55 protein-coding genes, 8 tRNA genes and 1 pseudogene (1 of these 64 running past the window's edge) are annotated in these 57,671 nt (G+C 43.0%); 29 read left to right on the top strand and 35 right to left on the bottom strand.

Features of this window, described 5'->3' with window-relative positions:
• Window positions 1-223 (bottom strand): annotated as a pseudogene (locus tag AC19MV_RS15950) (transposase); the annotation flags it as partial.
• Between the two features lie 58 nt (window positions 224-281).
• On the opposite strand from AC19MV_RS15950, the gene AC19MV_RS15955 reads away from it, so the two are divergent.
• The 6 genes from AC19MV_RS15955 to rimI all read left to right on the top strand — a co-directional run bounded on the left by AC19MV_RS15955 (window position 282) and on the right by rimI (window position 4,897).
• The gene (locus AC19MV_RS15955; protein WP_248947891.1) at window positions 282-581 is read left to right on the top strand and encodes a transposase; all 300 of its coding nucleotides are present in this window, start codon (window positions 282-284) and stop codon (window positions 579-581) included.
• Window positions 582-1,217: 636 nt separating this feature from the next.
• Window positions 1,218-1,294 (top strand) — tRNA-Trp (locus AC19MV_RS15960).
• 776 nt (window positions 1,295-2,070) lie between these two features.
• Window positions 2,071-2,310, top strand: a complete 240-nt coding sequence (locus AC19MV_RS15965; RefSeq protein WP_432399487.1) for a thioredoxin family protein — start codon at window positions 2,071-2,073, stop codon at window positions 2,308-2,310.
• Window positions 2,311-2,981: 671 nt separating this feature from the next.
• Complete coding sequence (locus tag AC19MV_RS15970) at window positions 2,982-3,977, top strand: permease (RefSeq protein WP_498308891.1); 996 nt, start codon at window positions 2,982-2,984, stop codon at window positions 3,975-3,977.
• Window positions 3,978-4,083: 106 nt separating this feature from the next.
• Window positions 4,084-4,455 carry a hypothetical protein gene (locus AC19MV_RS15975; RefSeq protein WP_498308786.1) on the top strand — a complete coding sequence of 124 codons (372 nt, stop codon included), beginning with the start codon at window positions 4,084-4,086 and terminating at the stop codon, window positions 4,453-4,455.
• Window positions 4,442-4,897 (top strand): ribosomal protein S18-alanine N-acetyltransferase, encoded by a 456-nt coding sequence (gene rimI / locus AC19MV_RS15980; RefSeq protein ID WP_432399485.1) that lies wholly within the window; start codon window positions 4,442-4,444, stop codon window positions 4,895-4,897. Before AC19MV_RS15975 ends, rimI begins: the two co-directional genes overlap by 14 nt.
• Window positions 4,898-5,007: 110 nt before the next feature.
• Here the strand turns inward: rimI and lipA are convergent, their stop codons facing one another.
• The 14 genes from lipA to leuS form a co-directional block, all read right to left on the bottom strand.
• The gene (gene lipA, locus AC19MV_RS15985) at window positions 5,008-5,973 is read right to left on the bottom strand and encodes a lipoyl synthase (RefSeq protein ID WP_432399484.1); all 966 of its coding nucleotides are present in this window, start codon (window positions 5,971-5,973) and stop codon (window positions 5,008-5,010) included.
• Entirely contained in the window at window positions 5,973-6,623 is a 651-nt protein-coding gene (lipB, locus tag AC19MV_RS15990) for a lipoyl(octanoyl) transferase LipB (protein WP_498308788.1), read from the bottom strand. Before lipB ends, lipA begins: the two co-directional genes overlap by 1 nt.
• Window positions 6,624-6,707: 84 nt before the next feature.
• The gene (gene ybeD, locus AC19MV_RS15995) at window positions 6,708-6,974 is read right to left on the bottom strand and encodes a DUF493 family protein YbeD (RefSeq protein ID WP_160054041.1); all 267 of its coding nucleotides are present in this window, start codon (window positions 6,972-6,974) and stop codon (window positions 6,708-6,710) included.
• Window positions 6,975-7,111: 137 nt separating this feature from the next.
• Window positions 7,112-8,323, bottom strand: coding sequence for a serine hydrolase (locus AC19MV_RS16000; protein ID WP_432399482.1), 1,212 nt, complete (start codon window positions 8,321-8,323; stop codon window positions 7,112-7,114).
• Window positions 8,324-8,452: 129 nt separating this feature from the next.
• Window positions 8,453-9,271: a septal ring lytic transglycosylase RlpA family protein gene (locus AC19MV_RS16005; protein ID WP_498296872.1), complete on the bottom strand. Its 819-nt coding sequence runs from the start codon at window positions 9,269-9,271 to the stop codon at window positions 8,453-8,455.
• Between the two features lie 10 nt (window positions 9,272-9,281).
• Complete coding sequence (gene mltB, locus AC19MV_RS16010) at window positions 9,282-10,277, bottom strand: lytic murein transglycosylase B (RefSeq protein WP_498308789.1); 996 nt, start codon at window positions 10,275-10,277, stop codon at window positions 9,282-9,284.
• Window positions 10,278-10,291: 14 nt separating this feature from the next.
• On the bottom strand, window positions 10,292-11,413 hold the full coding sequence (gene rodA / locus AC19MV_RS16015) for a rod shape-determining protein RodA (protein ID WP_498296874.1): 1,122 nt from the start codon (window positions 11,411-11,413) through the stop codon (window positions 10,292-10,294).
• The gene (mrdA, locus tag AC19MV_RS16020; RefSeq protein WP_498308791.1) at window positions 11,395-13,251 is read right to left on the bottom strand and encodes a penicillin-binding protein 2; all 1,857 of its coding nucleotides are present in this window, start codon (window positions 13,249-13,251) and stop codon (window positions 11,395-11,397) included. The genes rodA and mrdA overlap by 19 nt, the downstream gene beginning before the upstream one ends.
• A 128-nt stretch (window positions 13,252-13,379) precedes the next feature.
• Window positions 13,380-13,850, bottom strand: coding sequence for a 23S rRNA (pseudouridine(1915)-N(3))-methyltransferase RlmH (gene rlmH / locus AC19MV_RS16025; RefSeq protein ID WP_432384832.1), 471 nt, complete (start codon window positions 13,848-13,850; stop codon window positions 13,380-13,382).
• The gene (gene rsfS, locus AC19MV_RS16030) at window positions 13,850-14,179 is read right to left on the bottom strand and encodes a ribosome silencing factor (protein ID WP_188955967.1); all 330 of its coding nucleotides are present in this window, start codon (window positions 14,177-14,179) and stop codon (window positions 13,850-13,852) included. The genes rlmH and rsfS overlap by 1 nt, the downstream gene beginning before the upstream one ends.
• Window positions 14,180-14,280: 101 nt before the next feature.
• Window positions 14,281-14,916 carry a nicotinate-nucleotide adenylyltransferase gene (gene nadD / locus AC19MV_RS16035; RefSeq protein WP_498308793.1) on the bottom strand — a complete coding sequence of 212 codons (636 nt, stop codon included), beginning with the start codon at window positions 14,914-14,916 and terminating at the stop codon, window positions 14,281-14,283.
• Window positions 14,917-14,955: 39 nt separating this feature from the next.
• Window positions 14,956-15,990 (bottom strand): DNA polymerase III subunit delta, encoded by a 1,035-nt coding sequence (holA, locus tag AC19MV_RS16040; RefSeq protein WP_498308795.1) that lies wholly within the window; start codon window positions 15,988-15,990, stop codon window positions 14,956-14,958.
• Complete coding sequence (locus AC19MV_RS16045) at window positions 15,990-16,484, bottom strand: LPS-assembly lipoprotein LptE (RefSeq protein WP_432399475.1); 495 nt, start codon at window positions 16,482-16,484, stop codon at window positions 15,990-15,992. The genes holA and AC19MV_RS16045 overlap by 1 nt, the downstream gene beginning before the upstream one ends.
• Window positions 16,485-16,624: 140 nt before the next feature.
• A complete protein-coding gene (leuS, locus tag AC19MV_RS16050) occupies window positions 16,625-19,216 on the bottom strand; it encodes a leucine--tRNA ligase (RefSeq protein ID WP_498308893.1) in 2,592 nt (863 codons plus the stop codon).
• 120 nt (window positions 19,217-19,336) lie between these two features.
• On the opposite strand from leuS, the gene AC19MV_RS16055 reads away from it, so the two are divergent.
• Window positions 19,337-19,837, top strand: coding sequence for a zinc ribbon-containing protein (locus tag AC19MV_RS16055; RefSeq protein ID WP_432399473.1), 501 nt, complete (start codon window positions 19,337-19,339; stop codon window positions 19,835-19,837).
• A 15-nt stretch (window positions 19,838-19,852) separates the two neighbouring features.
• Here AC19MV_RS16055 and AC19MV_RS16060 read toward each other — a convergent pair whose 3' ends face one another.
• The 6 genes from AC19MV_RS16060 to miaB form a co-directional block, all read right to left on the bottom strand.
• Window positions 19,853-20,143 (bottom strand): DUF6482 family protein, encoded by a 291-nt coding sequence (locus AC19MV_RS16060; protein WP_498308796.1) that lies wholly within the window; start codon window positions 20,141-20,143, stop codon window positions 19,853-19,855.
• 155 nt (window positions 20,144-20,298) lie between these two features.
• The gene (lnt, locus tag AC19MV_RS16065) at window positions 20,299-21,861 is read right to left on the bottom strand and encodes an apolipoprotein N-acyltransferase (protein ID WP_498308798.1); all 1,563 of its coding nucleotides are present in this window, start codon (window positions 21,859-21,861) and stop codon (window positions 20,299-20,301) included.
• Between the two features lie 3 nt (window positions 21,862-21,864).
• Window positions 21,865-22,743, bottom strand: coding sequence for a CNNM family magnesium/cobalt transport protein CorC (gene corC / locus AC19MV_RS16070; protein WP_432399470.1), 879 nt, complete (start codon window positions 22,741-22,743; stop codon window positions 21,865-21,867).
• Between the two features lie 46 nt (window positions 22,744-22,789).
• Window positions 22,790-23,260, bottom strand: a complete 471-nt coding sequence (ybeY, locus tag AC19MV_RS16075) for an rRNA maturation RNase YbeY (RefSeq protein WP_498308800.1) — start codon at window positions 23,258-23,260, stop codon at window positions 22,790-22,792.
• The gene (locus AC19MV_RS16080) at window positions 23,257-24,321 is read right to left on the bottom strand and encodes a PhoH family protein (protein WP_498308802.1); all 1,065 of its coding nucleotides are present in this window, start codon (window positions 24,319-24,321) and stop codon (window positions 23,257-23,259) included. The genes ybeY and AC19MV_RS16080 overlap by 4 nt, the downstream gene beginning before the upstream one ends.
• Before the next feature lie 161 nt (window positions 24,322-24,482).
• Window positions 24,483-25,907 carry a tRNA (N6-isopentenyl adenosine(37)-C2)-methylthiotransferase MiaB gene (gene miaB, locus AC19MV_RS16085; protein ID WP_498308804.1) on the bottom strand — a complete coding sequence of 475 codons (1,425 nt, stop codon included), beginning with the start codon at window positions 25,905-25,907 and terminating at the stop codon, window positions 24,483-24,485.
• Between the two features lie 452 nt (window positions 25,908-26,359).
• On the opposite strand from miaB, the gene AC19MV_RS16090 reads away from it, so the two are divergent.
• The 11 genes from AC19MV_RS16090 to AC19MV_RS16140 all read left to right on the top strand — a co-directional run bounded on the left by AC19MV_RS16090 (window position 26,360) and on the right by AC19MV_RS16140 (window position 31,749).
• Entirely contained in the window at window positions 26,360-27,592 is a 1,233-nt protein-coding gene (locus AC19MV_RS16090; RefSeq protein WP_498308805.1) for an FAD-dependent monooxygenase, read from the top strand.
• 149 nt (window positions 27,593-27,741) lie between these two features.
• On the top strand, window positions 27,742-28,347 hold the full coding sequence (pth, locus tag AC19MV_RS16095) for an aminoacyl-tRNA hydrolase (protein ID WP_498308807.1): 606 nt from the start codon (window positions 27,742-27,744) through the stop codon (window positions 28,345-28,347).
• A 78-nt stretch (window positions 28,348-28,425) separates the two neighbouring features.
• Entirely contained in the window at window positions 28,426-29,517 is a 1,092-nt protein-coding gene (gene ychF / locus AC19MV_RS16100) for a redox-regulated ATPase YchF (RefSeq protein WP_432399464.1), read from the top strand.
• A gap of 204 nt (window positions 29,518-29,721) precedes the next feature.
• Window positions 29,722-29,798: transfer RNA gene (locus AC19MV_RS16105), tRNA-Met, on the top strand.
• A gap of 43 nt (window positions 29,799-29,841) precedes the next feature.
• A tRNA-Leu gene (locus AC19MV_RS16110) sits at window positions 29,842-29,926 on the top strand.
• A 46-nt stretch (window positions 29,927-29,972) separates the two neighbouring features.
• A tRNA-Gln gene (locus tag AC19MV_RS16115) sits at window positions 29,973-30,047 on the top strand.
• A gap of 24 nt (window positions 30,048-30,071) precedes the next feature.
• Window positions 30,072-30,146 (top strand) — tRNA-Gln (locus AC19MV_RS16120).
• Window positions 30,147-30,151: 5 nt separating this feature from the next.
• Window positions 30,152-30,228: transfer RNA gene (locus AC19MV_RS16125), tRNA-Met, on the top strand.
• Window positions 30,229-30,335: 107 nt separating this feature from the next.
• A tRNA-Leu gene (locus AC19MV_RS16130) sits at window positions 30,336-30,420 on the top strand.
• Between the two features lie 44 nt (window positions 30,421-30,464).
• Window positions 30,465-30,539: transfer RNA gene (locus AC19MV_RS16135), tRNA-Gln, on the top strand.
• Between the two features lie 178 nt (window positions 30,540-30,717).
• Entirely contained in the window at window positions 30,718-31,749 is a 1,032-nt protein-coding gene (locus AC19MV_RS16140; RefSeq protein ID WP_498308809.1) for a patatin-like phospholipase family protein, read from the top strand.
• 72 nt (window positions 31,750-31,821) lie between these two features.
• Here the strand turns inward: AC19MV_RS16140 and AC19MV_RS16145 are convergent, their stop codons facing one another.
• The 3 genes from AC19MV_RS16145 to lolB form a co-directional block, all read right to left on the bottom strand.
• Window positions 31,822-32,769, bottom strand: a complete 948-nt coding sequence (locus AC19MV_RS16145; RefSeq protein ID WP_011636202.1) for a ribose-phosphate pyrophosphokinase — start codon at window positions 32,767-32,769, stop codon at window positions 31,822-31,824.
• A 91-nt stretch (window positions 32,770-32,860) separates the two neighbouring features.
• Window positions 32,861-33,733, bottom strand: a complete 873-nt coding sequence (ispE, locus tag AC19MV_RS16150) for a 4-(cytidine 5'-diphospho)-2-C-methyl-D-erythritol kinase (protein ID WP_498308811.1) — start codon at window positions 33,731-33,733, stop codon at window positions 32,861-32,863.
• A 40-nt stretch (window positions 33,734-33,773) separates the two neighbouring features.
• Entirely contained in the window at window positions 33,774-34,385 is a 612-nt protein-coding gene (gene lolB, locus AC19MV_RS16155) for a lipoprotein insertase outer membrane protein LolB (RefSeq protein ID WP_498308813.1), read from the bottom strand.
• Between the two features lie 237 nt (window positions 34,386-34,622).
• On the opposite strand from lolB, the gene hemA reads away from it, so the two are divergent.
• From hemA to AC19MV_RS16195, 8 genes are all read left to right on the top strand, one after another.
• The gene (gene hemA, locus AC19MV_RS16160; RefSeq protein ID WP_432399460.1) at window positions 34,623-35,873 is read left to right on the top strand and encodes a glutamyl-tRNA reductase; all 1,251 of its coding nucleotides are present in this window, start codon (window positions 34,623-34,625) and stop codon (window positions 35,871-35,873) included.
• A 14-nt stretch (window positions 35,874-35,887) separates the two neighbouring features.
• Window positions 35,888-36,973, top strand: coding sequence for a peptide chain release factor 1 (gene prfA / locus AC19MV_RS16165; protein WP_432399459.1), 1,086 nt, complete (start codon window positions 35,888-35,890; stop codon window positions 36,971-36,973).
• 9 nt (window positions 36,974-36,982) lie between these two features.
• Window positions 36,983-37,837 carry a peptide chain release factor N(5)-glutamine methyltransferase gene (gene prmC / locus AC19MV_RS16170; RefSeq protein WP_432399458.1) on the top strand — a complete coding sequence of 285 codons (855 nt, stop codon included), beginning with the start codon at window positions 36,983-36,985 and terminating at the stop codon, window positions 37,835-37,837.
• Window positions 37,838-37,956: 119 nt separating this feature from the next.
• On the top strand, window positions 37,957-38,352 hold the full coding sequence (locus tag AC19MV_RS16175; RefSeq protein ID WP_432399457.1) for a SirB2 family protein: 396 nt from the start codon (window positions 37,957-37,959) through the stop codon (window positions 38,350-38,352).
• Window positions 38,353-38,361: 9 nt separating this feature from the next.
• A complete protein-coding gene (locus AC19MV_RS16180) occupies window positions 38,362-39,150 on the top strand; it encodes a transglutaminase family protein (protein WP_432399456.1) in 789 nt (262 codons plus the stop codon).
• Window positions 39,151-39,333: 183 nt separating this feature from the next.
• Complete coding sequence (locus AC19MV_RS16185; RefSeq protein WP_432399455.1) at window positions 39,334-40,581, top strand: DUF819 family protein; 1,248 nt, start codon at window positions 39,334-39,336, stop codon at window positions 40,579-40,581.
• 17 nt (window positions 40,582-40,598) lie between these two features.
• On the top strand, window positions 40,599-41,450 hold the full coding sequence (kdsA, locus tag AC19MV_RS16190) for a 3-deoxy-8-phosphooctulonate synthase (protein WP_432399454.1): 852 nt from the start codon (window positions 40,599-40,601) through the stop codon (window positions 41,448-41,450).
• A gap of 165 nt (window positions 41,451-41,615) precedes the next feature.
• The gene (locus tag AC19MV_RS16195; protein ID WP_498308815.1) at window positions 41,616-42,488 is read left to right on the top strand and encodes a DMT family transporter; all 873 of its coding nucleotides are present in this window, start codon (window positions 41,616-41,618) and stop codon (window positions 42,486-42,488) included.
• Window positions 42,489-42,543: 55 nt separating this feature from the next.
• Here AC19MV_RS16195 and AC19MV_RS16200 read toward each other — a convergent pair whose 3' ends face one another.
• Window positions 42,544-43,506 (bottom strand): ketopantoate reductase family protein, encoded by a 963-nt coding sequence (locus AC19MV_RS16200; protein WP_498308817.1) that lies wholly within the window; start codon window positions 43,504-43,506, stop codon window positions 42,544-42,546.
• Between the two features lie 25 nt (window positions 43,507-43,531).
• Complete coding sequence (locus AC19MV_RS16205; RefSeq protein WP_432399451.1) at window positions 43,532-43,888, bottom strand: VanZ family protein; 357 nt, start codon at window positions 43,886-43,888, stop codon at window positions 43,532-43,534.
• Window positions 43,889-44,247: 359 nt separating this feature from the next.
• Between AC19MV_RS16205 and AC19MV_RS16210 the strand changes: the two genes are divergently transcribed.
• Window positions 44,248-44,733: a YajQ family cyclic di-GMP-binding protein gene (locus AC19MV_RS16210; protein ID WP_432399450.1), complete on the top strand. Its 486-nt coding sequence runs from the start codon at window positions 44,248-44,250 to the stop codon at window positions 44,731-44,733.
• 219 nt (window positions 44,734-44,952) lie between these two features.
• Here the strand turns inward: AC19MV_RS16210 and AC19MV_RS16215 are convergent, their stop codons facing one another.
• From AC19MV_RS16215 to AC19MV_RS16230, 4 genes are all read right to left on the bottom strand, one after another.
• Window positions 44,953-46,368 carry an AmpG family muropeptide MFS transporter gene (locus AC19MV_RS16215; protein ID WP_498308818.1) on the bottom strand — a complete coding sequence of 472 codons (1,416 nt, stop codon included), beginning with the start codon at window positions 46,366-46,368 and terminating at the stop codon, window positions 44,953-44,955.
• A 100-nt stretch (window positions 46,369-46,468) separates the two neighbouring features.
• Window positions 46,469-46,795: a hypothetical protein gene (locus AC19MV_RS16220; RefSeq protein WP_432399448.1), complete on the bottom strand. Its 327-nt coding sequence runs from the start codon at window positions 46,793-46,795 to the stop codon at window positions 46,469-46,471.
• 275 nt (window positions 46,796-47,070) lie between these two features.
• Window positions 47,071-47,655: a peptidylprolyl isomerase gene (locus tag AC19MV_RS16225; RefSeq protein WP_498308820.1), complete on the bottom strand. Its 585-nt coding sequence runs from the start codon at window positions 47,653-47,655 to the stop codon at window positions 47,071-47,073.
• A gap of 68 nt (window positions 47,656-47,723) precedes the next feature.
• On the bottom strand, window positions 47,724-48,290 hold the full coding sequence (locus AC19MV_RS16230; protein ID WP_498308822.1) for a YajG family lipoprotein: 567 nt from the start codon (window positions 48,288-48,290) through the stop codon (window positions 47,724-47,726).
• A 231-nt stretch (window positions 48,291-48,521) separates the two neighbouring features.
• Between AC19MV_RS16230 and AC19MV_RS16235 the strand changes: the two genes are divergently transcribed.
• Window positions 48,522-49,547 (top strand): DUF2804 domain-containing protein, encoded by a 1,026-nt coding sequence (locus AC19MV_RS16235; RefSeq protein ID WP_498308823.1) that lies wholly within the window; start codon window positions 48,522-48,524, stop codon window positions 49,545-49,547.
• 76 nt (window positions 49,548-49,623) lie between these two features.
• Window positions 49,624-50,478, top strand: a complete 855-nt coding sequence (locus AC19MV_RS16240; protein ID WP_498296913.1) for a sterol desaturase family protein — start codon at window positions 49,624-49,626, stop codon at window positions 50,476-50,478.
• Between the two features lie 38 nt (window positions 50,479-50,516).
• On the opposite strand, the gene AC19MV_RS16245 is transcribed toward AC19MV_RS16240, so the two are convergent.
• The 5 genes from AC19MV_RS16245 to AC19MV_RS16265 all read right to left on the bottom strand — a co-directional run.
• Window positions 50,517-51,290 (bottom strand): class I SAM-dependent methyltransferase, encoded by a 774-nt coding sequence (locus AC19MV_RS16245; RefSeq protein ID WP_498308825.1) that lies wholly within the window; start codon window positions 51,288-51,290, stop codon window positions 50,517-50,519.
• 148 nt (window positions 51,291-51,438) lie between these two features.
• Window positions 51,439-52,725 (bottom strand): MFS transporter, encoded by a 1,287-nt coding sequence (locus AC19MV_RS16250; protein ID WP_432399443.1) that lies wholly within the window; start codon window positions 52,723-52,725, stop codon window positions 51,439-51,441.
• Window positions 52,722-53,069 carry a cupin domain-containing protein gene (locus AC19MV_RS16255; RefSeq protein ID WP_160054082.1) on the bottom strand — a complete coding sequence of 116 codons (348 nt, stop codon included), beginning with the start codon at window positions 53,067-53,069 and terminating at the stop codon, window positions 52,722-52,724. Before AC19MV_RS16255 ends, AC19MV_RS16250 begins: the two co-directional genes overlap by 4 nt.
• A gap of 48 nt (window positions 53,070-53,117) precedes the next feature.
• Window positions 53,118-55,367 carry a heparinase II/III domain-containing protein gene (locus tag AC19MV_RS16260; protein WP_498308895.1) on the bottom strand — a complete coding sequence of 750 codons (2,250 nt, stop codon included), beginning with the start codon at window positions 55,365-55,367 and terminating at the stop codon, window positions 53,118-53,120.
• A gap of 44 nt (window positions 55,368-55,411) precedes the next feature.
• Window positions 55,412-57,671: the 3' portion of a polysaccharide lyase 6 family protein gene (locus AC19MV_RS16265; RefSeq protein WP_498308826.1), read on the bottom strand. 29 nt of this gene lie beyond the right edge of the window; 2,260 of the gene's 2,289 nt are visible here — the last part of the coding sequence; its start codon lies beyond the right edge, outside the window — the gene reads right to left on this strand; its stop codon occupies window positions 55,412-55,414.

A 57,671-nucleotide genomic window follows, 5' to 3' on the forward strand; every position in this document is an offset into this window, starting at 1 on the left:
CCCTTTCAGGCTCTGCAATAAAGTGATTCCATGCAATTGAGCACTGTTCAACAATATCGTCATATCCACTAAAACAACGATTGGCAAGTTCATTTTGACGAAGCCATTGCCACACTTGTTCTACAGGGTTGAGTTCTGGGTAATAAGGGGGAAGTTTAAGGATACTCAAGTTATCAAAGCCCTCCGTTAGTTTTTGTTGATGCCAACCTGCGCCGTCCATAATGAATCTGTACACCGATATGAGGTAAACTCCTCCTTAATATAATACGGTGTATAAAGTAATGAAATCTCAACCCACTTACTCAACAGAATTTAAAATAGATGCTGCTAATCTCGTGATTAAGCAAGGCTACTCAACAAAAGAAGCTTGTGAGGCCACAGGTGTTGGTCCAACAGCAATAAGGCGTTGGGTGACTCAACTCAGGCAAGAATTTGAAGGTATTACACCATCAGGAAATGCCATCACGCCAGAACAACAGCGCATTCAAGAGCTCGAAGCCAAAATCAAGAAGATTGAATGGGAGAAAGACATCCTAAAAAAGGCTACCGCTCTCTTAATGCAAGACAGCATCAAACGATAGCATTAATTGAATCGTTATCAAGAGAGCAGAACATCGTTAAACAGCTTTGCTGTTTATTTGAAGTGCCCCGTAGTAGCTATCACTATCACCTTAAACATCGTGGTTTAGTGAAACCTGAACGAGCAAGATTACGCCAACAGGCCATCACAATACACCGTGATAGCCGAGGTGCAGCAGGCGCGAGAGCAATAGCAGGCCAGCTAAATTAGTCAGGTGGAAATGTGGGTCGCTATCAAGCGGCGAATCTAATGGAGAGCTTCTGCCTATCAATAGTGAACCCGAGAAACATTATTGTGGTTTAATAAAATCAGTAACCGATAAGAGATAAATGCCCCTTAATATGGTGCATCAAGTCATGATATATTAGGCAGCGTACTCAAAAGTTTTTTAGGTTTATATCAGATATTTAACAAGGTTATTTATCTATGAAGCTCGTGATGCTAAGGTTTCGTCTCAACAGTATTAAGACGCTGAGTGATTCCCCAAAGTATTGGTATTATTGTTAGTTATATTTCAATATCACTTTTTTCTGCTTCAATAAACACGTTAGTTTGCCTGAAAAAACTGCAATTGAGCTGATATATTGAAAAAATGCTTTACCTTTGGGGGCTGTTTTAGCATAATGCACTCGTCAACAGGGGTGTAGTTCCAATTGGTAGAACAGCGGTCTCCAAAACCGATGGTTGCGAGTTCGAGTCTTGCCACCCCTGCCAAATTTAGAAGGCCTAGCAGAAATGCTAGGCCTTTGTCTTTTCCGTAGTTTACTTCAAATTTCCTTTCTTTAAACTGATAAATTCAAGTGATGCAATATTGTTCATCTCTTCTTTGTCAGCAATTTGTTAGTCAAGGCTGCATCAAACATTTATGTACTGTGCAGGATAATACTAAACAAGCACTGTTGGCAGTTTAGTTAATGTTGATACTATCGACATTCGATCTTAAAAATAGTCAAACATGTCGATTAAATCATCTTTCATAAACATGTTTTTTCTGTATGTCGATTGCATCAATATGAACACACAGAAATATCTTTATATCGAAAGTGTAGTTTTTAAGCATGGAATGGCGGCTGGGAAATAAACAAATATCAACTTCTAAATCGCTGCATAGTAAACGAATAAATATAGCCTAAACAAAGAAGCCTACAAGGTCTGCCTATGACCATCTTTTTTAGTGGCTATTAAATTCAGAATTTAATCGGTCGCAATTCACCTATATCCTAATGTGTTGATCCCCTTGTCGATTAGACTTAAGCATAACTGTATTTTGCCGCTATTTTAGTGAGTTTACTCTCTATATCTACCCATTCCCCTTAAACATAGGAGCTTACAGTGGCCCTTGATAACCCTTTACAATACTAGGGTACATTGAGGACTGTTGAATAACTAAATTTAGTAACTGATCACATTAATAGACTGATTTTTGGCTTACTTTTGGTGAGATTATAAAATCGATAATGAGATTTTTTCTTAATCATAGGAGCGGTAAGATGGAAATCAAAATACTTGGTACGGGTTGCACTAAGTGTCAAAAACTCACAGATGCAGCAACTGAAGCTGCAAAGTCATTAAATGTTGATTTTAACGTGTCAAAAGTCACAGATATCGCGCAAATAATGAATTATGGCGTGATGTCTACTCCGGCTCTTGTGGTCGATGACAAGGTTCTATTAAGTGGTCGACTCGCTACCGTTGATGAAATAACTACTTTATTACAAGCGCATGTTTAGCTTTAATTATCTGAATTTCCTTAATTTAAGTCGTTAACCATATTTGACATGGGCACTATATATTCGATTTAGTGCCTCTGTAACAATTAGGCAGGTAAATGAACTGTGATTGTGGCAAACAATACAGGTAGTGACATAACTATGCCGACCTTTAAATAATAGCTCCAGATAATGTTTAAGTTTTTGTGGCAAAATATGCAGCCATCACAAGGCGGCTAAGCTTCCAATTGGTTTGATTTCTCGGGCAAATAGCTGCCAATAATGTTCGCGTAAATCATCGCTTCTTTAATAACTCAAGCGGCTTTACTGCCATCAATTGATAAAGTGCCAACTGATACCGTAGGCAAGTTATTCATGCTTGACGATAACAATGCGACTCAAGAGCCTGCAGCCATAGTTGCAACTCCGAGTCCCTGTTCTGCGTATATACTCGAAAGTAATTAGTTAAATCTGCTTTATGCAGATCGGAAACCACTAAATACATTCCAAGCAAAAAAGCTATTATTTGTCATGCTGCTCCCCGTAATACTTTTTAGTATCAATAATGTTTCAAAAATACGATCTATGACATATGAAATTTCATATGTAAGGCATATAGTATTTTTACCTAATCTCTTCAATGCATAAGCGTGTTGAATACATCTTGCTTACGCTTTTAAGGCGGTCCAATGATGTTGCAAATTTTTTCTGATTTAGCAACGTGGCTCACTTACGGGATATTTAACTTAGATCCCAATACTAAGCTTGCTGACGCGATTCATTTCTTTATTGAAGATACCACTAAGATTTTTGCTCTGCTTTTGCTGATGATTTACGTCATCGCTCTGGTTCGAGCTTCCCTGAATGTTGAACGAGTGAGGGATTACTTAGCCGGTAAAAATCGCTTTGTCGGTTATTTTATGGGCTCGGTTTTTGGTGCGGCAACCCCATTTTGCTCATGTTCGAGCATTCCGGTCTTTCTCGGCTTTACCTCTGCGGGGATCCCCGTGGGGATCACTATGGCATTTCTTATTACCTCGCCATTAATTAACGAAGTGGCTATTTTGCTACTCGTCAGTCTTCTCGGTTGGAAGTTTACTGTTATTTATGTCGCAGTTGGTATGTCGGTTGGCATATTGGCGGGAGCATTTTTAGATGCGATTCATGCCGAGAAATGGTTACAGTCATTTGCCGCCAAAGCGCTTGAAAAAGGTCAGGCACAAACTAATCAGAGTAATAGCGACATAACGCAAACAGCCATGACGTTTGCTCAGCGTCATCAATTTGCTAAAGACGAGACCTTAGATATATTTGGCCGAGTGTGGAAGTGGGTCATTATTGGGGTTGGACTTGGCGCAGCCTTGCACGGTTTTGTTCCTGATGGTTGGATTGAAAACCATTTAGGCAATGGTCAATGGTGGTCAGTACCTGCTGCTGTATTGATTGGTATACCTTTATACTCTAATGCTACAGGGGTTATCCCCGTTATGGAGAGCTTGATTATGAATGGCTTGCCCATTGGTACAACATTAGCTTTTTGTATGGCAACGGTTGCAGCAAGCTTTCCTGAGTTCATTTTACTTAAGCAAGTCATGCAATGGCGATTACTGATCATCGTGTTTAGTATTTTATTGATTTCATTTACCTTAATTGGATGGATATTTAATTTTATCAGTCCGATGTTGTGATCATTTTAAACATTACATGGGCTGATTGCGTGTGATGCGTCTCTTTTTACCGACGCGCTTAGCTGCTATGCTTGGCAGTGAATTAAATTCTAGCAATGAGAGCCTAATGGACCAATCAGCTTTTTTAGATGCGATGAACATTACTCGCTGGCGTAGTGCTGATAAACCAAGTAAACCTTATCTTGTGCTGCATGATCTTGATGCCGATCTTAGCAACCTCACTCTAATGGTTGATGTATTGCGGTTATTGGGCGTAGAGATTGATCTGTGTGAGTTTGACTGTGAAATGGTCAAAGGTCCTCAAGTGGTTTGGGACATGCGTAAAGTTAAAGTTAGGCCGAGAGTGGCGTGGATTGTCAGTGCGCCGTTAAGCGACTTACCTGTAACCCCCCAAGAGAAGCGCCAACTTTGGCTGCAAATCAGCCAGCATCTTGATAAGCAACAAACAGATAAGGGTGAGCGTAATGCACAACACTGAAGCTTATATTCTTTCTGTGCTTAGCCTTGAAGATGTTACAGCAATGGCAAACATTGAAAAGCAATCTCATACTCATCCGTGGACAGAAGCAGGCCTAGCAGACTGTTTTAGCCCCTTATATCGTGCGGTTGGGGTGATGCAACAAGGTGAACTGCTGGGGTTTGCGATTGTGCAGCAAATTATCGATGAAGCGACTTTGCTTGATATTTGTGTTGCGCCAGCTTATCAAGGCCAGGGGCTAGGATTATTACTGATTCGGCACATTTTGAGCGAAGCGAAACAAGCTCAGGCTGTTGTGATGATGCTTGAGGTGCGTGAGTCAAATACTTCTGCTAAAGGTTTGTACGAGAAAGTCGGTTTTAGTGAATCTGGTAGACGCAAAAACTATTACCAAACCAGTGATGGCAATGAAGATGCTATTTTGATGGATAAAGCTTTATAAGCTTTATTTATCCTTACTCTTGTCTTTTACTTGATATTGCAGATATAAAAAAACAGCGCTTGAGCGCTGTTTTTTATTGGTCAAAAAAGGTTATTTACCCTGATCTCGGGCTATTTAACTTCTTTACCCTGAGCTTGTAAGTCTGCATGGTAGCTTGAGCGTACCAAAGGTCCACAAGCTGCATGGGTGAATCCAATGCTATCAGCCAGCGCTTTTAACTCATCAAATTCTGCAGGTGGCACGTAACGCTCAACTGGTAAGTGGAATTTAGATGGTTGTAAGTATTGGCCTAGCGTAAGCATTTCGACGTTATGCGCACGAAGATCATGTAATACTTGCGCGATTTCTTCGTTAGTTTCACCCAGACCCATCATTAAGCCCGACTTAGTCGGTACATTTGGATGACGCTCTTTAAAGCGTTTGAGTAAGTCTAATGACCACTGATAGTTAGCACCTGGACGTGCTTTACGATAATGCGCAGGCGCTGTCTCTAAATTGTGGTTAAACACATCTGGTGGCTCAGTCGCTAAGATGTCTAACGCAGCGTCAATACGGCCGCGGAAATCAGGCACTAGAATTTCGATTTTGATTTCAGGGTTCAATAAGCGGATTTCACGGATACAATCAGCAAAATGTTGCGCGCCGCCATCACGTAAATCATCACGGTCTACTGAGGTGATAACCACATACTTAAGCTTCATATCTCTGATGGTTTCAGCTAACTTTACTGGCTCTTGTGCATCAGGCTTTAATGGACGGCCATGGGCAACGTCACAAAATGGACAACGACGGGTACAAATAGCGCCTAAAATCATAAAGGTCGCCGTACCGTGATTAAAGCATTCTGCTAAGTTAGGGCATGATGCTTCTTCACAAACAGAATGTAATCCATTTTTACGAAGTGCTGCTTTTATATCAAGAATACGTTGATTCGACGCCGGTAACTTTACACGTAACCAATCTGGTTTACGTAACATCGTTTCGCGCTCAGATGGCACGACTTTGACAGGAATTCGCGCGACTTTTTCAGCATCACGCAATTTAACACCTGGTTGTAATCTTTCAGGCCTATTCATTATTCTGCTAATCCTTGATGATGTACAAGTTGTTGATAGCCCATAATTTGGCTAAAGGTTTGGATTAATTTATCACCGGCAATTAGCACGGTTTGCGGTCCACCTAAGGCTTTACATTGCACCATTTCTAAACCGGCATAACCACACGGATTAATACGTTGAAACGGCGCTAAATCCATGTCGACATTGAGTGCTAAACCATGGAATGAACAACCTTTACGAATACGCAGCCCTAAAGAAGCAACTTTTCTTTCGTTTACATACACGCCAGGTGCATCGGCTTTAGCATAAGCTTCGATATTATATTGGCCCAGCATATCAACAATACTTTGCTCAATATTGTTAACCAATTGGCGCACGCCTATTTTATTACGTTTGATATCAATAAGTGGATATACCACTAACTGGCCTGGACCGTGATAGGTGACTTGGCCGCCACGATCTACCTGAATAACGGGGATGTCGCCTGGGTTAAGGATATGCTCGCTTTTACCTGCTTGGCCTTGGGTAAATACTGGCGAGTGCTCAACAATCCATAATTCATCCTGGCTGTTTGAGTCTCGGGTGTCAGTATATTCCTGCATAGCATGCCAAATCGACTCGTAGTCTTGCATGCCTAAATGGCGAATGTGCAGTGTATTTGCTTGCAAGGGCAACGTCTCCCCTAGGTAAATGGTATGAGTAATTCCTGAGTATTATACTCAAGTTTTACGCAAATGCTGACTCTATTTGAGTTACAGTACGCGTTTTACACCGTCAATTGCGGCAAGATCGATATACGCTTTTTCGATGTGTTCTTTACTGGTAACGGTAATACGGATTGTGACCGAATAGTAACTGCCTTTGCTTGATGCTTTTACTGTTGGTACATAATCACCAGGTGCAAGTTGTTGTGCTACTGCGACAACGCGGTCAGCAAGTGTGTCATCGGCATCACCAATCACTTTGAATGGACATGAATTAGGAAATTCCATTACTTGGTCAAAAGTTGTATCTAACATTGGCTACTCAATTGGGTTGGCTATGACTTAAATATGGTGGCGATTATACCCGATTCAAGTCTTATCGACCTGAAAAAATTAAAGTCGCAAAAATGCGACTTTAATTTGTTGATTCAAATGTGGTTTACAAAACCGAGTTATTCGAACCAGCCAGCAAACATTTGCTTAAAGTAATCCATTAGCTTACTAAACCAGCTGCCTTCTTCAACAGCGTTTAATGTCACTAGCGGGTATTGAGCAATATCCTGACCATCAAGTTGGAAATATACCCGGCCTACAGTTTCGCCTTTAGCGAGTGGTGCTGTTAACTCTTTAGTTAATTCAAAGTTAGCTTGTAAATCTTTCGCTTTACCACGGTTGATGGTGATTGGCGTGTCAGTCATTACACCCAAATCAACGGTTGCTCTGTCACCATACCAAATATTTTGGGTAACAAAAGTATCACCAGCTTTGTAAGGGGTAATCGTTTCAAAAAAGCGGAAACCGTAGTTAAGCAGTTTTTTACTTTCCGCTTTACGTGCAGACTCGCTTGCTGTGCCCATTACGACCGTAATTAAACGCATACCTTCGCTAGTACCAGATGATACGAGGTTATAACCTGCGCCAGAGGTGTGTCCGGTTTTAATTCCGTCAACATTTAAGCTTTTATCCCACAATAAGCCGTTACGGTTGTACTGTTTAATACCGTTGTAAGTAAACGATTTTTCAGAATATACACGGTACTCTTCTGGTACATCACGAATAAGTGCTGCGCCTAATAAAGCCATGTCGTACGCGGTAGTTTTATGATTGTCTGAATCTAAACCATGTGAGTTTTCAAAATAACTGTCTTTCATGCCCAATTGCTTGGCCCATGAGTTCATTAAGTCAACAAATGCACCTTCGGTACCTGCGATGTGTTCAGCCATCGCCACACACGCATCGTTGCCAGATTGAATAATAATACCGCGGTTTAAGTCGTGTACTTTGACCGTTTTACCCACTTCAATAAACATCTTCGATGAGTCTGGGAAGTTTTTTGACCAGGCATTTTTGGTGATGATGACATCGTCATCTAATGAAATATTACCTTCACGAACTTCATGACCAATCACATAACTTGTCATCATTTTGGTCAAGCTGGCTGGGTTTAAGCTTTCGTAAGCATTTTCTTCTGCGATAACTCGGCCAGAATTATAATCCATTAACACATAAGCTTTAGCCGCAACGCTTGGCGCATCTGGGGTTACCATCGGAGCGCGATTGGGTGTAGGACGCGGATCTGGTTGCGGGGTAGCAGCAAGAGAAGAAAAAGACACTACTGATGCAAAAAGCATTGAAGTGAGTTGAGCGGTCTTAAAAGTCATCATGAATTAGGCACGTCTCTGGTTAGTCGAAGAAAAGACAAAAAATCAATTTTAATAATTGTTAATGATTATACATGAGTAGACAACCATTTCGCATTAAGGTTCTTTCATTCTCGGTGAATCATCACCTTGTTAAGGCACAATAAAGCTTTGCGGATAACCTTCAGCTTGCAATTTATCGAGCAACTTATTGGTTAAATGAATTTGCTTAACTGGCCCAAGTTGTAATCGGTGAATACCATTCGATGAGCTTACTCGTGAGGACACTGAATATTTATTTTCAAGTTGTCTTGCAAGCATGTTCACGCGTAATTTGTCTTTTGAGGCGGCGACTTGAATAAAATGGTTGTCGTTATCTTTTAAATCACTGATGACTCGTTGCTCAGGCGATGGCACATAAACGGTTTCGATTGCTACTCGCGCAGTCCCTTTTGCCAGCATGCCTAGGTGGTAAGCACCAGCGTATGATAAGTCGATAACACGGCCGTCATGAAACGGGCCTCTATCGTTCACTCGAACAATAATTTGCTTATTGTTGTCTAAATTAGTGACTTTAACATAGCTCGGTAATGGTAAGTTTTTGTGTGCGGCAGACATGGTGTACATGTCATATGTTTCACCATTTGACGTTAAATGGCCATGAAACTTTGAACCATACCAAGAGGCATGGCCTTGCTCTTTAAAGCCTTTACCCGAATCGAGTACCTTATAACTTTTGCCTAACACGGTGTAATCGCGATTACCTTGGCGGCTGTATGGTTCATATTTAGGTTGGGCATTTTTAACCAGGCTCACATCTGGCGCATCATCAGGGTAGCGATCGTCAGCCATTTGGTAACGACTTTTACTGCCTGCTTTTTTAGTTGGACTGCTGCTGTCATTGGACGAGCAACCAAAAAGCAAGACGCTACAACACGCAGCGAACAAAATATGGCGAAAAGATATTTGCATGTTGATTTACCTAGCGTTGATAGTGAGCATTAAGCTGCTGGCTAAATTGATAAACCGCCATGGCGTAAAGTGGGCTTCTGTTATATCGGGTAATGACATAAAAGTTTTTAAGTCCTAGCCAATATTCCGCATTGTCTGGCTGATCTAACTTTACTAATAATGCTTTTTGCGATGCATCAATATCTTGATTATTCGCTAAGCTCAGACTTGGGCTGAGAATGTCAGACACCTTATAGTGGAGCTTTTCTTTGGTCCAAACTTTAGCTTTAGGTGCTTGGTTTGAGGTGTGGTTGAGCAACAACGCTACCGGTTGACCTTTTTGCCAGCCATGTTGATGGAAGTAATTTGCCACACTGCCAATGGCATCGGCTTTGCTGGTTAATAAATCTCTTCTGCCATCACCATCAAAATCGACAGCGTAATGACGATAGCTTGAAGGGATAAACTGACCGTAACCCATCGCGCCAGCATAAGAGCCTTTTAAGGTGCTGTTATCGAGCTTTTCTTCTTTAATGAGCGCCATTAAATTAGCGTATTCGCTACGGAAAAATGTTGCGCGAGGTGGGTAATAAAAGCCTAAAGTGTATAACGCATCTTGTACACGGTGGTTGCCCATGTATCCGCCGTAAAAGGTTTCAATCCCAATAATGGCAACAATAATTTGTGGGTCTACGTTAAATTTCTCGGCAGCTTTACTGATCACCGCATGGTTTTCTTTCCAAAATGCTAAGCCTTTTTCTAAACGCTTATCGGTAAGAAAAATAGGGTAATACTGATGCCAAGGTTTGGCTTCCCAAGGTTTTGTCATGGCGTCGATGATGCTTTGGTCAAATGTTGACGTTGATAAAAACTGTTCAACATCTGCCTGACTGGTACCTTTACTGACTTGTTCTTTTACAAACGCGTTTTTGAGTGTTTGTGGATCATTATCTGTCGCTGCATTAGCATGTAAAAAAACACTGCAAAGCAATGTTAGGCTGGCGATTTGTACTGTGATTTTAGCCATCTTTACTGTAGTTCCTATCTGTCGACAAATCGTCTATGTGTTTGAATGCTCATTAAAATACCAAACCCAGTCATTAAGGTTAGCATGGAGGTTCCGCCATAACTAATCAGTGGGAGTGGTACGCCAACTACGGGCAGAATACCCGATACCATACCAATATTAACAAAAACGTATACAAAAAATGTCAAAGTAATGCTGCCCGCTAAAAGCCGTGCAAAGCTAGTTTGCGCTTGCGAGGCAATAATGAGCCCTCGACCAATCACAAATAAATACATTGAAAGTAAAAGTAAGCTACCAATTAAACCAAACTCTTCACCGATCACTGCAAAGATAAAGTCGGTGTGGCGCTCTGGTAAGAACTCTAATTGTGACTGAGTTCCATTAAGCCAACCTTTACCCCAAAGACCGCCAGAGCCAATCCCAATTTTTGATTGAATAATATGATAACCCGCGCCGAGCGGATCTTGCTCTGGATTAAACAAGGTTAATACCCGAGTACGTTGGTAGTCGTGCATTAAGAAAAACCACAGCACTGGCAAAAACAATAACACTGCAGTCACAGCGCCACCGACAATGAGCCAACTCATTCCTGACATAAACAGCACAAATACACCCGATGCAGCGACCAGAATAGAGGTGCCTAAGTCGGGCTGTTTAGCAATAAGTAAGGTGGGAATTAGTAATATCACCACGCCGCCAGCAAGGTAACGCTTTTTAGGCGGTAATGGGAATTTACTGATGTACCAGGCCATCGTGATTGGGAAGGCTAATTTGATCAGCTCTGATGGCTGAAACTCCATAAACCCAAGATTTAACCATCGTTGTGCTCCTTTATTAATGGTGCCAAATAACTCGACTCCCACTAATAGCACTACCCCGGCCAAATAAATCGGTAATGCCCAGCGTCTCAATATTTCAGGGTTAATTTGCGCAAAACAAAACATAACTCCAAGCGATAAGGTCATACGCACTAATTGGCGTTCCATCATTGCTGGGTCTTCGCCACTGGCTGAATAAATCACAAATAAACCGAATAGCATAAGCACTAAAATGCCACTGAGTAGCGGCACATCTATGTGTATCTTTTGCCAAAATGACTGTTGGTGTGGATGATTATTCAAGGTTTGATGGCCCATTCGTCACGTAAAATATACTCATCGAGTAATGCTCTTGCTAATGGGCCTGCGTTCGCGCCACCCCAGCCAGCATTTTCTAATACCACGGCTAATACAATGCGTGGGTTTTCGTAGGGTGCATAAGCAATAATCAATGCGTTATCGCGAAGGTGTTCTGCGATGGTATCGGCATTGTACTTTTGGTCTTTGGCGACACTGAATACCTGAGCGGTACCGGTTTTCATTGCCGCGGTGTAAGTGGCATCTGTAAAACGCGATTTGTCTGCGGTTTGACGCATTGCTTCATTTATGATGTCCCAATTGCGCTCATTTTTAAGTTTAATTGGTGCTTGCTCATCAATGGGTGTGTCAATTTTTACGGTATTGTTTTTAAAAGATTTTAACAAGTGTGGCGTAAAACGTTTACCTTTATTGGCCATGATCGCTGCCGCGTTAGCTAATTGCAGTGGTGTAGATGTCCAATAACCTTGACCAATACCGACAGAAATCGTGTCGCCATTATACCAAGGCTGGTTATAACGCATGCGTTTCCAATCCCTTGACGGCATAACGCCGTCAGACTCTTCAAATATATCAATGCCGGTACTTTTACCAAAGCCAAACGGCTCCATAAACGTGGCCATTTTATCAATACCGACCTTATAGACTAAGTCGTAGAAGAAAATATCACATGAATCTACGATGGCATGGTACACATCGACCCAACCATGACCCCATTTTTTCCAGTCGCGCCATTTACGCTCAACACCGGGCATTTGCCAGTAACCTGGATCCCATACTCTTGTGCGTTCGTTAATGATTTTCTCTTCTAACCCGAGTAAAGCCACATGCGGTTTAATGGTTGATGCGGGAGAGTATTGTCCTTGAGTAGAGCGGTTTATCAATGGGCGCGATTTATCATTTAATAAGTCGGCATACGCTTTACCGCTAATGCCATGCACAAATGGATTTGGGTCGTATGATGGGCTTGAAACCATCGCCAGTACGCCGCCATCGCGAGGATCGATGGCTACAACAGAACCACGGCGTCCGGCGAGTAATTCCATGGCCTTTTGCTGTAGTTTTAAGTCTAAGGTTAAGTAAATATCTTGCCCAGGAAGTGGTGGGGTGACTTTTAAAGTGCGGATCACTCGGCCACGGTTATTGACCTCTTCTTCAAGGTGGCCTGGAATGCCATGGAGTAAACCTTCATAGTATTTTTCAATGCCTTGTTTACCAATATCTTTGGTGGCCGCGTAGTTTTTCCATTGCTGGCTTTTTTCAAGTTGCGCTTTATCGCGGGTGTTAATTTTACCTACGTATCCAAGGACATGAGTCATGAGTTCGTTGTAAGGATAGTGACGCTTTAAGCCTGCTTCGACGTAAATACCAGGAAACTTATATTGGTTAACGCTGAAGGTTGCTACTTGCTCTTCAGTTAGTTTGTTTTTAATGGTTAACGGCTTGAATCGTCTATGAAACTTCAGTGTTTCGGTGATATTTTCACGTTCATCTGGTGTGAGTTCAATGAGTTTGTTGAGCTCATCTAACGTTACATTAATGTCTGATACTTTTTCAGGGATTAGTTCAAGCGAATAATACGGCTGGTTTTCAGCTAACAGCACACCATGACGGTCGTAAATGAGTCCGCGACTGGGAGCGGTAGGTACTACACGGATGCGGTTGTCATTTGAACGCGTTTCGTAGTCTTTATAAGACACAACTTGTAGATGATAAAGATTGGAAAAAAGCACACAAAGTAGTGCAAAAACGCAGAGGAATGTAAAGAATGCACGACGTTTAAACAACGCAGCTTCTGCGGCGTGATCATGCATGGTAATGCGCTTTTTTGGCGACACTTATGCTTTCCCCGTCGTTATTAAATGGAAGGTTAAATAAAAAGAATCACTTTAGCAGCTGATGAATATGAAAAAAAGAGTTGCATGATAATCATTATCGATAAGCCTAATTAACGGTTCGACTAAGCTTATTCTCTGTGATACGGATGGTTGTTGTTTATGCTCCATGCGCGGTAAAGGCTTTCTGCAACAATAACCCTGACCAAAGGATGCGGTAGGGTTAAGGCCGATAAACACCAGCTTTGGTTGGCCGCCTCTTTACAAGCAGGTGAGAGTCCTTCTGGGCCACCAATCAGTAAGCTGACATCTCTGCCATCTAATTGCCACTTTGTCATTTGCTCAGCGAGTTCGGGGGTTACCCAATTTTTGCCAGGTAAATCTAAGCTAACAATATGGTTACCTTTGGCTACCGCCGCTAGCATTAATTCGCCTTCTTTATGTAAAATTCGGGCGATATCTGCATTTTTTCCGCGTTTACCCGCAGGGATTTCGATAAGTTCCAAAGCCATATCTCTTGGAAAACGGCGTTGATATTCTTCGAAACCTCGGGTAACCCAGTCAGGCATTTTGGTGCCAACGGCAATAAGCTGTAACTTCATTAGGCGCTGTGTTCAGACCACAGTTTTTCAAGCTCGTAATAAGCACGAGTTTGTTCTTGCATGACATGCAAAATAACTGAACCTAAATCAACCAGTACCCATTCGCTGCTGTCACGACCTTCAACACCAAGAGGCTGTTCGCCAGCGTCTTTAGCTGACACGACAACATGCTCTGCGATAGAACGAACGTGAGTTTTTGATGTACCAGTACAGATGATCATTGTGTCTGTAATGGTTGACTGTTTAGACACGTCTAAAACAGTAATGTTTTTTGCTTTTAAATCATCGATTTTATCGATAACGAAATCTTTTAGCTCGGTGCCTTGCACGCGATGTACCTCATTAGTAAAAATTAACGGAGTATTATACTCAAATTCACTGTGAATGCGCAATTAAGCTTATTTAATCCACGGTAAATTAATCTTTTGAGTTATCGATAAAGCTGGTGCTGTTCAATATAGTCGCGTGTCGATGGATGTAATACGGATTGGGTGTCGGCGTTTAGCTGTAATCGCTGGCGGATTTCTGTAGAGGAAATATCAATAAGCTGACTGTTTACACTGAATATTTTACCGTGTTTAGTCCGGTGTGATTGATTTGCATCGTTGATGGTAGCTTGCCTAAATAGCAGTTCCTTGGCCATTTCGCTGTGGGCGTCCATAGTCCATCCAGGGCGCTGACATAATGCAATGTGACACAATGAAAACAGCGATTGCCATTGATGCCATAGCGGCAACTGGATAAATGAGTCCATTCCCATAATAAAAAAGAACTCATGTTGTGGGTATTGTTGGGTCAATAAGGTCAGGGTGGTGACACTATAGGAAGTGGTGTCTCGATTGATTTCGATATCGCATAATTGAAACTCAGGGTAATGCTGACACACAAGCTTGACCATCTCAAGGCGATGAAAGCTGCTGACCATAGTAGTATTTTTATGGGGTGGAATATGGTTTGGCATTAACCAGACTTGGTCTAAATTGAGTTGCTGTTTGACGTCTAAGGCTGGATTGATATGTCCTAGATGGATGGGGTCAAAGGTGCCGCCCAATATACCAATTCGCATGTATAGTCCTTCCTTGTAGGTAAATCCAGTCGGTTAACTCTAATCAGTTAACTCGATGTGAGCCAATCTATTGTGGGCGCGTGGATCAAACAAAATGCAAAAATGGCTTAAGCCAATCCAGTCTTCGATGCCTTTTTGTTTCAGGTTTAACTCAAGTTTTGAGGCAAAAGCGAGCATGTGTTCGATATGGTCAAGGTCTAACCGTGTCAGTGCGGCTTGATACAGGGGTTTACGTTTATCCCAAATTCGATATTTGCCCCACAATTGATTCAGTTGTTCGCCATTATGTTGGGCAAGTTTGAGTGTCAGCAGTAAATTAATCTCTTTAAATAATGCCCACATCAAAATAGGCATAGCAGTCCCTTCAGCTTGTAACTGTGACAGCATGTGCTGGGCCTGTTTTTGATGGTTTGCCAATATGGCATCACACAATTGAAACACGCTAAAACGAGATTGGTCTTCAAAATATTCGCTGAGTTGCTCTGGCGTAATATTTTGCTTCGGGCTAAGCAGTTGCAGCAATTGCATGGCTTGTTCAGCTGCGAGTAAATTACCCTCAAATAACGTAAACAACATGGCTTTGGCATCATGATGCACTGTGAGCTCATAATGGGTAATTCGTACGTCTAACCAACGCTCAAATTGTTTACCCTCAGGTGTGGTACACGGTAAATAGATACCTTTAGCGTCGAGCGATTTAAACCATTTGCTGTTGGTTTGTTCTGCACTGGCCTTAGGGCCTTGCACAATTAATAACATATCTGGATTAGGATGTTGTAACAGGGATTGAAATGCCGCAGCTCCGTCGGTGCCGGGTTTACCTTGTGGCAGGGTTAATTCTATTATTCGCCTGCTAGCAAATAAACTCATGGCTTGCCATTCTTGGGTTAAATCTCCCCAATTGAAACCGGTCTCCTGGCTGAGCTGAACACGCTCTTCAAAACCTTGTTTTTTAGCTGCTGCTAAAATTTGCTGCTTACTATTTTCAATCAACCAAGGGTCATCGCCAAACAATAAAAAACAATTAGGTAAGTTTTTTAAGTGTTGTTTTAGTTGATCGGGGTACACCCGCATTATTGCGCTCCAATTGATGCCAGGGTTTGAATAATGTAGTCGGCTGCTTGCACTCGCATTTCTTTTAACAACAATTCCATTTCGCGACTTTTGGCCAATGCGGTACGTGGATCGTCTTGATAATCACGGCGGATTTCGGTGTCAAACTCTTGTGGTTCTTCTCCCGGTAGCGTAACCGAGTAATGGACGACATAAATAAGTTCGTATTCTGCCACGTTACCGGTTGGATACAGTGACAAGGTGGCACGTTCTAATGTGTCAGTAATTAATCGCAAGGTCGGCGTTTTTTCTGCTGCATCAACAAGGCTAATACGGTTGATGCGTAATCGGTCGCGCACCAAGCGGGTTAATTCGCTGTACTCATCGCTACTACTTAAATGTAACTCGGCTAATTCTGCTGGAATAGAGTAACTGCGTTGCAGTTTAAAGCCACAACCAGCACTCGTCAGTAGTACCATTGTCATTATGGCTAAACAGATATTTTTGGCTAGCATAGTGAGGGGAGGCATCCTTGTATATTGACATGGTTAACATAAATAACTTACCGCTATAAGGTAAGTTATTTTACTGCTAATAATATTACAACCTGTGAGAGTTGCTCACTCTCACAGGGTATTGCTGTAGTGGTTAAGGATTAATTAGCCACAATGCTTAACAGTTTGCCTGGCACGTAAATCACTTTACGTATGCTTAAGCCTTCAGTGTGTTTTTGTACATGTTCGTCACTCATACCTAATGCTTCAACATCTTCTTTAGATGCGTCTGCCGCTACGGTGATTTTTGCACGTACCTTACCGTTAACTTGAACCACAATCAGTTTACTGTCTTCAACTAATGCAGACTCGTCAACTTCTGGCCAGCGGCTGTCTTCGATGTTGCTTTGGTTCCCGAGTTCTTTCCACACGGTAAAGGCAATGTGCGGCACGATTGGGTAAAGTAAGCGTGTCACTGCAGAAAGCGCTTCAGCAAGCAAGGCACGATCTTGTGCGCTTTCTTGTGGTGCTTTTAGCAAATGATTCATCAATTCCATTACTGAGGCAACGGCGGTGTTAAACATTTGACGACGCGCAATGTCATCGCTGACTTTCGCTATCGTTTTGTGTAGTTCACGACGAAGGGCTTTTTGATCAGCATTTAACTTGCTGGTATCAAGTGCTTCTGTTGGGCCAGCAGCAACATGGTCGCTTGCCAATTTCCAGAAACGCTTAATGAAGCGGTGTGCTCCTTCAACGCCAGACTCTTGCCACTCAAGTGTTAGCTCTGGAGGCGATGCAAACATCATGAATAAACGGACGGTGTCAGCACCGTACTTTTCGACCATCACTTGCGGGTCGATACCGTTATTTTTTGACTTTGACATCTTGCTCATGCCGGTGTAAACCAGCTCATTGCCTTGACTGTCTACGGCTTTAAGAATACGGCCTTTATCGTCTTTTTCTTCTACAGTAACATCTAAAGGTGACACCCAAACTCGGGCACCTTTTTCGTTGGTATAGTAGTAGGCGTCTGCCAGTACCATGCCTTGAGTTAATAACTGTTTAGCCGGTTCGTTGCTGTTCACTAACCCTGCGTCACGTAATAACTTGTGGAAGAAGCGGAAATACAACAAATGCATACAGGCGTGTTCGATACCGCCAATATACTGATCTACAGGTAACCAGTAGTTCGCTTTAGCTGGGTCTAACATTTCATCTGCATGAGGGCTACAGTAACGTGCGTAGTACCAAGATGATTCCATAAAGGTATCAAAGGTATCTGTTTCACGGGTTGCTGGCTGACCGTTGACTGTGGTTTCGGCCCAAGCCTTGTCAGCTTTAATTGGACTTTGAATGCCATCCATTACCACATCTTCTGGCAGAATGACGGGTAATTGGTCTTCAGGTGTAGGTACCACAGTGCCATCAGCAAGGGTAACCATTGGAATTGGTGCGCCCCAATAACGCTGACGAGAAACACCCCAGTCGCGTAAACGGTAGTTTACTTGACGTTTACCTTTGCCTTCTGCGGTTAATCTAGCATCAATGGCTTCAAAAGCAGCTTGAAAATCTAAACCGTCTAACTCAGCGAATGCATCGCCTGAATTAAACACCACACCTTTTTCGGTGTACGCTTCTTTGCTAACGTCTACGTCGCCATCTACTGGCTTAATGACCGCTTCAATAGCCAAGTTGTATTTAGTCGCAAATTCATAATCGCGTTGATCATGAGCAGGCACTGACATTACCGCACCCGTGCCGTAATTCATTAATACAAAGTTAGCGACCCAAATTGGCACAAGTTTACCCGAAATTGGGTGAACAGCTTGCAAGCCAGTTGCAACGCCTTTTTTCTCCATTGAGGCCATCGCAGCTTCAGTGGTGTCAGCGTTTTTACATTCTTCTAAAAACTCAGCTAATTGCGGATTGTTTTCAGCAGCTTGTATTGCAAGTGGATGACCTGCTGCAATGGCAACATAAGTCACGCCCATTAATGTATCTGGACGGGTGGTATAGATATCAAAGCTGTGGTCACGGTCAGCAACGTCAAAGGTCATTTCGATACCTTCACTGCGGCCAATCCAGTTACGTTGCATCGCTTTAACCTGTTCAGGCCAGCCATCTAACGTATCGATGTCGTTTAACAATTCTTCTGCGTAGTCAGTGATTTTAATAAACCACTGTGGAATTTCTTTCTGTACCACTTCTGTGTCACAACGCCAGCAACAGCCGTCTTGTACTTGCTCATTCGCCAGTACCGTTTCGTCGTTTGGACACCAGTTTACAGATGATGTTTTTTTGTAAACTAAGCCTTTTGCATACAACTGAGTGAAAAACCACTGTTCCCAACGATAATACTCAGGCGTACAGGTGGCAATTTCACGGCTCCAATCATAACCAAAACCTAATAACTTAAGTTGGTTCTTCATGTAGTCGATGTTTTCGTAAGTCCACGGTGCTGGAGAGGTCTTGTTATTGATCGCGGCATTTTCAGCTGGCAGACCAAATGAGTCCCAACCAATCGGTTGCAAAACATTTTTACCTTGCAAACGTTGATATCGTGCTACAACATCACCTATGGTGTAGTTACGAACGTGGCCCATGTGAAGACGGCCTGAAGGATACGGAAACATAGAAAGACAATAGAATTTCTCTTTGCTTTCATCTTCAGTGACTTCAAAGGTTTTATGTTCTTGCCAGTGCTTTTGCACTAAGGCTTCAATTTCTGAGGGATTATATTGTTCTTGCATCAATCTATTTCCGGCCATGCCGCCCATTGTTTGATCTAACGCTCAACAGCGCGATTTATAACTGCATAGAATAAACCAGAAGTGATCTATTAAAAAGGTGCGTATTAAGGAGTATTACTTATGAGTGGAAAAAGTTCAGCACTATTAGCCTTATATCAATCATTATTCGAACAGGTTAAAACCAAGTTCGATCAAGATAACTCATTGACTGCTAAAAGTTTGTTTAAGTCAGTCACTCAAGGAAAAGCATATCTAAAACTAAAATCAAATGCCGATGAAGAAGAGTTAGCCTTAGTAGAAGAATTTTTAAAGCGAGACATAGCAGAGTTCTTAAGTGAGAAAAATGCCGATAATTTAAGTTTTAGCCCGATGGTGATCGGGATTGAAAATACATTATGGCAATGGCTCAGTGAAATTACAGACCGTAGCCAAGTGGAGTGGCATGAGTTATTACAAGATTTTAAGCATCATGGTGTGTACAAATCAGGGGAAATCATTAACCAAGGTAAGTTGACATGCAATAAGTGTGGTCACGAAATGCAAATCGATTTTCCTGGTGTTATCCCCGATTGCCCTAAATGTGATTATGATGAGTTTTCACGTGAACCACTGACACCATAATCATCCATTGTTAGCTTAAAACTCGACTCGGTAACGGCAATGTTGTGTGCTGCTGTTACCGATCATTTCATCATACGCCGTTTGGATTTGTATCATGGCGTAATGTATCCCTTGCTGTTTAAGCAACACTTCCGCTTGTGCAATTGAATTAAGATTCATTAATTGACCTGTTTTATCACGAGCACTTTTAAAGTTACCTTGCTCATCTTCTATTCCAAGTAAGTAATGATTTGAATCGGCATAACTGATAATGGTTGGATGAAGCGTTTGCTGAGTGATGGCTAGCTTGATTTCAGACAGTTGCATAGTAACCTCCATTTGTTGTGTAAGAGTTATTACGATGCCTAGATGGATGTAGTTCAATATTTAACCGATGATTAACAGGAAGGTAAAATTTAAGATAAAAAAATAGGCTACCTCAATGAGATAACCTATTTATCGTAGATGTTCATTTATGCAGATTATTTACGAAGATAATTTGCCACACCCATAAATAACAATAAGCTGCATAAAATGAGCAAAGGTAATTGGCCTATTTTTCTAAACCAGGTTTCACCTTTATAAAGCGCAACATTAGCAACCAGCACGCCTGTTTCAAATTGCGGAATCGCATCGGTAATACGGCCATGGGGGTCAACGACAGCGGTGACGCCATTATTAGTACCACGTAATAAAGGTTTACCCATTTCGATAGCGCGCATCTGGGCTATTTCCATGTGCTGTAATGGCCCGTTAGATGCGCCAAACCAGGCATCGTTTGAAACCGTTAGTAACATGTCTGTTTGATTGGTCACGCTTGCTCTTACTTGCTCCGGAAAGACAATTTCGTAGCAAATGGCTGGGGCAATTTGATATCCCACCGCGGTAAGGTTTTTTTGAGTGAAGTCACCTCGTTGAAACGATGACATCGGTAAATTAAAAAACGGTGCGATGGGGCGAAGTAAGTCACCAAAAGGTACAAATTCACCAATAGGCAGTAAATGATGTTTTTTAAACTCATTTGTGCCATTACTCTGGTAATCAGCACTTGGTTGCTGCTTTTGATTGTGGTTACCCAATACAATTAGCGAGTTATAAAAATCTTGTTGCTGGTGGCTAATAATACCGGTAATGATGGCCGTGTTATTGATGTTGGCGACTTGGTTGGCATTAGCCAAAAAGTCTTCAACCATGGCTTCTGGTGCAGGAATTGCCGCCTCTGGCCAAATGACAATATCAACGCTTGATGTCTCATCAAACTGGGCGCGAGTGAGATCCATGTATTTCAACATTGTTGGCCACAGCGCATCTGGTTCCCATTTCATGCTCTGGGGAATGTTACCTTGCACTAAGGCGACTTTGACGGATTTACCGCTTGGCGCTATAGGGTTTAACTGTGGTGCAGCCCACGCGCTTAACACCAGAATGGGGATAATAATTAATACAGGCAATATACGCTTTTGCGTGAGTAACATTAATGCACCCGCGACGAGGGCAACAATAAAACTTAGCCCGAGAGCGCCAATAAAGCTGGCCAGTTCGCTCAATGGCCCAAGCGTTTGGCTGTAACCTGCCCATATCCACGGAAACCCAGTTAATACCCAACCTCTTAGCCACTCAGTTAATACCCATAATGCAGGGAACAAGCCTAAATAGGTTAAATATGGGGATAACGCGTGTTTACGTGTGTTAGATAATTTATTGAGTAAATACCCACAAACAGCAGGATAAATGGCTAAATAAAGTGCCAAAATGGCCATCAATGTCATGGATACTACAATCGGCATGCCGCCAAAGGTATCAATACTCACATGTACCCAACTGATGCCCACGACAAAACAACCAAAGCCAAAACTAAGCCAGTAATACAGGCTTTGTTTCGCATTTAAAGATTGGCTTTGCCATAGTGCGAAAGTCAGTGCGAGTGGGAATGCGGCCCATATTTCGTATGGTGCAAAAGATAATGCAGTGCTGGCGCCAACAATAAATGCTGTCACCAGACTGACAATACTCAAAGATGAGTATATAAATTGATTTTTAAACACGATTTAGTTGTCGAATTCTTCGCTGGTATTTGGGTCGGGTAGCTTAACACGAAGTTGCACTAAACGGCGGTTATCTGCGTTGATGACTTTGAATTCGATATTGTTGATAACAATACTTTCATTACGCTCAGGTAAATGGCCGAAAGCGTGTGAGACTAAACCACCCACGGTATCGAACTCTTCATCGCTAAAGTTAGTGCCGCACGCTTCGTTAAAATCATCAATTTCGGTTAATGCTTTAACCATAAACACGGTGTTACTGAGCTTTTTGATTTCAGTGTCTTCCACTGAATTGTGGTCAAATTCGTCTTCAATTTCGCCGACAATTTCTTCCAAAATATCTTCAATGGTGACAAGACCCGATACGCCGCCGTATTCATCAACCACTATGGCCATATGATAACGTTGTGAACGAAACTCTTTGAGTAATACATCAACACGCTTACTTTCTGGTACCACCACTGCAGGGCGGATAACTTGAGAAAGTGTGAAAGGTTCGTCAGATTGCTTAAAACCGTATTTGATTAAATCTTTGGCAAGTAAAATGCCTTCGATATGGTCTTTATCTTCGTTGACGACAGGGAAGCGAGAATGACCAGATTCCATGACTATTTGTAGAAATTCATCGACGGTCGAATCTATTTGAATGGTTACTATTTGTGACCGCGGGATCATGATGTCGCGCACACGCAGGTCGGAAACCTCTAATACACCTTTAATCATTTCGCGGGTGTCTTCGGTTATCAGGTCGCGCATTTCAGCGCCTGCAATGACGTCGACTAAGTCTTCGCGATTTTGAGGTTCGCCCTGAAATAATTGGTTGATTTTATCGAACCAGCTTCTCTTGTGGGCGTTTGTACTCGGGGGGATATCGTCACTCATAATATTTTTCTAAACAGGGGCTATCTATCAGATATACCTCGTTTATTTATGCTTCCTTATAGGGGTCTGAAAAACCTAAGCCTTCAACAAGTTGGGTCTCTAATGACTCCATCTCATCGGCTTCCTCGTCGATAATATGGTCATAGCCCAGCAAATGCAAGCAGCCGTGTATGACCATGTGCGCCCAGTGGGCGTTTAAGGGTTTATTTTGCTCGCTTGCTTCTTGCTCGACAACCGCCGCACAAATCACTAAATCACCTAAAAGTGGGAGTTCGACTTCTGGTGGCGCTTCAAATGGAAACGACAATACGTTAGTGGGTTTGTCTTTGCCGCGATAAGTCTTGTTAAGCTGTTGGCTTTCGGCAATCTCAACCACTCGAATAGTAAGTTCAACTTTATCCATGGTTTGGCCAATAGCAGTGCGAACCCAGGTTTCAAACTCTGCTTGAGTTGGAATCGCTGCGTTGTCGACGGCAATTTGCAGGTCAAGATCTAACAATATGGCTTGTTGGCTCATTGCCCTGGTTCCTGTTTTTCTTGTTGTTGACGTTTTTGCTCGCGCTCACGATAAGCTTGCTCTTTTGCTGCTTTTTCGATTTGCTCTTGTTGCTCGAATGCTTCATAAGCTTCAACGATACGAGCCACCACTGGGTGACGCACAACATCCTGGGCGATAAAGAAATTAAAGCTGATTTCAGGCACTTCACTCAAGACTTCAATGGCATGACGCAAACCCGATTTTTGGCTGCGGGGTAAATCGATTTGAGTAATGTCACCGGTAATGACTGCGCGTGAATTAAAACCTATACGGGTTAAGAACATTTTCATTTGTTCTACCGTGGTATTTTGTGCTTCATCTAAAATGATAAATGCATCATTAAGTGTACGGCCACGCATGTAGGCGAGTGGTGCAACTTCAATCACGCCGCGTTCAATGAGTTTTTCGACCTTTTCAAAGCCCATCATTTCAAACAGGGCATCATAAAGTGGACGTAAATATGGGTCGACTTTTTGGCTTAAGTCGCCAGGTAAAAAGCCAAGTTTTTCACCGGCTTCAACCGCAGGGCGTGTCAGTAAAATACGGCGCACTTCTTGGCGTTCATAAGCATCTACTGCGGCGGCAACGGCTAAATAGGTTTTACCCGTACCGGCAGGGCCAATACCAAAGCTGATGTCGTGGCGAGTAATGTTATGCATGTACACGCTTTGATTAGGCGTGCGCGGCTTAATGACGCCACGCTTCGTTTTAATGTGTACGCTGCTGTCATCGTTGTCTTGCGCAGCTTCAAGATTAATGGCTTCTTGAATGGCTAAATGCACGAGTTCTGGCTCTAAGTCAGGTGTGCTGCCCTTAACGGTTTGAGTTTCGATATACAGTTGGCGTAATAAATTATTAGCATTTAGCGCGTTACGCGGTAACCCGACAATAGTGAAGTGATTATTTTTATGAATAATCTCAACGCCTAAGCGACGTTCAAGTTGTTTGATATTGTCGTCAAATGGGCCACATAATGAGGCTAAACGGCGGGTATCTGAAGGTTCTAGATACAAGTTCATGGTCGTGACTTTAGTGGTCAAATAATGCTCCAGTGTTTAGTCGGTAACAACAAAAAATAAAGAGACGGTGTGATGATCACAGTTTACGAGTGTCTTTATTGAATTACCATAATATGACGAATTTTAGGCAAAATTAAAGGCGGACTAGCCGCCTTTATTATAGCGCTGAAACCCAATCAGATTTATGGCTTGTAGTGGGTTACACCTAAAGCGTCATCTTGTTTGTGTTTAGCTAAAATATCAGACGGACGTAAACTGCGACGCAGATCCATTTCATTTTCGCCACGAATAAATTCGCCACGCAATGAGTTGGTGTACACGTCAACAATTTTCACATCAACAAAACTGCCAATGTGAGTGTGCGGCGCTTCAAAGTTCACCACACGACTGTTTTCAGTACGACCGCGAAGCTCCATTGGATTCTTTACTGAAGGCCCTTCAACTAAAATACGTTGCACAGTGCCTAGCATGTGGCGGCTGTAACGCATTGCTTGTTGGGTAATTCGGTCTTGTAAAATCGCTAAACGCTGCTTCTTTTCCTCGTCGCTGACATTATCTGGCAAATCAGCCGCAGGCGTGCCTGGACGGGCGCTGTAGATAAAGCTAAAGCTGTGATCAAACGCGACATCTTCAATAAGCTTCATGGTGTCAGCAAAATCATCTGCTGTTTCGCCCGGGAAGCCAATAATAAAGTCAGAACTGATTTGAATGTCAGGACGTGCCTTACGTAAACGACGAATGATTGACTTGTATTCAATGGCCATGTGGCCACGCTTCATTTGCGTTAAAATACGGTCAGAACCAGACTGTACCGGTAAATGTAAGAAGCTGACTAATTCAGGCGTGTCTTCGTACACATCAATAATGTCTTGGGTAAATTCAATCGGGTGGCTGGTGGTAAAGCGTAAACGATCGATACCGTCAATTGAGGCGATTAAACGCAACAATTCTGCAAAGGTGCAGATTTCATCGTCGTGAGTCGCACCGCGATAGGCATTAACGTTTTGGCCAAGCAAATTCACTTCGCGAACGCCTTGAGCCGCTAATTGAGCCACTTCAAGAATAATGTCATCTAATGGACGACTTACTTCTTCGCCGCGAGTATAAGGCACTACGCAGAAAGAACAGTATTTGCTACAACCTTCCATAATCGATACGAACGCAGTAGGGCCGTCAGCACGAGGTTCTGGTAAACGGTCAAATTTTTCAATTTCAGGGAAACTGATATCGATAACCGCTTTTTCGCCACGTTGGATCTGTTCGATCATCTCAGGTAAGCGATGTAAGGTTTGTGGACCAAAAATAATGTCGACGCATTGAGCGCGATCTTTAATGGCTTTACCTTCTTGCGAAGCTACACAGCCACCAACCCCAATAATTAAATTAGGATTTTTGTCTTTTAAAGTTTTCCAACGCCCTAGCTGATGGAAAACCTTCTCCTGTGCTTTTTCACGAATAGAGCAAGTATTAAGCAGCAATACGTCTGCTTCGCTCGCGTCTTCGGTCAAGGTATAGCCTTGATAGTCGTCTAATAAATCAGCCATCTTAGATGAGTCGTACTCATTCATCTGACAGCCCCAGGTTTTAATATGAAGTTTTTTACTCATCAGTGCTCGCCGGTAAACAACAGTAAAAATAGCGCGATATTTTACCTGTTGTAAGGCGCTCTGGCTAGCACTAGTGCAAGTTTCGCTCGTTTAGCGGTAAAGTATTTGATAACCCTAAAAACTGTAATGTTTTAAGCCGTCGGATAAAACAGTCTGTTTATGTTTATTAACGTCATGTTTAAGCAGTATATATTGACGTTATAGCGACATGATTAAAAGTTGGCTTAGGGCTAAATCACGATTAACGCAGTGCACCCTTTCCGTGGTTTATGGATATAGGGCATAATCAATCGTATACAAATGGGTTTGTAGAGTTCGATGACGTAAGCTTAAACATTATCCTGGTTGCCACTTTATCGTCGTTAGCTCGCTTTTTGCGCGATGTCGCAAGATAAGGTACTCATACGGCAAATCACTAATCGATTAGGCACAATGCCAAACAGTTACTTTTTATGGATGTAGACACGATGCAAGATATTCCTCACGCTATGGATACGCAACCTTCAACTGAATACGATGTCGTGATTGTCGGCGGTGGTATGGTGGGCGCCGCGGCAGCGATTGGACTTGGACAACTAGGGTTAAAGGTCGCCGTTATCGAAGCGCGCGAACCACAAGCTTATGATCCTGAGCAGCCATTAGATGTGCGAGTATCGGCGATTAGTGTGGCATCCGAGCTGTTACTCACGCGTTTAGGCGTGATGGAGCAGTTATTAACGATGCGTCATGCTCCCTATAACGGCTTAGAAACCTGGGAAATGGACGGCTGCTTAACCTCTTTTACCGCAGAGCAAGTTGGCCAAACGCATTTAGGCTACTTTTTTGAAAATCGACTAATTCAATTGAGTTTGTGGCAGCAAATTCGCGTTATGGATAATGTTGACTTACTTTGTCCTCATAAAGTCAGCCAAATGACGCGGCATACCGCACAGCAAAAGATTGGGATTACCTTAGACGATGGCAGCCAACTGAACACTCGATTACTTGTTGGTGCCGATGGCGCGAATTCACAAGTGCGTCAATGGTCTGGTATTGGTGTTACTGGTTGGGATTATGCTCAATCAGCGATGTTAATCAATATTCAAACCCAAACGGAACAGCAGTCTGTTACCTGGCAACAATTTACGCCCGCTGGCCCAAGGAGTTTATTGCCGCTGCCTGGCAATAATGCATCACTGGTGTGGTACGACGATGCTAATCGCATCAAACAGCTATCACAATTAAACCCGTTACAATTAGCCGAACAAATTAAACAGCACTTTCCGTCAAGGTTAGATCCCAACTTTAGCGTCGAAAATAGTGGCAGTTTTACCTTAACTCGCCGCCATGCGCAGCGATATTACCAGGATAATCTGGTCATTCTTGGCGACGCAGCCCACACCATTAATCCACTGGCTGGTCAGGGGGTTAATATTGGCTTTAAAGATGTCGACGTGCTGGTGGCGCAAGTCGCCAACGCAATAGGCAGTGGTGAAACATGGTGGGAAGCCCGAGTATTAAAGCGTTATCAACAAGCGCGCTATTACGATAATCAACTAATGATGACGGCGATGGACGCTTTTTATGCCAGCTTTAGCAATGACTTATTACCGCTTAAGTTATTGCGTAATGGCGCATTAAAACTGGCGAATATCGACTCACCCATAAAGCGTAAAGTCTTAAAGTACGCACTCGGGTTAAATTAACTCACATCGTGAGCGAAACTTGTGGTTTGTTGACAAGCCATTTGAGTGCTAAAATGCCGCGTTTTGCATCATGTGTACACCATTGGCCCTTTAAAAGGGGATTTTCGGTGCAGACGTGAGTCATTCGCAAATAAACTGACTAGGTTGTGATGAGTAACATTAAATTAATTGTTGGGTTGGCAAACCCAGGTGCTGAATACGCACAAACTCGCCATAATGCTGGCGCTTGGTACGTGCAGGAACTCGCACGTATTTGTAATGTTCCTTTAGTTGCAGAGAGTAAATATTTCGGTGTCACTGCGCGCGCTATTTTGCACGGTAGAGATGTGCGTTTATTGATCCCAACGACATTCATGAACTTAAGCGGTAAGTCTGTTGCCGCATTAGCCAACTTTTTCCGCATTTTGCCTGAAGAAATTTTAGTGGCACATGATGAATTAGACATGGACCCCGGCGTAGCCAAATTTAAGTTAGGCGGCGGACATGGCGGACATGGCGGACATGGCGGACATAATGGTTTAAAAGACATTATTGCCAGTTTAGGTAACGACAAAAATTTCCATCGTTTGCGCATTGGCATTGGCCACCCAGGCGATAAAAATAAGGTTAGCGGTTACGTATTAGGCAGAGCTCCTGCTATTGATCAAGAGCGCATAAATGCGGCTATTGATGAAGCTGTGCGTTCAACCGAGATTTTATTTAACCAAGATATGGCGAAAGCCATGCACAGATTACATTCGTTTAAAGCAGAATAAGCTCAGCAAGTTTTGTTTTAACACCTCATTCGACATCATTATCCATTGGGATAATTCTACATATATAAAGGTAAGCATATGGGTTTTAAATGCGGCATTGTTGGTCTGCCAAACGTAGGTAAATCAACGCTGTTTAATGCGTTAACACAAGCGGGTATTGAAGCGGCAAACTTTCCGTTTTGTACTATTGAGCCAAACACGGGTGTGGTACCGGTACCAGATGCACGTCTTGATGCGTTAGCTGCTATTGTTAAACCTCAGCGTATTTTACCTACTTCTATGGAGTTCGTTGATATCGCAGGCCTTGTGGCCGGTGCATCGAAAGGTGAAGGATTAGGTAACAAATTTTTAGCTAACATTCGTGAAACGGATGCAATTGGTCATGTAGTACGTTGTTTTGAAGATCCGAACATTGTTCACGTAGCCAATAAAATCGACCCGGCTGGTGACATTGAAGTCATTAACACTGAATTGGCATTAGCTGACTTAGATGCATGCGAACGTGCTCTATTTCGTCAAGTCAAACGTGCTAAAGGCGGTGACGGTGATGCAAAATTTGAAGTCGCAGTACTTGAAAAAATGCGTCCAGTGTTAGACGAAGGAAAGATGTTGCGTTCGTTGGAATTAACTAAAGAAGAGTTAGCAGCTGTTGCTTACCTTAATTTCTTAACGATTAAACCAACCATGTACATTGCTAACGTTGCTGATGATGGTTTTGAAAACAACCCTCACTTAGATGTTGTTCGTGCTATCGCGGCAACAGAAAATGCTATCGTTGTACCAGTATGTGCTGCTATTGAATCAGAACTTGCCGAAATGGAAGCTGAAGACCGTGCAGAATTTATGACAGACCTGGGTTTAGAAGAATCTGGTTTAGACCGGGTTATTCGTGCCGGTTACGAATTACTGAATCTGCAAACTTACTTTACTGCAGGTGTAAAAGAAGTGCGTGCATGGACAGTGCCTGTTGGCGCATCTGCTCCACAAGCGGCAGGTGTGATCCATACCGACTTTGAACGTGGCTTTATTCGCGCTCAAGTGATGGCATATGACGACTTTATTACCTTCAAAGGCGAAGCTGGCGCTAAAGAAGCCGGTAAATTGCGTGTTGAAGGTAAGACTTACATCGTTAAAGATGGCGATGTAATGCATTTCTTATTTAACGTATAAGCGTTATTAAGATTGCCAAAAGGGGCGTAAGGCGAATATCGGGTTGTTAATTGGGTTTATTTTGTCGATTCGGCATCCAGTTTGGTGAAGTTATAGCCGAACAAGACGATTTGATGAAAATAGCGAAAAAAACCAGTTGACCTCGATAACCTGAATAAGCATAATACGCCCCGTTCCTCGCCAAGAGGGATTGCAAGAAGTAGTGGCAATATAGCTCAGTTGGTTAGAGCACAGCACTCATAATGCTGGGGTCGCAGGTTCAAATCCCGCTATTGCTACCATTACTTTGCACATCTTACTCAGGATGTAAAACAAGAGTGTTGTGCGGGAATGGTGAAATTGGTAGACACGCCAGATTTAGGTTCTGGTGCCGCAAGGTGTGAGAGTTCAAGTCTCTCTTCCCGTACCATTTATTAGAAAGGCTGGCTTAAGCGGGCATTTCAGAAAAGTTTGATTGGGATATCGCCAAGCGGTAAGGCACTGGGTTTTGATCTCAGCATTCCAAGGTTCGAATCCTTGTATCCCAGCCATTTATAAAGTTAGAAAAAGATTATTGGGATATCGCCAAGCGGTAAGGCACTGGGTTTTGATCTCAGCATTCCAAGGTTCGAATCCTTGTATCCCAGCCATCTTTGGCAATATAGCTCAGTTGGTTAGAGCACAGCACTCATAATGCTGGGGTCGCAGGTTCAAATCCCGCTATTGCTACCATTTTTACTCGGTAGAATGAGGGCTTTATCAAAGTACTTTATTATTGCCAGTAGAAATCAAAGTTTACTCTTAATAAAATTTGAGTATACTCTAAGTTAAAATTTGATGCGGGAATGGTGAAATTGGTAGACACGCCAGATTTAGGTTCTGGTGCCGCAAGGTGTGAGAGTTCAAGTCTCTCTTCCCGTACCATCAAATTTGTAACACCTCTGTTTTACAATAAATTGCTACACAATTGGGGTATCGCCAAGCGGTAAGGCACTGGGTTTTGATCTCAGCATTCCCAGGTTCGAATCCTGGTACCCCAGCCAAATTCTAAAAAGCCCGTCTTAATGACGGGCTTTTTGCTTTTTATTTTTTGATGTTTATTTTCAAATACGACAATTGATAGCCTTTTCCTATTAGCGCAATTGATTCTATCCATTATCTATCTTCGCGACAGTTCTTTAGACTTGCCTTATACAGTCAATTAGCAAGTATCAGGTCAATATGAACAGCCAAGCAACAACTCCAGACATCCCTTTAAAGCAAGCGTCACAGCCCATGACAGCTTTGATTGCCGAAGGCGGTGGACAGCGTGGTATTTTTACCGCGGGGGTATTAGATGCATGGTTAGACGCTGAATTTGATCCATTCGATCTGTTTATTGGCACTTCTGCTGGCTCGCAAAATCTCACCAGTTTTTTATCAAGACAAAAGGGTTACGCGAAACGTTTAATACGGGGGTTGTCGCGTCATAAACGTTTCTATCAACTAGGCCGGGGGCTGGTCGGTGGCCATGTGGTGGATTTAGATTGGTACTTTGATAAAACAACTCATGGAAGTTTTGCGTTAGATTTTTCGGCAGCGGCAAAAACATTGGGTCAAAGACAATTATTGATCACCGCAACCAATGCAAGAGATCGTCAAGGGTACTTTTTAAGCCCTAGTGATGATAACAACCATTGGCGTGAACTGTTAAAGGCGTCGAGCGCATTACCGTTTCTTTATAAACAAGGTGTAAAGTTAACGCCTTGGTTAGCATCTCATGCTGCAAACCAAAGCGAAGAGGATATGCAACCAATACAAGAAGACTTCTTTTTAGATGGTGGCTTAGCCGCGCCATTACCGGTGCGAGAAGCCTATCAACGTGGCGCGCGTAAAATTGTGGTGATCCGCACAGTAAATGCTGATTTTCAAGCGCAATCGGCTTGGGTGCATAAGCTTAAATCGTGGATTTGTGTCTCTGGATATTGCCCAAAAACCATTGATTACTTAGTTCAGCATGAGCAAGCGTATCAAGATGAGTTAGCGTTTATTGCTAATCCGCCAGACGATGTTGAGATTATCCAGATTTTTGCCAATGACATCTTACAAAGTAAATTATTGGGCAGCACTGATGCAGGCTTACTTCATGATTATCATACTGGTTTGGCAGCGGGTAAACTGTTTGTGCAGCAACAAGAGGATAACGATATGAGCTCTATCATGATGCAAAGCCAACAAGCTTCTATTGCATCTCAACAGGCGTTATCTGCTTAGTTGGTATGCAAGGTCGCTTAAACAAAAAACGCACTCAATTGAGTGCGTTTTGCTGTTAACTAATCGGTTAGATTAGTGGCGGAACATCGCAGAGATAGACTCTTCGTTGCTCACGCGACGGATTGCTTCAGCAAGTACAGCTGACATAGTCAACTGAGTCACTTTAGCGACTTTAAGCATTTCAGGGCTTAAAGGTACCGTGTCGGTTACGATTACTTCATCAATCACTGAGTTCGCAATGTTTTCTGCAGCGTTACCCGAAAAAACTGGGTGGGTAGCATAAGCAAATACGCGATTAGCGCCATGCTCTTTTAATGCTTCAGCTGCTTTACATAATGTGCCACCCGTGTCGATCATGTCATCAACAATGATGCAATCACGGCCTTGAACATCACCAATAATGTGCATGACCTGGGCAACGTTAGCTTGTGGGCGACGTTTATCGATAATCGCAAGATCTGAATCATCTAATAACTTAGCCACCGCACGAGCACGAACTACACCACCGATGTCTGGAGAAACCACTACTGGGTTTTCAAGCTTTTTAGCCAGCATGTCTTCAAGTAACACAGGGCTACCGAATACGTTATCAACTGGTACGTCGAAGAAACCTTGAATTTGTTCAGCGTGGAGATCGCACGTTAGTACGCGGTCAACACCAACGCTAGACAAAAAGTCAGCAACTACTTTAGCGGTAATAGGTACACGGGCACTGCGTACACGACGGTCTTGACGAGCATAACCAAAGTACGGGATAACGGCAGTAATACGACCAGCAGACGCACGACGAAGTGCATCAACCATAACAATAAGCTCCATGAGGTTATCGTTGGTTGGTGCGCAAGTAGATTGAATGATAAACACATCCGCACCACGTACATTTTCGTTTATTTGAACACTGATTTCACCGTCGCTGAAACGGCCTACAACTGCATCGCCAAGTTTGCAAAATAAACGATCGGCTATCTTAGCGGCTAGATTTGGGGTAGCGTTACCAGCAAAGAGCTTGATGTCGGGCACTTTATGAACCTCAGGTGTTTGCTTAACTATTAAAGGCTAGATCAATTTTACGTGTTGTCACTCAAAACTGACCCAGAAGAAAAATATGTTGTTAGAGTTGCTCAAGCCGCGTTAATAACGGTGACTTGTTCATCCCTTTTGCGACAAAACCCTGCATATCGGCCGGTAATTCGGCTAAAGCGTCAAGGGCTTGCTGCGAATGTGTAAATTCCCCGAACACGCATGCACCTGTTCCGGTCATTCTCGACGGCGCATATTCTACCAGCCAGCTTAAGGCATTGGCAACTTGAGGGTACTGCGTTGTGACCAGTTTTTGACAATCATTGGTCCATTTTTGTGTCATTAGGCTATTTAAATCTAACTTTGGGGTGTGGCGTGGTAAATCAGGATGCTGGAATATATCTTTAGTCGACACATGCACATCAGGGACTATCACTAAATACCAAGGTTCGTCTGGTTGTACCGTTACAAGCTGTTCTCCAACGCCTTCTGCAAAAGCGGATAAACCAGTAATAAAAACAGGTACATCGGCACCTAAAGTGAGCCCTATTTCTGCTAACTTTGATTGCGAAACATTGGTTCCCCAAAGGGCATTTAATGCGACAAGTGTGGTGGCTGCATCAGATGAACCGCCACCTAAACCTCCGCCCATCGGCAATAATTTATTTAACCAAATATGCGCACCCCCTTTATATTGAGTGTAACGCTTAAGAGATTTTGCGGCTTTAAGAATTAAGTTATCGCTGTCTGCGACAGAATCACCTAAATTAGAGTGCAATACCAGCTCGGCAGAAGCGGTAACATGGAAATCGAGGTAATCACAATGGTCAATAAACTGAAATAGTGTCTGCAACTCATGATAACCATCAGCGCGCTGACCTGTTATGTGTAAAAATAAGTTAAGTTTTGCTGGCGCTGGCCAACTCTTAGATGCAAGTGATTTAAGTGAGCTGGTTGATTTCATATATTCACTACCTTGTTGATAGATCAATTTACCGGATTAACTATTGGGCTTTGATCTGAACCGCTGTCCATTGGTTACTTTGAATCTTGATTTGCACATCGTCACGCTCAATCTTTAATAACTTAGGGACGAGCGCACCGCTTTGCTGTTGCCAACTCATAAATGTCACATGCCAATCTGATTGTGGGTCGTGGCTGATTAGCTGCTTAATGGTGCCATCAGGATAATAGCTAACAATATTATCATTGCTGCCCGTTTGCCCTGTGATCCACAGTGGTAAGCTGTCTAATGGAATTGACCAACCACTAATACCGGTTAATAAGTATTGGGCACTGCGGTCATGATAAGTTTTTCCGTCGACTTCTAACGTCGCCATGCCTTGATTCGTTGTCAGTGTTAATACAGTAGTACCCAATACCGTGGTAAGACGTAGATCGTTTGCGGCTGGTTGATGCAACCAATAAAGGTTGGTGCTGAATTTATCATCCGCAGTTTTAACGACAATTTTACCTTGAAGCTCCCACGATTTTGCTTGCGAGGCCTGGCTGACGTCTATAGGGGTAAATTGCTCAGACGGCGTGATAGTACAGCCTGTTAGTAATAACAGAGTGAAAATTACAGAGGTATGAAACGCTGATACTGATAAACGCAATGGCTTGCCTAACAGTTGCTGAAGATAGGCTTATGATACTGGGCTTACGCTATGATGTAAAAATGCTTTTCCAAAATTAATGTGATTTTAATCTAACGAATAAGACAATCACCTTATATCTAAGAAATAAAAAAATTAAACATTTATTCGGTTTTGTTAAGCCAATTGTGTTTTTAGTTGGTTCAATTCAGTAGAATAGCCTAATTAACGTCACCGAAAAGAACTTGATACAGTCAAATGAGCCTAGTAGCAATCGGGATAAACCATAAAACCGCCACGGTAGATTTGCGAGAAAAAGTCGCTTTCTCTCCAGACCGCATTCATGACGCCATGAAAAGCTTGGCGAGTCGCACTCGTACGGGTGAGGCTGTGATTGTGTCTACCTGTAATCGCACTGAACTGTACTGTAATAATGCCGATAAAAACGACATTATTGAATGGTTAGAAGACTATCATCAGCTTAACCATGAAGAATTGATGCCGTGCATTTATGCCTACGAAGAGCAAGTTGCTGTGAAGCATTTAATGCGCGTAGCCTCTGGATTAGATTCTTTAGTGTTAGGCGAACCACAGATTTTAGGTCAAGTGAAGCAAGCTTTTGTCAAAGCCAAAGAAGCGGGCACCACAGCCGCGACCATTGATCGCCTATTTCAAAATACCTTCTCCGTGGCCAAAAAAGTCCGTACTGATACAGAAATTGGTGCCGCAGCGGTGTCGGTCGCGTTTGCTGCCGTGAGCATGGCAAAGCATATTTTCTCGTCGTTGAGTACCACCAAAGTCTTGTTAATTGGTGCCGGTGAGACCATCGAGTTGGTTGCTAAGCATCTTAAAGACAATGGTGTTGCTTCAATGGTTGTGGCAAATCGCACAATTGAGCGTGCACAAGCCATGTGCGAAGAGTTCAATGCCACAGCAATTACCTTGCAACAAATACCAGACTTTCTCGCTAAAGCCGATATCGTGATATCCTCTACCGCAAGCCCATTACCGATTTTAGGTAAAGGCATGGTCGAAAAAGCATTAAAACAGCGTCGCCATCAGCCGATGTTGTTAGTCGATATTGCAGTTCCGAGAGATATTGAAGCAGAAGTCGGTGAGTTAGACGACGCATTCCTTTATACTGTCGACGATCTGCATAGCATTATTGAACAGAACATGGCTTCACGTAAGGAAGCCGCCGAGCAAGCAGAATTAATTACTGAAGATCAATCGCACTTATTTATGGAGTGGATTAGGTCTTTAGAGTCAGTCGACAGTATTCGCGAATATCGCAGCCAGAGCTTGGCGATTAAAGATGAGTTAGTTGAGCGAGCCTTGAACAAATTGTCTCAAGGCGGTGATAGTGAGCAAGTGATAATCGAGTTAGCCAATAGGTTAACCAATCGCTTAATTCATTCTCCAACGCAATCGCTTACCTCAGCCAGTCGTCAAGGTGATTTGAATACAGTAGGCCTATTAAGAACTGCGCTTGGTTTAGATAAAAACTAAGGTTAGCGAGCTAAATGAAAGAATCCGTTATCCGCAAGCTAGAAGGCTTGCTTGAGCGTAATGAAGAAGTATTGGCATTACTAAGTGATGCAAGCGTGATTGCGGATCAAGACCGCTTCCGTGCGTTATCAAAAGAATACTCACAACTTGAAGATGTTGTGAGTAGTTTTAAGGCATTTCAACAAGCACAAAAAGATTTTGACTACGCCAAAGAAATGCTTGAAGAAGACGATGCTGACATGCGCGAAATGGCGCAAGAAGAGTACAAATCATCTAAGCAAACACTTGAAAAGCTTGAAGATGAATTGCAAGTGTTGCTATTGCCTACCGATCCTAACGACGACACTAACGCGTTCTTAGAGATCCGTGCCGGTGCGGGTGGCGATGAAGCCGCTATTTTTGCTGGCGACTTATACCGTATGTATTCACGTTTTTGTGAAGCAAACCGCTGGCAAATGGAAGTCATGAACCTTAACGAAGGTGAACATGGCGGCTTTAAAGAAATTATTGTTAAAGTGAGCGGCGACGGTGCCTACGGTAAACTAAAGTTTGAGTCTGGCGGACATCGAGTTCAACGTGTACCAGAAACTGAATCTCAAGGTCGTGTCCACACATCTGCATGTACGGTAGTGGTATTACACGAAGTGCCAGAAGCCGAAGCAATTTCAATTAACCCTGCCGATCTTAAAGTCGATACTTTCCGTGCATCAGGCGCGGGTGGTCAGCACGTTAACAAAACGGATTCAGCGATTCGTATCACCCATATTCCATCAGGCATTATTGTTGAATGTCAGGATCAGCGCTCTCAGCACAAAAACCGCGCCCAAGCGATGAGTGTGTTGGCTGCACGTATTCAAGCGGTTGAAGATGAAAAGCGTCGTAGTGCTGAAGAAACAACACGTCGTAGCCTGGTTGCCAGTGGCGATCGTTCAGAGCGCATCAGAACGTATAACTACCCACAAGGCCGTGTGAGCGATCACCGCATAAACTTAACCTTATATCGTTTAAACGAAGTGATGGAAGGTGACTTAAATGCGTTACTTGATCCTATCATGTTAGAACATCAAGCAGACATGCTTGCCGCTCTCGCCGACGATTAAGGAGTGAACTTGCCTCAGTCTTCGTATTCAACTATCGCTGAAGCCCTGCAATGGGCTTATTCGCAATTAGCGGCAACTTCAGAATCTGCACACGTAGATGCTGAGGTGTTGTTATTGCATTGTTTGAATAAAAATCGCAGCTTTTTATATACTTGGCCTGAAAGGCAACTCACTAGCGATCAATTTAAAGCGTTTAGCCAGATGGTGGCCAAACGTCAAAGTGGCTCGCCTGTGGCGCACATTATTGGCGAACGTGAGTTTTGGTCATTGCCTTTTATCGTCAATGACTCAACCCTCATCCCCAGACCCGACACTGAAATTTTAGTTGAAACCGCACTGAATTTAACATTGCGCCATAATGCGAAAGTGTTGGATTTAGGGACGGGCACTGGCGCCATAGCATTATCTCTAGCGTCAGAACGACCAAAGTGGCGTATTACCGCCATCGATAATGTCCCTGGGGCCGTTGAATTAGCGAAAGCGAATCGCGCTAATTTAAACTTACCTGACGTAGAGATTATTCAATCTAATTGGTTTTCATCGGTTGAACACCGCGACTTTGACTTAATTGTGTCAAATCCACCGTACATTGATGAAACAGATGAACACCTCAACATGGGCGACGTGCGCTTTGAACCACAAAGTGCGCTCACTGCCGCCGATCATGGTTATGCGGATTTATTCCACATCGCCGATATTGCGCGTTCGCACTTATTAGCGGGTGGTTATTTATTGCTTGAGCATGGTTATGAGCAAGCAATCATCGTTCGCGAAAAACTCATCGAGTTAGGCTATCAAAACGTCGCTACCGTGCGCGATTTTGGCAGTAACGATCGTTGCACCCTAGGCCAATGGGTCGATTAATTATCAACATTTGCGGGTAAACCTCCTTAAACATGCTTAACGACCATCACATTGGTATCCGTTAGGCTGTTCGAGTACACTAGCCGCGATTTTATTTATTATCTTAAGAGACTTTAGTAATGGAAACATTTTACAGTTTATATCCAGCGGTAAAACACTCTCACATGCTGTTAGTCGCATTAAGTGTCATCTTCTTTATTGCGCGCTTTGTGCTGCATTTACGTCAGTCTCCTATTATGGAGAAAAAGTTTGTCAAAGTGGCGCCACATGTCATTGATACTTTTTTACTGCTGTCTGGTTTTACGCTTTGCTTTATGATCAAGCAGTATCCATTTGTCGACCCGTGGATGACAGAGAAAATCATCTGTGTGGTGGCGTATATTGCATTAGGGATTATGGCGCTCAAATCTAACCGTAATAAGCTGTTTAAGTTTTTTGCTTTTATCGGTGCGATTGGTTGGGTAGTGTTAGCGGCCAAGCTGGCTCATTTTAAACAAGTCGTATTCGTGGGTTAATTGGTTTTAATGGCAAAATATCTTCTTAACGATGCAGTTTCGATCCCTGAAACTGCATTTGAGCTTTCTGAACACCTTGGTTTTTCAAAGTCTAAACCTGCTATGTGGGCTTGGTATGAAATGTCAGGGGCGGTGCTCAGCCATTACGTGGTTGACCAACAAACCCGTTTGCAAGGTTTGTTTAATTGGTTTTACAAAGACTTAGGCTTTTGCGCCCGAGACAATTACTTTAGTGTTGAAGCAGCCGACTTAAGTTACTGCGTGTTAAAGCGTCAGGGCAATAGCACAACACTCTCGATATTATTGATTTTATTAGCAAAACAACTTGATTTGAAATTAGAGGCTATATTACTCCCAGGTAATACGGTATTAAAAAGTCAGGTGAGTGATGTGATTAAATATCACGACCCATTAACGGGTAAAGAGCTGGACCGTCATCAATTGCACGCTTTAGTCCGTGGTGAAATGGGCAATGCGGCTAAATTGAAGCCAAGTCATTTAAAACCTGCAACCTTAAAACGCTTAATCAGCCGTATGTTGCATGAGTTAAAGGCTGGCTGCATAGTGAATCAAAAATTTGAGTCGGCTATGGAGTGTTGTAATTTGCTATTGCAATGGCACCCTGATGATGTGCACTTAAACCGTGAACGGGCTTTTATTGCCCAGCAGTTAGGGTGCATTAAAGTGGCGATTTCTGACTTGCAACATTTTATTGATTTGAGCCCGCACGATCCGGTTGTTGAGCTGGTTAAGATTCAATTAAAAGAGTTGAGTCAACATACCCAGGTTTACCATTAAGTTGATGAGTTAAATGCGCTGTTTTATTGAATAAAGCAGCGCAATATAATAATAGGCTGTAAAAGCCAGTTCTAATCAACATAAAAATCAACATAAAAATCAACATAAAAATCATCAAAAATGATTTAACGTAATGATAATTATAACTATTATAAATATTGCTTTTGCAAGGGAGAATACTGCATGACCACGTCAGCTATGGTGAGCAATGATGCCACCGCACTGGGTTTACTCGCCGTTATTTTAGGTTTTGTGTTTTATACCAGTTCATCGCCACATCCATTTTGGCAAAAGTTTTACAAATATATCCCCGCGTTATTATTGTGCTATTTCTTACCTTCTTTGCTTAATACTTTTGGTGTGGTCGATGGCCATACTTCACAATTATATTTTGTCGCCTCGCGTTATTTACTCCCCGCTTGTTTAGTTTTGCTTATTTTAAGTGTCGATTTAAAAGCCATTTTAGGCCTTGGCCCTAAAGCAGTGATCATGTTTTTAACCGGTACCCTTGGTATTGTTATCGGCGGCCCGATTGCATTATTGCTTGTGTCGATGATTGACCCAAGCTTAATTGGTAACAATGGCCCTGATGCTGTTTGGCGTGGTATGACTACGCTGGCTGGTAGCTGGATTGGTGGGGGTGCTAACCAGGCCGCCATGAAAGAGATATATGAAGTCGGCGGCGAAATTTTCTCTGTTATGGTGACGGTCGATGTGATTGTGGCTAACATTTGGATGGCCGTATTGTTGTTTATGGCATCAAAAGCGAAAGAGATTGATGCTAGAACCGGTGCCGACACCACTGCGATTGAAGCGTTAAAAGAAAAAGTAGAAAAATACCACGCTGAAAACTCACGCATTCCATCACTGCGCGACATTATGATGATTGTGGCTGTCGGTTTTGGTGTCACGGGTTTTGCCCATTTTGCCGCCGACTTTTTAGGGCCGTTTTTTGAAGCGAATTACCCATGGACAGAAGATTACAGCTTAACCTCTAAGTTTTTCTGGTTAGTGGTGATCGTGACTACCGTTGGTTTGGGTCTTTCATTTAGCCCAGTGCGTCACCTAGAAGCTGCCGGTGCGTCTAAAATTGCTTCTGCATTTTTATACATTTTAGTGGCAACGATTGGTTTGCATATGGACGTGTCCAAAATAATGGATACGCCCATTTACTTCCTCGTTGGTGTGGTGTGGATGTTAGTACACGCAAGCTTGATGCTACTAGTGGCTAAACTCATTAAAGCGCCATTGTTCTATATGGCGGTGGGCAGCCAGGCAAACGTTGGCGGCGCGGCTTCTGCCCCTGTTGTGGCTGCGGCATTCCACCCTGCGCTTGCGCCAGTAGGAGTATTGTTAGCGGTATTTGGTTATGCATTAGGTACCTACATGGCATGGCTATGTGGTCAGTTATTACAAGTTGTCGCAGGTTAATGCGCAAAGAGGTTCAAATGGATCAAAAAATTATTCAGTTAGTTAATGACATTCAAGTGGCCAATGACAAGCCATTTGTACTATTTGGTGGCATGAATGTGCTTGAGTCTCGCGACTTAGCCATGTCGATTGCAGAGCACTATGTTGAAGTGACCCAAAAGTTGGGTATTCCTTATGTGTTTAAAGCGTCATTTGACAAAGCGAACCGTTCATCGGTTAATTCATACCGTGGCCCAGGTATGGAAGAAGGCTTACGTATTTTTGAAGAGATTAAATCAACTTTCAATGTGCCATTAATCACCGACGTGCACGAAGTACACCAATGTGCACCTGTTGCCGAAGTGGTTGATATTATTCAGTTGCCAGCGTTTTTAGCTCGTCAAACCGATTTAGTGGTGGCGATGGCAAAAACCGGCGCTGTGATCAATGTGAAAAAACCGCAATTTTTAGCGCCACATGAAATGCGTCATATCATCACCAAATTTAATGAAGCAGGTAACGACAACATTATTTTGTGTGAACGTGGCAGCAGCTTTGGCTATAACAACCTCGTGGTAGACATGTTGGGTATGGACGAAATGAAGCAAACCGGTTATCCGGTAATCTTTGATGCGACTCATGCACTACAACGCCCTGGTGGTCGAGCAGACTCAGCTGGTGGCCGTCGTGCACAAGCGACTGAGCTTGCACGCAGTGGCATGGCGTTAGGCTTAGCAGGCTTGTTTATTGAAGCGCATCCTGATCCAGATAATGCAAAATGTGATGGCCCGTGTGCATTGCCACTGCATTTGTTAGAAAAGTATCTTACTCAGATGAAAGCTGTCGATGACTTGGTTAAATCATTTGAGTTTATTGATACCAGCAAGTAAGACACCTTTATTAACAATGAACAAAGAAGAGAACAGGCAAGTTGAGTTTTAATCAATTTACACCGTAATCTGTGTCTTTTCATTGTGGTAAACAGTAATCTGGTTGCCCTTGTATAAGCCCTGACTTTTTACAAAGTTGGGGCTTTTGTTTTTCTGGATGTAACGATGTGGATTTTATTTACCTTCCTTGCTGCATTTATGCAGGCTTGGCGCAATGCCTTTCAAAGTAAGCTGAGTAAAGAGGTTAGTGTTGCTGGAGTCACGCTCGCTCGATTCATTTGGGCAGGGCCGATAGCCGCAGCGTATTTATTTAGCTTGCATCAATACCAGCCCGCAGCGATGCCAGATTTTGGCGCAACATTTTGGGGCTTTGTCATTGGCGCCTCATCAATGCAAATTCTTGCTACTGGCTTAATGGTTAAGCTGTTCAAAATGCAAAACTTTGCTATAGGGGCAGGGCTAGCAAAGAGTGAGGCATTAGTCGCCGCAATCCTTGGGGTGTTCTTCTTCGGCACCCAATTGTCACTACTTGGTTGGGCTGGCGTTGTGGTCGGCGGGATTGCGATTATGCTGCTCAGCAGTAGACAAGGATTCAAACAATTATCACTTAAAACCGTGTTGTTAGGTTTAGCCTGTGGCAGTGCGTTTGCCTTAACATCCCTTTGGGTGCGCGAAGCAAGTTTAGCCCTACAAGGGCCGTTTACTCATCGTGCTGCATGGGTTTTGTTGTGGGTTATTAGTATTCAAACGGTTGTGCTGATAGCTTATTTACTGGCAAAAGATAAATCAACACTAGTCGCGCTGTGGCAAAGACCCACACTCACGTTATCCATAAGCGTCACCAGTTGTATTGGCTCAATTGGTTGGTTTAGCGCTATGTCGTTACAAGCGGTGCCCTATGTCAAAACCCTGGGGCAAGTCGAAGTGTTTTTTACGCTTATTATTGCGGCGTTTTGGCTTAAGGATAAAGTCAAAATCAACGATGTCGCTGGCTTGGTGCTCATTGCAATCGCCGCTATTTTGGTGATGTGGAGTTAATCGCGACATCAGATAAATGGTTATAGCTAAAGGGTGGCTAAGGTGAGCAAGACTATCAAGAAGGGTTAAGTTGTAAAACTTGCTCGAGTAGCTGTTGATTATGCGGGACAGCTAATCTGTGCAGTTGTGCTTGCTGGCAAATATAGCCATTAATATAGTTGATTTCAGTGGCTCGATGATGGGCCACATCTTGATACATAGATGAGTAGTTAGCCGCTGTGAGCTTAATGACTTGATACACTCTGGCGCTTATCAAGATGGGATCTAACTCAATCCCATCGCATTTGGCGACGTGTACTAACTCCTCAATAATAGCAGCAATTTGCAGCCGATATTCATCATTGGCTAATTGACCATTGGCACAATGATACAGCGCGGTTAATGGGTTAATTACCGCATTAATTGCCAGCTTTTGCCACAATACTGCTAATACCGGTTGATGCCATTCAAGCGCTTGATTGTCTCGATGCAATCCATCCATTCGTGCTTTTAGTCCTGTGCTTAATTCACTGCCACAATAATAGCCCAGTTGAGTGACCCCAAATCCGGTGTGCTTAATATGCCACTGGCTAACTTTTAATGCCGCTTGTGATGTTGTGCCCAGTGTTAAGCCTTGGCTTGGATGTTGCGCTAGCGCCTCTGTAACCACTAAATGCGGCCCCAAACCATTATGCAATAATACAATATGGCACCGTGGTGATAATTTATTAAGCAGCGGCAGCAGGGCGGTTGCAACTTGATACGCTTTAACGCACACCAGTAACAAACTGACCTCAGCAAGACGAGGATCGTTTGTCCCCAATATCAAAGCATCGCTGCTATGAGTGAGCCCACTATGGTCAGTAAACTGTAATTGTTGTTGCTGAGTATGCGGCTGGCGGCCAATTAAGGCTATGTCGTTACTTGGTAGGGCGCTGTCGCTATGGCAAAGCTGGTGATACATTAACTGACCTATTGCGCCCGCTCCCAGTATGGCGATATTGGGCGAGTTGAATGGTATTGTTAATGTATTTGCCATCATCAGGCCTTATAGTGATGTGTAGTTAAGGCTTATTTCTTAATTTACGATATTGTAATATCGAAAAATTAAGTAGATAAAATAAAGCGATACCAGCAAAGTCGGCAGCGACATCGCCAACCGAAGCACTGCGATAAGGTAAGCGAGATTGTACAAGCTCAATCAAAATGGCGTAGCTGCCTAAAGCGGCACATAAATAATACCATTTTGGTTTAAAGGCGTAGTGTGCAAGATACGAGAGAGCAAAAAAGCTGCCCAAGTGGCCCACTTTATCCATATGAGAAAAAGTTTGTGGGTAGTTCGGTTTAGAGAAAACTAAATAGCTGGTCACAATTACGGCGACAACTAACGCAAGTTTAAACATGTTTTTGTAAGTGATCACGAGCGTTACATCAGCCTTGTGAAACGAAAATATACTTAATAATAAGAAACCTGTTTGATATTGTCACGAATAAACCACTATGCTCGTTCATAATTGTTCAATTAGCGTGTTTTCCAGTCTTAAGAATGGCTATCGACTATTGATAAAATCCAATGATAATGGGCTTTGGTGATACTTTTGTGGCAAAAACACCCACTTAGTTATTTTTTGTTAATCAAGTAAATCTTTGCCACAATTTTGCGAAAGTAGACCGGTTAGATTTGCACGTTACTATCCCGTTAAATCTACCTAGTGTAAAATAAACTAAACCATGAGCGTTTGGGTGAATAACCCGATGAAGTATCAAAGAGGAAAGCAACATGCCATCTATGGATGTAATATCAGAAATTGATGAAGAAGAACTACGTAACGCAGTAGAGAACTCCCGTCGTGAAGTGTCTAGCCGATTTGATTTACGTGGTAAAGAAATAGAAATTGATTTGAAAGATAATGTTGTCACTTTAAAAGCAGAAGATGACTTTATTTGTAAGCAATTAGTCGACATATTGCGCATGCAGCTCAGTAAACGTAATGTTGACCCATCTGCAATGGAAGTTGACGACAAGGCAATACATAGCGGTAAAACCTTCAGTTTAAAAGTCAATTTTAAGCAGGGTATTGATACGTTGGTGGCCAAAAAGCTGGTTAAAGCGATTAAAGACAGCAAGCTTAAAGTGCAGTCAGCCATTCAAGGCGACAAAGTCCGCATAACCGGCAAAAAACGAGATGATTTACAAGCCGTAATGCGATTGGCTAAAGAGTCAGAGCTAGGTCAGCCGTTTCAGTTTGATAACTTTAAAGATTAATTCTTAAAGCGACTCATGCCTTAGCGTTAAACGCCGAAATAAAAAGCCGATACGGGAAACCTTATCGGCTTTTGTGTTTTTAAGGCATGCCCTTGGGGAACCTGTAAAGTTGTGGACGCTTTGCTATCGACTTGTGGCTGTTCTAATATTCAGAGTCACCCGTTGTATCCAAATGAATTGGTTATAGCCCTAGTTTATCCCGATGCTCCAGATGCTCTGTTAACCTTTATCCGCTGGCACATCAATTGTCCCGTCAGGCGATGCCACTGCGGCGGCAGAGACTTGGTTTTGCGATCGATTGACCAATATCACTAACAGCAATACTGGAAAGCCTATCAAACTTGCAGCGACAAAGAAGTTTATATAACCAAATGCATCGACATACAAGCCTGAAAATCCGGCGATAAACTTTGGGAACAGCAACATAATCGACGACAATAACGCGTATTGTGTCGCGCTGTAGCCACTGCTGGTTAAACTCGACAAATAAGCAATAAATGCAGCGGTAGCAATACCGGCACTGAAGTTATCGACCGAAATAGCAAAGGTTAAAAAGGGGATGTTGTAGCCAATATAAGCCTGCCACGCGAATAATAAATTGGTGATAGCCACTAATAATGCGCCTAAAAATAGAATCTTCATGGTGCCATAGCGCATCAATAACACACCACCAAAGGCTGCACCCACTAAGGTCATGATTAAGCCGTAGACCTTACTGATAAAGGCGATTTCTTCTTTGTTAAAGCCCATATCAACGTAGAACACGTTGGCCATAATACCCATGACGATGTCAGAAATACGATAACAAGAAATCAGCAGTAAGATTAAAACTGCACTCTTGCCATAACGTTTAAAGAAGTCAATAAACGGCAAAACGCTGGCGCTATAAAGCCAAGCCATGGCCCCAGCGATTTTCTTTGGGTATTTTGCGGCAAAGTCTGCCCGTAGTTGACGTTCTTTTTCGTCAGCATGCTTGGTATCGACTTGCGGTTCTTGACTAAATAGGGTGGTTAAAATACCCACGCCCATCAACATGGCCATAGCAAAGTATGCCGTTTGCCAGGCTTCTAAATTATAAGAGTCATCACCAGGGGAAACCCACGCAGCGATAGTTAATGCGCCAGCGGTGGCAATAATCATTGCACTGCGATAACCCACTTGGTAAGCCGCAGCCAGTGCGGCTTGCATTTTTTCGGGTGCCGATTCAATTCTAAACGCGTCGATAACAATATCTTGAGTGGCAGAAGCAAATGCGAGTAATAAAGCACACAAGGCTAAACGTTCAAGGTTAACGACAGGGTCGCTTACCGACATGCCTAAAATGGCACCGACTAAGCACAATTGCGCAAAGAGCATCCAGCCACGTCGCCGCCCCAAAAAACGTGTAAATAATGGCAGTGACATACGGTCGACAAGGGGAGACCATGCCCATTTAAAAGCGTAGGTTAGGGCTATCCAGCTGAAATACCCAATGGCGGCCCGGTCAACACCCGCTTCACGCAGCCAAAAGCTAAGCGTTGAAAAGACCAGCATAAGCGGTAAGCCAGCAGAGAACCCCAGCAATAATAAAATGAACACACGTTTGTGGTAGTAAACCGACAAGGCTTCACGGGCTTGAGAGAAGAAAACCGACATAAGACAACTGGATAAAGGAGAATGGCTCTAGCTTATGTTGCAAGGGGTTTAGGTTCAAGCCATTCACGCAGTTTATTGAACGAGTTTGAGTTAAAAATGATTAAGGTCTGATACCAATACAGCTTTGCGGCATATTGCCGCCGATATTAATGTAGTCACAGCAGTCGTGTACTTGTTGGCGAAGATATTGATTTCCTTTAATTGCCCATCCTGACCAATGGTCAAAACAATACAGTAAGTGCCAAAAAACTTTTTCTGTATCACTGGGTAGGTCGGCGGATTGCTTATTTGGAATGCATTGCCATTCTTCTAGTACATCCCACATATACAATTGAATCTCTTTGTAATCGAGTTGATTGTCTAAAAAGGCTTTGCCGTAATAAGCTAATTGTGGCGCTTTGGTTTCGATAAAATCATTAGCTGTCATGAAAAATGTCCTTGGTAATGGATGCATGATGAAACAGCGACGACGTTGATTAAAATTAGAGTATAGACCCAAAATTTGACCATGATAGAAAATATGACAAAATTAATTTATGTTAAATAATTAGATAATTACTATTTAAATTAAGAGGTTGAAAAATACGGGAATAAAAAGTTGAGTAAAAACAATAAGCGGAAAGATGGTGGGTGTTCAGAAAGTAATCAAAATGCCGATAACGCGCCTAACTGTTAATGATGATTAAGCGCGTAATGATTGTTTTAGCGTGGCAATAATGTCGCTTTTTTCAGCAATACGGTTTTAACCGGTACATCTGGCCAATTTAATGTGCTGTTGTGCTCGGTTTCAACCAATGAGATGGCTTCAAGCACATTCATCCCCTGGGTCACTTCGCCAAACACCGTGTATCCCCAGCGACGTTTTGATGGATCTAATTTTTTGTTGTCACCGACATTAAAATAAAACTGTCTTGTGGCCGAGTGTGGATCGTTATCTCGCGCCATGGCAATGGTGCCCATGGCATTAGACAGACCATTACCAGACTCATTAACAATAGGCGCCATTGATGGGCGTTCTTCAAGTTTAGTGGTTAATCCGCCACCTTGTACGACAAACTCTGCAATGACACGGTGAAAAATTGTGTTGTCGTACTCGCCTTTTACCACATAGGTTAAAAAGTTATCGATGGTTAATGGCGCACGGGTACGGTCTAATTCAACCACAATTTTGCCCATGGATGTGTCGAACTCCACTTGTGGGTAAATAGTGTCTTTTTGAATATCAACCGCGGCAGAGGCAGATAAACTGGTTACCAGCAACAGGCTGGTGGCGAGCCATTTAAACATAGTGAGAGTCCTTTGGGCGGCATCGTGTTGATGCCGCAGATCGCTAAATAGAGAAAATACCGAGGGGGTTAACGTTGAATAAACTGATGCAGTTCATCATCGTTAAGGATTTCGGTAGTGAGCTTGTCGATTAATTGATTAATATCGAGCTCTAGTGTGGCAAAGTCGGGGCTTAATGGGCCTTTAAGATAGCCATTAGCATTGTATGATTTAGTGAATTGTTGCTGAGCATTTTTTGCCAGTACGTTGATCACTAAGCGGGTTTTGGATTCAAAGCTGAATGTGGTGTCGGTAACATCAGCCAATAAGTAATTTAATTGGAATTGTACTGAGTTACGTGCAGCAGGGTCGACGACGTAGCCGGCTTTGATCATACCGTTACGGAACAGCTTATCAAGTTGTTGGCGCATAGGCTCTGTGGTGCCAATCAATTGCGGCGTGTTATCGCCTTCACTAATGCGTAACACAAAGCTCGCTTCACGAGTGTCTATGGTTTCGATTAACACCTGAGTGTCAGATTCGGTTTGCAAGCTAACCGCACCAAGCGTTGGATTAAGACCGATTTGAGTTGGCTCATAACTGGCACAAGCTGTGAGTAATAATGATGACAGTAAAACGGGAATGAGTGACTTCATATGGCAATAATTTTTAACAAAAGGTAGCTAAAGGATACCAGAAATTGTTTACCATTCCAGTGCAATAGCATATTGCTTAAACAATTATGTGCGGCGTAGACGGTTCGGATGCTCTATGGAAGCGATTGTTCGCCTATCAGTTTAAATGGTGACTTGAAGCTATCATCAATTCAGTTTAGTTTGGTTAAATTCTATTTCGTTGACTAATTCGTCGCCGTAGCAGGAAAACCAATGCAGCATGTTCAATCACAATTAGCGCCACCCAAATTGATTGCCACTGATGGACAACCAGTCTTTGGTGTTTTTGATGGTATTGTCGATTCACTCAATGTAAAACAGTTTGCCTATTTCAATGAGATGGATAAGCCTGCTTCAGCGTTATCGAAACACTTTGATTTTAAGCAATTTCAATTTGTTAGCATTATTACCCCTCATTATATTATTGCCTTGGCCGTTGCGGATATTCGCTATGTTGCCAATGGTTTTTGTTACCTTTACGACATTAAAGCCAATAAGCTCAGCCAAACGCAGTGGTTAACACCGTTAGGGATCGGCTGCCAACTAAGTGAGTCACCTAAACAGGGACGAGCAGCAATAGGCAGTAAGCGAAAAGGTGTTGCGATTGATATTGTCGAAGGCCAATGGCACGTTGCAATAAATTTGGCGGATATTCAGGCCAATTTACGCATACAACCTGCTCCGCTAAGTTTGCCGATAAGCATATGTACGCCAACCGGTTATAACGGCTGGACCTATACGCAAAAGCATAATGGTTTAACGGTAACCGGGCAATTAACGATTCATCATGAGCCACAACCGTTGCAATATGCGCTAGCAGGTTATGACTTTTCTGCTGGATTTATGCGCCGCGAAACCAGTTGGCGCTGGGCATCAATTAATGCGCAAACTGAGGCGGGAATTATCGGGCTTAACCTTGCTGCAGGGGTGAATGAAACCGGTCAAACAGAGAATGTGATGTGGATAAATGGCGAGCGTCACTTATTAGGCGCCGCGCAATTTGATTTTAATCGACATTCGCAACAAGATCTGTGGCATATCACCACCAATGATGGTCAAGTCGATTTGTATTTTAGGCCGCTTAACCAGCGCAGTGAGAAACTCAATTTAATCTGGTTGAAGAATAACTTTAGGCAATATATCGGCTATTTTAGTGGCGTGATAACCGATAACAACGGTAATCAATACCCTCTGCATAATCAGCTAGGGTTAACAGAAGACCATTTTGCTAAATGGTGATAGACCAAATAACATAAAGCGGCCGATATAACGCGGTTGTTCAAACAATAAAAATAATAATAAATGGACAGTGAATATGGATATGGATTTATTGATTGCTCACCCTGAGTGGTTATTACTGGTACTGGCACCAATTTTTTTCGGCTGTATTTTGTTGGAATGGTGGTTTGGTGTGCGCGCTAAACGTTTACCTGAAAATGCCCAATATCGCCCGGCAGAAGTGTTGTGCAATTTTGTGTTGGCAGGGATGCATCAAGTCGCCGATATCATTGCAGGCTTATTGATAGCCAAAATCTATTTGCACTTCTTTGGTTGGCGTTTGTTCGATATCGACATGACGCTATTAACATTTGGCTTATTACTGATAGCTCAAGACTTTTGCTATTACTGGTTTCATCGCGCAAGCCACCGCATTCGCTGGATGTGGGCTGCCCATGTGGTACATCATAGCTCTGAAAATATGAATTTTAGTACCGCTTTTAGACAAAGCCTTATGTATCCATTAGCTGGAATGTGGCTATTTTGGTTGCCTTTGGTGGTGATTGGATTCGACCCTAACTGGGTGGTATTTGCGGTATTGCTCAATTTGGGCTTACAGTTTTTTGTTCACACCCAGGCGATTAAATCCTTAGGCCCGTTAGAGTGGATTTTTAACACACCGTCTCACCACCGTGTTCACCATGGGCGCAACCCGCAATACATTGATAAAAACTATGCGGGTGTGTTGATTATTTGGGATAAAATGTTTGGCACCTTTGAGCCTGAAATTGAAACCGTGCGATACGGCATTACTAAACCCGTCAACAGTTTTAACCCACTCGTGGTTACGTTTAGTGAGTGGCGCGACATGTGGCGTGATGTGACTAAGCCTCAATTATCGTTAAAACAACGTCTAAGAATATTATTTTTACCGCCTAAAACACATCAATAATTTACGCACTTGGGTATGTAAAGCAGTACCGTGTCACCCTATTTTGCTTTGCTAGCCTTAATTGAGTAAATCAGCGGGATAGGGTGATCATTGTGTATGAGTTGATACCCTTTTTTGTCGATAAATTCCAGGCCTTCGATGCAGTCGTAAGGGCTAAAAGGATACTCATTAACCCCTTCAATACGTAACCCCGCCGAAATGAGTGCGCTAATCACTTCACTTAAAGGATGTGGCCATGTGGCAACCGTTTCGATTTTGTCGTTATGATTTTCAGTGTAGGTTACTTCATCTTCGACATCCGGTTGTGACTGTGCAAAGTATCCATAACCTGACAGCACGTCATTAAACGGATGAAATTCAACTAAATGAAACTCGCCGCCAGGGGTTAATGCGCCAGCAATGGTTTGTGCCCAACGAGTTAAATCGGGTAACCAAGCAAGTACGCCATATGAGGTAAAGACGATGTCATACTGCGTGGTGTTATTGTCACCGAATTGATAGATGTCATTGTTGATGAATGTTACTGGTAAGTGCAACTGGGCTGCCAGTTTTTTTGCTGTTGCAATCGACTCGCTTGATAAGTCTACCCCAGTCACTTTAGCGCCCAATCGTGCCCACGATAAGCTGTCTTGACCAAAATGACATTGTAGGTGTAACAGGCTTTTGCCTTGTACATTGCCAACTTGTTCAAGTTCAATGGGATTTAATGATGACTTGCCATCGATAAACGCCTGTAGGTCGTAAAATGATGAGTCTAGATGAATATTGGTACGCTGATCCCATGCGTGCTTATTGATTGCTAAGTAGTCCATTTTTGTGTGTTCTTATTCGCCTTATTCACAATAGCTAATCATATTACTGGTTTGCCTGTCAGTATGCTAATCGATGGATGGTATTTGTTTATATAAAAAAGGCTTGCTAACACCGGGTTAGCAAGCCTTTTTACTGATCATGAAGATATTATGATTTGGGTTTAACGGGTTGTATTTTTCCGCCTAACCATAACGATATTAACGCCAATGGTACCAGTGCCGCGCCTAAGATGAAGAAGGCTGTATAGTCGCCTCCTTGAGTCATCATTGGCACCAATTGAATGGTGATGATGACACTTAACACCGCCGACGTACCGCTAATGCCAGCTAATGTCCCCACGGTTTTACCTGAAAAATAATCGCTAGGTAAGGTTTGCACATTACCAATCGCGGTTTGAAAACCAAACAAAATAACCGCAATTAATCCCATCGCCAACCAAGGTGTGGCCGCTTGTGAGGTTAATAACAGGGCCGGAAGCATCACAACACAACCTAGTACAATCGCGCTGCGACGCGCTTTATTCACGGTCCAGCCACGACTTAATAAATGGCCGCTTAACCAGCCACCAAACAATGCGCCAATAGCTGCACCGACATAAGGCAACCACGCAAATGCACCAATTTCTTTAACGTCAAATCCAAATTTTTCATTTAAGTACAGTGGCAACCAGGCAACAAAAAGCCACCAAATAGGGTCAATAAAAAAGCGAGCTGAAATAACCCCCCATGCTTCACGATGGCTTAATAACTGGCTCATTGTAGGCACGTATTCTTTCGCTTGTTTCTCTTCACTTGAGCATTGTTGCCCGGTAAGAATATATTGGCGTTCAGTTTCGGTGATCCATGGGTGAGCATCAGGCGCTGACTTGTAGATAATCATCCATGGGATGATCCAGATAAGCCCTAAAGAACCAATCACAATAAACGTCGCTTGCCAGCCTAAAAAGGCATATAAAAAGGCAATGAGTGGCGGTGCAATAATAGAGCCCAAAGAGGCGCCTGAGTTAAAAATACCTTGAGCTAAGGCGCGCTCTTTAATTGGAAACCATTCTGCGTTGGCTTTAGTTGCACCCGGCCAGTTACCGGCTTCACCCAGACCTAAAATGGCTCTGAATATGGCAAATGACATGGCAGTGGCTGCAATAGCATGTAACGCAATGGAGACCGACCACACGACGATGGACAGTAAAAAGCCTAAACGTGTGCCAATAGCATCAAAAATCTTACCAAACAAAGACTGACCGATAGCATAAGAGATCATAAACACCGTAATAATGTTGGCATAATCGCTTTTATCTAAACCTAAGTCTTCGGCAATGCCAGGCCACATAATCGCAAGCGCGGAGCGGTCGATATAGTTAATCACGGTGGCTAGGGCGACTAAACTCACCACTAGCCAACGTAAATGCTTTAGCTTGAATGGACTGTTTTTCATGCTAAGTCCTCAACAAAGTCTTCACGTGGCGGGCTAAAGGTATCGATTAAAATACCGCCAGTTGGACACACCGCGCCGTGATCTACATGAGGCGGAACAAAAAAGCTGTCACCGGCATGGAGTATTTGAATCACGCCGTCGACATTGACATGAAACTCGCCTTCTACAACATACGAGACTTGCGAATGACGGTGGGCATGTACATAGCCTTCTGCGCCTTTATCAAACCAAATTTTAACTGCCATCAACTCATGGTTATAACCCAGCATTTGACGCTTTAATCCACCGCCAATATCCTGTATTTCTGTTTTATCGCCAAAGCCAAAATGTTGATTCTGTTTCATAGTCGATGCTCCTAAATTTTTGTTATTGATTTACTAATTATTGATTTGCTAATTAAGTTCGTTCATTTCGATTAATTGGGCTCGTCCTGTAAAAGGGTATGCCACACCATTGATGTTTATGACACTGTGCGTTTTAGAGGTAATTGCCTGCTCAGTTTGATTGATGGCAAGTAAGTATTGCTGGCCATCGGTAAAGCTAATTTGCACCGCTTCGAGCTCTGCTTGCTGGTAATGAATGAGCTTGGCGACCTTGCTGGTGGCATCAAGGGTGTATTCTTTAGCTGGATTGTATTCACCGTGCGGTTCAATCACGCTGACATAGGTGTGGTTAGTGGCAGTGACTCGGTGAATAAACGCCTGCTGTTGGCGTAAGTTCATGTTTGGGTCATTAGCCCCTAATTGAGTAAACAACATCTGTTGTTGAGTGGCACTGTTGGAGTGAGTGTTGACTAACGTGCTGTAGCTGTAAAAACGGCCGTTGTCGTTTAGCCATGTCACTCTTGCCAGTGTATTGTCAGTATTGTCTTGTGCTAAGTTAGCCTTTGCTAACAACCATAAGTGCTGATAGCCGTGTTTTGTGCCTAATGTTGACAGTTGTGTCAGTGATGCTTCACGGCTAAAGCTGGTGTCGATTAACTGCCCTTCATAGTGCACAGGTAGGTCGTACTGATGAGGCTTGTTTGCATTCACTTGCAGGATATCAATTCCGAATACAGCATCGCGTTTTTCAATTTGAATTAACGCTTGAGTGCGCTTGAACTTAACGTCTTCATAGGCGCTGTCAATGGATGCCGAAGCAATCGTGAGCCCGGGTTGTGGGTCAAAAAAGTGTAACGTGGGATGAAACTGATTTGCCGTTTTAACTTTGCCATTAAAGTGGCTTGTTTCATCAACCACGAGGGTGTTGTGCGCAATGGTTTGCTTAGCCCAGGAATCGTTTTCGGGTAAATATCCACCGCCAAATTTAGCTTCAATATTTAAAAAGCGTGCCGCGCCATAGTCCGAGATTATTTCATTACCCGCATCATAAAATTGCCAGGTGAGCTTATCAAAATGGCCATGACCTAAACCTTGCTCAGTGGCTTTAAATACTATGGCTTGATCGGTGGCGTGACCCTGGCGCATAACGACTAACGCACCTTTGTCACCTTGTTTACCATCTCGATATAAAGCAGAAGTAAATGGGAAGGGTTGCATAAGCCCTTTGTCTAGTGCTTGTGCCACTTTGAGGCCGTCACCGGTAAGTAGGATATTGTGTTGTTGTTTAGCGATATCTAATAGTTGAGGATCGCTGTTTATCCCATAAGCAATCGCGACACCATTCACTAGCTCTATAGTATCGATAGCTTTGCTTTTTATGGCGTCGTTAAGTGGAAACAACAGTGTGTTGTAACTGAGCGCGACCGAAGTATTGATGGCTTTGAGTAAGATGCCATCTCGGTATTGAAAAATCTTTCGTTGCGGCTCATTTTGCTCAATGGCTTTAGCAAAAGTGACAAACGGCATTAAGGCATAACGTTGATAATAAGGACCTTCGTTGTAATAACCGTCTGGTGAAAATAACTCGTCGAGTTGGCGCATAAAGCCGCCTTTTTTCGATAAGGTTAAATCATACAATGCTCGCTCAACCCATAATGGTTTGCCCAAAACATAGCCGCTCATGCCCACCGCAGCAGTGGCCCATGTTCCGTGGTTATGCACTTTGTTAAACGTGCGTGGCGACTGCTCAGACAAAAACAATACTGCAGGCGTAATTGCGCCTGTTTCAATACGTTCACGTTCAGATGGTGTTAACGAGTCATAAATAAAATCATAGGCTTGGACTGTGTGCATTAACCAAACGGCTTCGTTTAGCCCTTGCCAAAATAATTTACCTTCGTTGCTGCTTTTGCGTTTTGGGTGCAATGGAAGCTCAGGATAAAGTTTGGCATATTGCAACAGCATGTCTTTTACGTATGTCGCGTATTTTGTCTCTCCGGTGAGTTGGTAAATGATGCCTGTGTCGTACATTTGCTGATAATTACTTTTGTGTTTTTCGTGGGTATATCCACCGCCAGCATCAACAGGTACAGGGACCTCAATAGGTTGAGTGAGCCCAAGATCCACTTCAGTTCGCTTGGCATAAAATGCATCTTGAAACGCGCCAGGCTGAGTGATGGCCAGCTGCATGGCGGCTACGTCTTGCTGATTAATCACAAGGTTTGGATGGTTAGCCGCAAATACCGGCATGGCTGCGCTAAACGAGGTAAATGTTATGAATGTCAGGCTGGCGAATAGGGCAATACTGTACTTATGCATGCTCTGGATTAACTGACTTTTGCCATTGTCTTGCTTGATGTGATTCATCGTGTTTGCACTTCGTTATTGTTGATATTGGCAGTGTGTTTTCCTTGAGTGACAAACTCTGTCACCTGTGGGGCTGGGGTATTAATGAGCTGATTATTAGCGATGGTCGTTTGCGGTTCTCCTACTGTATGGAAAACGCTAATGGAGGCACTGTCGGTAAATGTGTTGTGTGCTATTTGGCTTACCTGAACGCCATGCAGATTCAATATTGACTCAGTTTGATTTTGCTGGCCTTTACCCACATGGGTGAACTGATTGTGGCTAACTAATACATGCGGGCCAAAGGTGCTTTCATCGGTGCCGCCGCGATAAACCGTGGCAACAATACCGCCAATATCGTCAAACTGATTGTGCGTTAGGTTAAGGTATTCGGCGTTATAGATACCGATGTCGTCGGTTTCTTTATTCAGGCGAAAAACATCACCACTAATGAGACGGAACTGGCTGTTATTCACATTAATCGTATCGGCAAAAGCACGACTGCCTGAGTCGAAAAAATGAAAGGCATTACTGTTATTGAGTTGCTCGACAATGCTATTACTCATGTCAAAACGGTAGTTGGTCAACATGCCCCATTTTAGCGTTCTGATAACACTGTTGCCTGGCGCATCTGGGCTGAGTTGGCCGTTAATGACAAGCCCTTCGAGTTGTAAGTTACCGTTGTTTTGAATTTCAAATAGACTTGGGCGTTCAAAACTAACAATGGCTTGATGCGTGTTTGCGGCTTTAAACGTTAAGGTTTTATTGATAGCAAGCAGGGTATCGATGTTGTATTGGCCATCGCTGAGTAATAATGTGTCACCCGATAATGCTGCTGCCACGGCATTGCCTAACTCTCCATCGGCATTGCTGACCTTAATAACCTTGCCTGATTGAAACTCAACAGTGGGTTCAGATTTAGGATACCAAGTAGGACCCGTTTGCTGTTTAGTTGTGGGGACTAATGTACTACTGACGCCATACTGTGCAAACCTGGTATCACTAGGATATAACAAACCGTTGGCCGCACGAGTCAAGGTAATATTTTGGGTGCTTATGCCCTTTTTTATGATTGGATTTAAGTCTTTGCTGGCAAAGTTAGTGATGTTGTCGCTAAAGCGCAAACCGCTTATGTCGTCATGCAAACTCAATGGGGATTGTGGGTTGATAAAAAGGTTTTGAGTGAGCGTGCTGTCTTTAGGTGGAGCCGAGCGTTCGCTGTCACTGCCTGCTGCCAGTTCTATGTGGTCTAAGTTAATAAAGCTGTTGTGGTTAATATTGGCATTCACCACCTGGTGATAACGATTAATCGGCGAGTTTGGCACGCCATTCATAATGGTAAATCCGCTACCAAACCGCGTACCCTTGAGCCCTTCAAGATAGTTGTTGGTGACGGTTTGATCGCGATTAATAATGCGGATCCCACCAGTGTGGTCAATACCGTTACCGAAGAAAATATTACTGTCGATAATATTACCGTTGCCATGCCTTAGGGTTAATGTGCCCCGAGACTGGTAAAACAAATTGTTTTGTATGCGGTTTTTTCCTGACTTAACCGAAATGATTTCAACTTCACCGTCACAGCGATCAAAGTAGTTATTTTCGACCACGGTAAATGAGTTGGTCAGTGAGTGATGGCTAGTGCCAATTCTAATGGTTTCACCGCCATTAGAGCCCAAAATAGGTCGAGGGCCAAAATAGTTGTGATCGATTCGATGATGATTTTGTTGATTTTGCTCACCTTCAAGGCGAACTGCTAATGTGACTCCAGCATTACGTTTACCAACAAAATGACTATGATCGAGGCGATTGTGCTGGCCGTACATGCCAATCCAATTATCTGACATTTGGCGGTCTGGGTTGTTGTAATTGTCGATAACGACTTCGGTGATACGCGAATGATTGGCAAGCTCGGTATCGCTCTTCTTAAAGGCAATGACTTCATTAGTTGGTGTGAAGCCATCTTTAAATACTAGGCCCGAAACCTGCAGATATTCGCCAGCCAGTTGAAGGTTAGATTGGCCAGACAAGATAACGCTGCCTTTGGTTTGGGCCGTTAATGTCACAGGGTGTTTAGCAGTGCCTTTAGCTGTAAATACGATTTCAAAGTCTTGCCAGGTGCCATTTTGTAAAATGATGCTATCGCCTGGTTGCAGCAGCTTTAATACTTGCTGATATTGCGCTTGCGATGTCACCAAGTGTTCTTGTGCATTCACCTGAGCCGTCAAGGGTATAAGCAGTGATAACACCAATAGTTGTCTGAGTAACCCATACGTA

It is taken from the genome of Shewanella sp. MF05913, assembly GCF_059758095.1.

Coding starts and splice junctions, on each gene's coding strand:
- AC19MV_RS15955 (WP_248947891.1), top strand. CDS start 282: ATGAAATCTCAACCCACTTACTCAACAGAATTTAAAATAGATGCTGCT.
- AC19MV_RS15965 (WP_432399487.1), top strand. CDS start 2,071: ATGGAAATCAAAATACTTGGTACGGGTTGCACTAAGTGTCAAAAACTC.
- AC19MV_RS15970 (WP_498308891.1), top strand. CDS start 2,982: ATGTTGCAAATTTTTTCTGATTTAGCAACGTGGCTCACTTACGGGATA.
- AC19MV_RS15975 (WP_498308786.1), top strand. CDS start 4,084: ATGGACCAATCAGCTTTTTTAGATGCGATGAACATTACTCGCTGGCGT.
- rimI (WP_432399485.1), top strand. CDS start 4,442: ATGCACAACACTGAAGCTTATATTCTTTCTGTGCTTAGCCTTGAAGAT.
- lipA (WP_432399484.1), bottom strand. CDS start 5,973: ATGAATAGGCCTGAAAGATTACAACCAGGTGTTAAATTGCGTGATGCT.
- ybeD (WP_160054041.1), bottom strand. CDS start 6,974: ATGTTAGATACAACTTTTGACCAAGTAATGGAATTTCCTAATTCATGT.
- AC19MV_RS16000 (WP_432399482.1), bottom strand. CDS start 8,323: ATGATGACTTTTAAGACCGCTCAACTCACTTCAATGCTTTTTGCATCA.
- AC19MV_RS16005 (WP_498296872.1), bottom strand. CDS start 9,271: ATGCAAATATCTTTTCGCCATATTTTGTTCGCTGCGTGTTGTAGCGTC.
- mltB (WP_498308789.1), bottom strand. CDS start 10,277: ATGGCTAAAATCACAGTACAAATCGCCAGCCTAACATTGCTTTGCAGT.
- rodA (WP_498296874.1), bottom strand. CDS start 11,413: ATGGGCCATCAAACCTTGAATAATCATCCACACCAACAGTCATTTTGG.
- rlmH (WP_432384832.1), bottom strand. CDS start 13,850: ATGAAGTTACAGCTTATTGCCGTTGGCACCAAAATGCCTGACTGGGTT.
- nadD (WP_498308793.1), bottom strand. CDS start 14,916: ATGCGAATTGGTATATTGGGCGGCACCTTTGACCCCATCCATCTAGGA.
- holA (WP_498308795.1), bottom strand. CDS start 15,990: ATGCGGGTGTACCCCGATCAACTAAAACAACACTTAAAAAACTTACCT.
- AC19MV_RS16045 (WP_432399475.1), bottom strand. CDS start 16,484: ATGCTAGCCAAAAATATCTGTTTAGCCATAATGACAATGGTACTACTG.
- leuS (WP_498308893.1), bottom strand. CDS start 19,216: ATGCAAGAACAATATAATCCCTCAGAAATTGAAGCCTTAGTGCAAAAG.
- AC19MV_RS16055 (WP_432399473.1), top strand. CDS start 19,337: ATGAGTGGAAAAAGTTCAGCACTATTAGCCTTATATCAATCATTATTC.
- AC19MV_RS16060 (WP_498308796.1), bottom strand. CDS start 20,143: ATGCAACTGTCTGAAATCAAGCTAGCCATCACTCAGCAAACGCTTCAT.
- corC (WP_432399470.1), bottom strand. CDS start 22,743: ATGAGTGACGATATCCCCCCGAGTACAAACGCCCACAAGAGAAGCTGG.
- ybeY (WP_498308800.1), bottom strand. CDS start 23,260: ATGAGCCAACAAGCCATATTGTTAGATCTTGACCTGCAAATTGCCGTC.
- miaB (WP_498308804.1), bottom strand. CDS start 25,907: ATGAGTAAAAAACTTCATATTAAAACCTGGGGCTGTCAGATGAATGAG.
- AC19MV_RS16090 (WP_498308805.1), top strand. CDS start 26,360: ATGGATGTAGACACGATGCAAGATATTCCTCACGCTATGGATACGCAA.
- pth (WP_498308807.1), top strand. CDS start 27,742: ATGAGTAACATTAAATTAATTGTTGGGTTGGCAAACCCAGGTGCTGAA.
- ychF (WP_432399464.1), top strand. CDS start 28,426: ATGGGTTTTAAATGCGGCATTGTTGGTCTGCCAAACGTAGGTAAATCA.
- AC19MV_RS16140 (WP_498308809.1), top strand. CDS start 30,718: ATGAACAGCCAAGCAACAACTCCAGACATCCCTTTAAAGCAAGCGTCA.
- ispE (WP_498308811.1), bottom strand. CDS start 33,733: ATGAAATCAACCAGCTCACTTAAATCACTTGCATCTAAGAGTTGGCCA.
- hemA (WP_432399460.1), top strand. CDS start 34,623: ATGAGCCTAGTAGCAATCGGGATAAACCATAAAACCGCCACGGTAGAT.
- prfA (WP_432399459.1), top strand. CDS start 35,888: ATGAAAGAATCCGTTATCCGCAAGCTAGAAGGCTTGCTTGAGCGTAAT.
- AC19MV_RS16175 (WP_432399457.1), top strand. CDS start 37,957: ATGGAAACATTTTACAGTTTATATCCAGCGGTAAAACACTCTCACATG.
- AC19MV_RS16180 (WP_432399456.1), top strand. CDS start 38,362: ATGGCAAAATATCTTCTTAACGATGCAGTTTCGATCCCTGAAACTGCA.
- AC19MV_RS16185 (WP_432399455.1), top strand. CDS start 39,334: ATGACCACGTCAGCTATGGTGAGCAATGATGCCACCGCACTGGGTTTA.
- kdsA (WP_432399454.1), top strand. CDS start 40,599: ATGGATCAAAAAATTATTCAGTTAGTTAATGACATTCAAGTGGCCAAT.
- AC19MV_RS16195 (WP_498308815.1), top strand. CDS start 41,616: ATGTGGATTTTATTTACCTTCCTTGCTGCATTTATGCAGGCTTGGCGC.
- AC19MV_RS16200 (WP_498308817.1), bottom strand. CDS start 43,506: ATGGCAAATACATTAACAATACCATTCAACTCGCCCAATATCGCCATA.
- AC19MV_RS16210 (WP_432399450.1), top strand. CDS start 44,248: ATGCCATCTATGGATGTAATATCAGAAATTGATGAAGAAGAACTACGT.
- AC19MV_RS16215 (WP_498308818.1), bottom strand. CDS start 46,368: ATGTCGGTTTTCTTCTCTCAAGCCCGTGAAGCCTTGTCGGTTTACTAC.
- AC19MV_RS16220 (WP_432399448.1), bottom strand. CDS start 46,795: ATGACAGCTAATGATTTTATCGAAACCAAAGCGCCACAATTAGCTTAT.
- AC19MV_RS16225 (WP_498308820.1), bottom strand. CDS start 47,655: ATGTTTAAATGGCTCGCCACCAGCCTGTTGCTGGTAACCAGTTTATCT.
- AC19MV_RS16230 (WP_498308822.1), bottom strand. CDS start 48,290: ATGAAGTCACTCATTCCCGTTTTACTGTCATCATTATTACTCACAGCT.
- AC19MV_RS16235 (WP_498308823.1), top strand. CDS start 48,522: ATGCAGCATGTTCAATCACAATTAGCGCCACCCAAATTGATTGCCACT.
- AC19MV_RS16240 (WP_498296913.1), top strand. CDS start 49,624: ATGGATATGGATTTATTGATTGCTCACCCTGAGTGGTTATTACTGGTA.
- AC19MV_RS16245 (WP_498308825.1), bottom strand. CDS start 51,290: ATGGACTACTTAGCAATCAATAAGCACGCATGGGATCAGCGTACCAAT.
- AC19MV_RS16250 (WP_432399443.1), bottom strand. CDS start 52,725: ATGAAAAACAGTCCATTCAAGCTAAAGCATTTACGTTGGCTAGTGGTG.
- AC19MV_RS16255 (WP_160054082.1), bottom strand. CDS start 53,069: ATGAAACAGAATCAACATTTTGGCTTTGGCGATAAAACAGAAATACAG.
- AC19MV_RS16260 (WP_498308895.1), bottom strand. CDS start 55,367: ATGCATAAGTACAGTATTGCCCTATTCGCCAGCCTGACATTCATAACA.